Raw genomic sequence first — 57,671 nt, 5'->3', positions numbered from 1 at the left:
ACTGTAAGTCCAGCTCTTTACACTTTCTCGCAATGGCAGCCTTCGCAAGCTCTGATTGCCTGCGCTGCTGCCAAAATAAAAAGCAAAAGAAGCACAGAAACAAAATAGCCAATAAGTTATCTATCATTTAATCCATACTTCCTTTTTTATCTCTTCATTCCAATTGTGATTGTTGCGCGTTTTAATGAGCTAGAGAGTGAATCTCTTAGTGAGCTTATTTAGCCTATTTTGCTTATTTAGCTTTGGCCGCTTGTTGCAGTTCGACCAGTGCGTTGGCAAGTTCTGGTGATGGATTTGAGTTCAGTAGCGGTAAAAATACCATTCTCAGAGTTGGAATCATCACTAAATCTGCAAATAACTGATTGAACAAGTTTTGGTTGCCCGTTTGTGCGAGACGCAGCAAGAATTGCTCAGCAATCGCTGGATCTTGCAGTGCGTGCCAGCTTCGACCAGCCAAACCAATTAACACCTCTTGGTGACTTAAGCGTGGGCTCGCCAGAACTTGGTTAATTACGCCATTCGTTGTGCTTTGCTCAGCACCAGAAAGGGCACGAACCAACGCAGACAGCAAGAACAGATCCGGTTCTTGGCTGTTAATCTCATTTTCAGCCATCTCTTGTAAGCGTTGAGCCAGTTTGTCATTGATTTGCGTGTGCTCAAGCGCCCCAAGTGTTGCGTATAGAGGTTCTGATGGCAGTTTGCTCAATGCTTTGCGAATCGCGACACCGTTTTGTTGGCTGCCTAGGCGAGCACACATATCGGTGATGCCTTGAAGACCAACCGTTTTCCAGTTGTCCCAGCCTAGATCACCAGTGAAGTAGTGTTGAGCGTGTTCGTAGTATTGGCTCGTCGCTAGGTCCAAACCTGCTCTTACTTGGCTATGGAACACGGCCATCTTGTCTTCTGAAGGCTTGAACGTGTATGGGTTGTTAGACAGCTTTTGTTGTTGCTCTTCGCTGATCTCGCCGTTTAGACGTGTGCCCATCGCTTCGATAACAAACTTAAGAAAGTTGCCTACATCGCCTTGATGCAATAGGCCTCTTTCGTCCAGCTTGAACTTTAGGAACCAAATCCAAGGCTGCTTGTGTTCGTTCCAGTAACTAATGGCTAAGTGAGCTTGTTTCTGAAGTGGAAATGGGTACGGCTGTTTCCCTTGCTCAACATCAGAGAATAAGGTGTTGTCGATCTTCTGAATGCGACGACCTAAGTCGTAGATATCGTATTGGCAACCGCTATTCTTTAGTAACTGAGTGAGCGTGTGAATCGTTTCCATAGTAATAAAGCTCCTAACTTTCTTTCCTAAATAGATGGTACTCTATGCCCCAATTTCAAGGTCACTAGATAAATAACTTGGTGAAAAATGACAGCTGCCACAAAGTTACCTCCTTTACTTCAACAATTAGAACAACAAATGCGCCAATGTTCGTTGTGGAGTGATGTTCCACCTTCGGACGAAGCTCTGGCCAGTGTTGAACCTTTCGCGATTGATTCGTTACAACCTGAAGAGTGGTTGCAGTGGATCTTCATCGTGAAGATCAACGCAATGATGGATGCACGAATGAGCTTACCAAAGGGCTTTGCTATTCATCCTTATTTTGGTGAAGTATGGAAAAATGAGGCAGACAAGGCCGAACTGCTAGTGACGATTCAGAGCATTGATGAGGTATGCGCGTAATGTTAGAGATCATTTATCAAGATGAGTATTTTGTCGCGGTGAATAAGCCGGCGGGCATGTTAGTGCATCGCTCATGGTTGGATAAACACGAGACTCGATTTGTGATGCAAACACTGCGTGACCAAATTGGTCAGCACGTATTTCCTCTGCACCGCTTAGACCGCCCAACGTCTGGCGTATTGGTGTTTGCTCTGTCGAGTGAGGTTGCGTCTGAGGTGATGCCAATGTTCGCTAACCATGAGATGCAAAAGACTTACCATGCAATTGTTCGTGGTTGGATAGAAGAGGGCGATACGCTCGATTACGCGCTGAAGGTTGAGTTGGATAAGATCGCAGATAAGTTCGCGAAAGAAGACAAAGAAGCACAAGAGGCGGTGACAGTCTATGAACCGCTAGCAAAAGTCGAAGTGCCATATTCTACAGGACGTTTCCCAACGAGCCGTTATTGCTTGGTTGAGATGATGCCAAAGACAGGTCGCAAACATCAGCTGCGTCGTCATATGGCTCACCTAAGACACCCAATCGTTGGTGATACCTCACATGGTGATGGTAAGCACAACCGACTGTTTCGTGATGATTTAGATTCGCACCGTTTGTTGCTGCATGCGTCTGAATTACGCTTCATTCATCCTTTCACTAAAGAAGAGTTGGTAATGAAGGCGAACCTAGATGAAACGTGGTTAAGGTTGTTTGAAACCTTTGAGTGGGACACCAACTTAATCGATGCTAAAGCGTGTTCGTCTAAGTAAAAGCACACGCATCTAAGCACGCTTAGAAGTAGAATAAAACAAAGGGCTGATAGTGATATCAGCCCTTTTTAATGTCTGTGTGATCTGAGCTCAACAACTAATCGTGGTTGCTAGCTGTATATTCTCGGGATCATTTTAGCTTTTCTAGATCAGCTTCGATCTCTGAGATCTTACTTGATACCACTTTCTCTAGGTGGCGCAAGTCAGTAAGGATCTTCTGCTTCACATCCATCTCAGTGGTTGGTGTCGGTTTGGTTATCTTGTTCAGTTCATCAATCACAAGAGTGAGGTTGCGGTTAATCTCAGTCACTTCTTTGTATTGATTGTTGCCACCGCTAACAAGCACACTTTTTACTTGTCGTGGGTACTTAAACTTAACGCTTTTCGCGAACAATTCGCCTTTCTGCTTACGAAAGTAAATCTTAAGGATATCTTTGTGCGCTTCTTGGCGAAGGGAGTAACGTTCAATCTGTTTAGGTTCGTGGATACCTAAGCCAGTGAGGTTTGGATACATAAGCGACCTCTAGTTTATGAATGTAATACTTTTATGTAATTGACTTAATCAATGTAGCAGCCTAGCGACGAGCTAGATAGTTGATATCTGGGAATTGATTGTAAGTTGTGGGCAAGATCGCTCTCTATCTTTACCCACATTTATTTGACGGTAAGATTCTCTTTTTAAGGCGCAAGTTCCGAAACATGTTCCGTTAATCTTTCTCTCAACGCTTGCTCTTGTTCTTCAGAAAGCCTTCCTCCCGCTTCACTGGTCAGAATGAACAAATCCTCTGCTCGTTCACCTATAGTGGTGATTTTTGCGCCGTGTAAATTAATGTCTAACTCAGCAAAGGTAGCACCTACTTGAGCCAATAGCCCTGGCGTGTCTAGAGCTCTTAACTCCATTAAGGTGCGCTTTTTACTCTTGGTTGGTAGGAACTCAACCAAAGTCTTCACCTTGAAGTGCTGTAAGTTACGAGGTGTGCGGCGTGTCTTGATCTTAGTCGGACGACCATCCGCCAGAACATGAGTCAGGTGCTTAGCCACGGCTTTGTGTCTTGCTTCATCAATCGCTTCACCATGTTGGTCGAGTACGATAAAAGTATCCAAAACATGACCATCTTTGCTGACCATGACCTGCGCGTCGTGAACGTTAAAATTACGTCTATCAAGCTCGGCAACCACGGTCGCGAAAAGTGCAGCTTGGTCTTTGCAGTAAACGAATACCTCTGTACCACCACGCGTCGCTTTTTTGCTGATCAGCACTAATGGTTGGCTTGGGTCTTCTAGGCGAAGTAAGTGCTCACAGTGCCAAGCGATTTGTTTATGCGTGTGACGTAAGAAGTAATCGGCTTTAAAGCGTTGCCACAACACTTCAATTTCACGAGCAGTGAACCCTTCTTTACGCAGCAATGCTGATGCCATTTGTTGATTGTGACGAATACGGTCTCTGACATCGACAGGGTTTTCTAAACCACGGCGAAGTGCACGCTGTGTTGAGTGGAAGAGCTCTGCTAGCAGGGTGCGTTTCCAACTGTTCCATAGCTCTGGGTTAGTCGCACAGATGTCAGCGACGGTTAAGCACACCAGCAGCTCTAATGACTCTTCATCGCGCACTTTCTTGGCGAACTCGGTGATCACATCCGGGTCGTAGATATCACGGCGCTGAGCGGTTACTGACATCAATAGGTGATTTTGAACGAGCCATGCTACTTGCTTGGCTTCTGGCTTTGATAGCCCGTGTTCAATACAGAAAGAGTAAGCCTCAACCGCGCCAATCTCTGAGTGATCTCCGCCACGGCCTTTGCCAATGTCGTGGAAGATAGCCGCAAGAATCAGCAACTCTTTTTTCTGTACGCGAGGATACACTTCACAACAGATAGGGTGCTTGTCGTGGTTTTCAACTTGGCTAAAACGATTGATGTGCTTGAGAAGGCGAATACTGTGCTCATCCACGGTGTAAACATGGAACAGGTCGAACTGCATCTGACCGACAATCTGGCTCCACTGTGGTAAATACGCCGACAGCACGCCCAGTTTGTGCATCAAGCTAAAGGCTTTGTGCAGAGCGTTCGGGTGACGAACCAAGGCCATGAATTTCTCGCGAGCCTCAGGAATCGTATGCAGGAATCGGTTTAATCGACGACGTGCCGTACGTAGTTGTCGCAATGTTGGTGGACTAACGCCTTCGATGGACGAGTCGTTCGCGATATGAATAAACATATCGAGAATGGTTTCTGGTCTCGCTTGGAATAGAGCAGGCTTGCGTGCTTCAATCAGTGAACCACGGCGCTGGAAGTCATTGTCGAGAATCTCAGCGTCTTGAGTCTGACCGCCATTAATGATCGCTTGATCAAACAACTTAAGCAGCATCTTATTGAGTTCAGCGACACGACGAAGCGTACGGTAGAACTCTTTCATCATCATTTCGACGCCACGGTTGCCTTCGCCCGTATAACCCAAATGTTCAGCGACTTGAGCTTGATGAGCAAACGTCAGGCGGTTGTCGTAACGGCGCAACTCAATATGCAGCGCAAAACGAACGCGCCATAGGAAATCTTGGCACTCCACTAACTCACGATATTCAGCATCAGTTAGAAAGCCGTACTTACTCATTTCCAGCAAAGATGTGGCACCGAAGTGTCGACGCGCAACCCAGCTCAGAGTGTGGATGTCTCTGAGTCCGCCTGGAGTCGATTTGATGTCGGGTTCAAGATTGTAAGTGGTGTCGTGGTAGCGAGCGTGACGCTCTCTTTGTTCTTGAATCTTAGCCTTATAGAAAGTCTCACTTGGCCAAAATGAATCAGAGTGAATCTTCAGCTTCAGTTCTTGGAAGGTGTCTTCGCTGCCGCACAATAAGCGCGACTCTTGCAGGTTGGTTGCAACGGTTAAGTCATCAATGCCGATATCAAGACACTCAGCAATGGTTCGTACCGCGTGGCCGACTTCGAGTCTCAAATCCCAGAGTAGGGTGATGAACTGGCTGACTTTTTCGCCAAGTGCTGGTGGTAATGTTTTCTGTGAGACGATAAGGATATCAATGTCAGACAAGGGATGAAGCTCACCACGGCCATAACCACCTACAGCGACGAGGGAAATATGAGGCAGTTTGTTGAATCCGAAATGCTCCCATAGTCGATTGAGTAGCAAGTCCATGTATTCGGAGCGCAGCAACACTAAGTCGGTAACTGGGTGATGATTCAGGAATTCATTTTTTTGATACTGCGTGAAGATCTCGAGCTGATTTTTTAATTCGCAAATTTCAATTTGTTCGTCATTGAACGTAAGAGGGCATTGATAAGGCATAGGGTCTGCTATCCGTGCAAGCAAATGAGAATAGTAAACAATTTAACAGAAGCTGATGGAAAATCGAAATTGAGTGGATAAAAAAATATCCTCGACAAGGCGAGGATATTTTTAAAAGGCTGATGCGTTCAGTTCGATGAACTAAGCGTTTTTCATGATACGTGGAATCGTATCGTCGCTGCGTAGTGTCAATACTTCACAACCTGTATCAGTTACAACTAGCGTGTGTTCCCACTGCGCCGAGTTTTTGCTGTCTGCTGTGTACACTGTCCAGCTATCTTGGTCATCAAGACGGCAGCCAAACTTACCCGCGTTGATCATTGGCTCGATAGTGAAACACATACCCGCTTTCAGTACTGTGCGGTCGTTGTTTTTGTAGTGAACCACTTGTGGATCTTCGTGGAACTCAGAACCAATGCCGTGACCACAGTAATCTTTAACAATAGAGAACTTCGCACGTGGGTTGTTCTTGTTGTTTGTTTTGATGTACTTCTCGATAGCGGTACCGATTTGGCCAAGTTGAACACCTGGCTTAACTTGGCGCATGCCTTCGTAAAGTGCTTCTTGAGCAACCATGCACAGACGTTTGTTTGCCGGTGATACTTCACCCACTAGGAACATCTTAGAGGTGTCACCGTGGTAGCCTTGTGGACGAGTGCTTAGATCTGCGTTTTCGTCATCAGGGATGATTACTGTGATATCAACGTTCAGGATGTCGCCATCTTTCAGTACAGCAGGTTTGAATTGACCAGTGCTGCCAGTCTCATCTTGTGATGCTGGAATACCGTGGCACACAATGTGGTTGATAGACGTACAGATAGACTTAGGGAAACCGTGGTAATCAAGTGGTGCTGAGTATGCGCCTCTTTCTAGAGCGTACTCGTGACAGATTTGGTTTAGCTCTTCTGTCGTTGTACCCACTTGAATGTGAGGTTCAATCATCTCTAGAATTTCAGAAGCCAGCTTGCCGGCGACGCGCATTTTTTCAATTTCTTCAGCAGTTTTAATTTTTACAGCCATTGCATATCTCTTAATTTGGTAGCACCTAAGTGTGCATATTGGGGCTATTCTATCAGTGCAGCAATTTAGCGCAACATTCCCATATCCGTACAATACTGGTGGATACTTCTCAACCTGAGTGAATCATGTTCGGTTTGTTGATACCGAAGCTATTGGAAAGGGACACTATTTATAGAGGAAATTCGCCTTTAGGGATCAGTATAGCAGTCGCCATTTTTAGATTTTTTTCTAGCCATAGATAGACAAAATATGGTATAAAGCGCGCCGGACATCAGGACTGTTTTCTCCAATTGGCGAAACTGACTTTGTGTCTACTAACTTATATCTTTAAATCACACACATTCCGACACATGTTCCGGGGTGCCTCAACAACACGAATAACGGCTGAAAAGTGGTTAGTTGTTAGGGGTCGGATTCATGGGGGATGTGGAGGCCTAACCCCATAGAGGATTTTAAAATGGCAACTGTATCAATGCGCGATATGCTTAAAGCTGGTGTTCACTTCGGTCACCAAACTCGTTACTGGAACCCAAAAATGAAGCCATTCATCTTTGGTGCTCGTAACAAAGTACATATCATCAACCTAGAAAAAACTGTACCAATGTTCAACGACGCTCTAGCTGAAATCGCTAAAGTTGGCGAGAAGAAAGGTAAAGTTCTTTTTGTTGGTACTAAGCGCGCTGCATCTGAAGCTGTTAAAGAAGCTGCTATCAACAGCAACCAGTTCTACGTTAACAACCGCTGGTTAGGCGGTATGCTAACGAACTACAAAACTGTTCGTCAGTCTATCAAGCGTCTGAAAGAACTTGAAGCGCAAGCTCAAGACGGTACTTTCGACAAGCTTACTAAGAAAGAAGCTCTAATGCGTACTCGCGAAATGGAGAAGCTAGAGAAATCTCTTGGTGGTATCAAGAACATGGGCGGCCTACCAGACGCTCTATTCGTAATCGATGCTGATCACGAACACATCGCAGTTAAAGAAGCAAACAACCTAGGTATCCCAGTTTACGCTGTAGTTGATACTAACTCTAACCCAGACGGCGTTGACTTCGTTATCCCAGGTAACGACGATGCAATCCGTGCAGTACAGCTTTACCTAAACGCTGCTGCAGACGCGGTTAAAGAAGGTCGTAACAAAGATGTTGCTGCTGTAGCTGCTGAAAAAGATGGTTTTGTAGAAGCTGAATAATAGCGGCTCTGAATCACGCTTGGCTTAGCTAATTTAGATTTTGAAATCTTTATTAAATGTAAGCTAAGTTATAGTTAGATCGGGGGCCTCATTTTGGCCCCTGATTTTTACCTTATTTTCGAATCAACCGAGGAATAGAGAATGGCAACTGTAACTGCTGCTCTAGTTAAAGAACTTCGCGAGCGCACTGGCGCTGGCATGATGGAATGTAAGAAAGCGCTTGTAGAAGCAAACGCTGACATCGAACTAGCAATTGAAAACATGCGTAAATCTGGCGCAGCGAAAGCAGCTAAGAAAGCTGGTAACGTTGCTGCTGAAGGCGCAATCATCATCAAAGAAGAGAACGGCGTAGCTGCTCTTCTTGAAGTTAACTGCCAAACTGACTTCGTAGCAAAAGATGCTAACTTCACTGCATTTGCAGAAGAAGTTGCAGCTGCAGCAGTAGCTTCTCAAGCAACTGTTGAAGAGCTACAAGCACAGTTCGAAGAAACTCGCGTTGCTCTAGTTGCAAAAATCGGCGAAAACATCAACATCCGTCGCGTACAATACGTTTCAGGTGTTGCACTAGCCTCTTACCGTCACGGCGAGAAAATCGGTGTTGTTGTTGCTGGTGAAGGCGAAGCTGAAACTCTTAAGCACGTTGCAATGCACGTTGCTGCATCACGTCCTGAGTTCCTAAACCCAGAAGACGTACCTGCAGACGTAGTTGCTAAAGAGAAAGCCGTTCAAGTTGAAATCGCTATGAACGAAGGCAAACCAGCTGAAATCGCAGAGAAAATGGTTGTTGGCCGTATGAAGAAATTCACGGGCGAAATCTCTCTAACTGGTCAAGCTTTCATCATGGAGCCTAAGCAAACTGTTGGCGCTATCCTTAAAGAGAAAGGCGCTTCAGTATCTAACTTCGTACGTCTAGAAGTTGGTGAAGGCATCGAGAAAGCTGCTGAAATGAGCTTCGCTGACGAAGTTGCAGCGGTACAAAAAGGTTAATCCTTAGCGTATTGTTTGAAAAAAGACCGTGGCCATTGCTGCGGTCTTTTTATGAATAGTGAATTATTTTTTGCTCGCACGTTAGCTGTTATGAATGCGAACTGACATATTCAGTTTTTATCCATGACTGTTAATCATCAACTCTTTGGAAGGTAAACTCCATGACTACGAACCCTAAACCAGCGTATCAACGTATTCTGTTAAAACTTAGCGGTGAAGCACTACAAGGCGAAGAAGGTTTTGGTATTGACCCGACGATCCTTGATCGTATGGCTCAAGAAGTAAAAGAATTGGTTGAACTAGGTGTTCAAGTAGGTGTTGTTATCGGTGGCGGTAACCTTTTCCGTGGTGCAGGTCTTGCAGAAGCTGGCATGAACCGCGTTGTTGGTGACCACATGGGTATGCTTGCAACGGTAATGAACGGCCTTGCAATGCGTGACGCTCTACACCGTGCTTACGTAAACGCACGTGTAATGTCAGCAATCCCTCTTAAAGGTGTGTGTGACGACTACAATTGGGCAGATGCAATCAGCCAACTACGTCAAGGTCGCGTTGTGATCTTCTCTGCTGGTACTGGTAACCCATTCTTCACTACGGATTCTGCTGCGTGTCTACGTGGTATCGAAATCGAAGCTGACGTAGTTCTAAAAGCGACAAAGGTAGATGGTGTATTTACTTCTGACCCTGTAGCAAACCCAGACGCAGAGCTGTATGATACGTTGTCTTACAACACGGTTCTTGATAAAGAACTTAAAGTAATGGACTTGGCTGCATTTACGCTAGCACGTGATCACAAAATGCCAATCCGCGTATTTAACATGAATAAGCCAGGCGCACTACGTCGCGTGGTTATGGGTGAAACTGAAGGTACATTAATCAGCGACGCTGACTAATTTTTCGGGCTTACTGAAGGTTATACTTCGGTAAGCTTATCCTTATCACTCCAAATAAAAAGCTTTCTTGAAGAAAGAACATAATCAAGGTGAAATTGTGATTAACGAAATCAAAAAAGACGCTCAAGAGCGCATGGTAAAAAGTGTTGATGCACTAAAAAACAGCCTGCAAAAGATTCGTACAGGTCGTGCGCACCCAAGCCTACTTTCTGGTCTTACTGTTGAGTACTACGGTGCTCCAACTCCTTTGACTCAAGTAGCTAACGTTATCGCTGAAGATGCACGTACACTAGCTATCACAGTGTTTGATAAAACACTGACTCCTCTAGTAGAAAAAGCAATCCTAACATCTGACCTAGGCCTAAACCCTATGTCTGCTGGTACGGTTATCCGTGTTCCACTTCCACCGCTAACGGAAGAGCGTCGTAAAGACCTAGTTAAAATCGTTCGTGGCGAAGCTGAAGGTGGCCGTGTTGCTATCCGTAACATCCGTCGTGACGCGAATGGCGATCTAAAAGCGCTTCTTAAAGATAAAGAAATCTCTGAAGACGAAGATCGTAAAGCACAAGACGAAATTCAAAAGCTAACTGACGCTGCGGTTAAGAACGTAGACGAAGTTCTAGCAACTAAAGAAAAAGAGTTGATGGAAGTTTAATTTTCCCTATTCTTTTCTTTCCGGAAAAACGCTGTACTCACGGTGCAGCGTTTTTTTATGCTACTCTGTTCGACTATTAGAATTTGATTCACTCTTTTATGCATAATTCTCAAGCGTTCACAGACTCTCTTCCTAAACACATTGCTATCATTATGGATGGTAATGGTCGCTGGGCAAAAGCTCAGGGCAAGCCTCGCGTCTTTGGTCATAAAAACGGTGTTCAAGCCGTTCGTAAAACCATCTCTTCTGCAGCCAGACTTGGCATCAAAGCAGTCACTCTTTTTGCATTTAGTAGCGAAAACTGGCGCCGTCCTGAAGAAGAAGTCGGTATCTTGATGGAACTGTTTATTTCAGTGCTATCGAGTGAAGTAAAAAAGCTTCATAAAAATAATCTACAACTTCGTGTTATTGGTGATAAAAGTCGTTTCAATGATCGACTACAAAAGAAGATAGAAGAAGCGGAAGCTTTGACTAGCACCAATACCGGTATGGTTATTAATATTGCAGCTAACTACGGCGGTAAGTGGGATATCCAGCAAGCAATGACCTCTATTGCTCAACAGGTAAAGTCTGGCGATATTAATGTAGATGACATTGATGAAGCTATGATTACACAGCACCTGACGATGGCAGATATTCCTGAGGTTGATCTACTTATCCGTACCAGTGGCGAATGTCGCATTAGTAATTTTATGCTTTGGCAGTTGGCTTACGCCGAAATGTATTTCACTGAACAATTCTGGCCAGACTTTAATGAAGACAGCTTAGTAGAAGCTGTGACTTGGTTTGTTAACCGTGAGCGCCGTTTTGGATGCACCGGTGAGCAAATTAAAGCTCTGATGGACAGTTAATAAGGATTTTTTGGTTTGAAACAACGAATTATTACGGCGTTGATTTTGGCTCCCCTAGTTATTCTAGGAATTTTCGAGTTATCACTTCCCACGTTTATTCTTTCATTAGCGGTTATTTCGCTATTGGGATACTGGGAGTGGACTCAATTTGTTGAAAGCAAATCGCGTTATCTAGCGTTGATTCCTACGGTTGTGGTAAGTGCTGCAAGTTTTGCTTTTATCCCTTTTGATGCATTTAGTCTCAATAATTTATCGAGTGCTCACTACGCCATTCTAACGATTGGTTCGATTTGGTGGGTAATCGCGAGTGGCATGGCTGTGACTTATCCTAAGTCTATGCCTGCATGGAAAGATTCCTCTCTTCTTCGTCACGCCTTTGGTGTGCTGACTCTGCTACCATTCTTCTGGAGTGTGGTTATCCTGCGTGCTAATGGTATTGATGTAGACCCTTACCACGGTGCGAAATTGGTGATGTTTGTTTGCTTGCTTGTGTGGGCTGCAGACAGCGGTGCTTATTTTGCAGGAAAGAGCTTTGGTAAACGTAAAATGGCGCCAGCTGTAAGCCCTAACAAGACCATTGAAGGTTTGATTGGTGGCATTATTACTGCGGTGATCGTGGCTTGGATCTTCGCTGATTTATTTGATATCCAATTCACCAGCCCGCTTCACATGATTGTTATTACCCTTGTGACCGTCGTTATCTCTGTTCTTGGCGACCTTGTTGAAAGCATGTTTAAGCGTGTTTCTGGGGTGAAAGACAGTAGTAATCTGATTCCTGGTCATGGTGGTATACTTGATAGAATAGATAGCTTAACGGCTGCATTCCCTGTCTTTGCTCTGCTTTATATAGCATTCTAATTAAAAGGGCAGTGATTCTGCCCTTTATTACATTTCTACGGTCATATGTGATGCGAAATCTAACTATCCTTGGCGCTACCGGCTCAATTGGTGCAAGTACCCTAAAAGTCGTTGAGCAAAACCCAGATCTCTATTCGGTTGTAGCACTGGCTGCCGGCTCGAATGTTGAAAAGATGCTGGCGTTAGTTGAAAAGTGGCAACCAAGCTATGTTGCTATGGCTTGCCCTGATGCTGCATCTCAGCTGACGGACATGTTGTCTGCGGATTACCCAAGCATTAAAGTCCTTTCAGGCACTGAAGGCATGTGTCAGGTTGCTTCTTTAGAAGACGTGGATACAGTAATGGCTGCGATTGTTGGTGCAGCAGGTCTGCTTCCTACGATGTCTGCGGTTAAAGCGGGTAAGCGTATCTTGCTTGCTAATAAAGAAGCTTTGGTGATGTCTGGTCAGCTGTTTATCGACGCCGTGGAAAAATACGGAGCAGAGCTGCTTCCTGTCGACAGTGAACATAATGCTATTTTCCAATGCCTTCCGCAGGACGTACAAACCAAACTAGGCCGCTGTGACCTTGAAGAAAACGGCATTAACCATATTCTTCTGACGGGTTCTGGTGGTCCTTTCCGTTATACCGATGTGGCTGAGCTCGAATCAGTGACTCCTGAACGCGCAATTGCACACCCTAACTGGTCTATGGGTCCTAAGATCTCTGTCGATTCTGCGACTATGATGAATAAAGGGCTAGAGTACATTGAAGCGAAATGGCTATTTAATGCTTCTCAGGAGCAGTTAAAGGTCATCATTCACCCGCAGTCTGTGATTCACTCTATGGTCCAATACAAGGATGGCTCTGTGCTCGCTCAAATGGGCGAACCGGACATGGCAACGCCAATTGCTTTGACGATGTCTTACCCTAATCGTACCGAAGCGGGTGTTAAGCCTTTAGACTTTACCAAAGTGGGCGAGCTTACCTTCTTAGAACCAGATTTTAGTCGTTACCCGTGTTTGAGGTTAGCGATTGAAGCGTGCTATTTGGGTCAGCATGCGACAACAGCCATTAATGCGGCAAACGAAATTGCGGTCGATGCTTTCTTGCACAATCAAGTGAAGTTTACCGATATAGCTGTCATTAACGAACACGTTATGAGCAAAGTATGTGAACAACATAACTCTGAGGGCTTAGATAGCTTGGAAAGCCTTCTCGAGCTAGATAATATGTCTCGTCAAATAGCCATTCAATTTATTAAAGAGCAGCTAGCATGAGTGGAATTCTGTGGAACTTCGCATCTTTTATCGTAGCGCTTGGCATTCTAGTCGCTGTTCATGAGTTTGGACATTTCTGGGTTGCTCGTCGTTGTGGTGTGAAAGTTGAAAAATTCTCGATTGGTTTTGGTAAATCAATCTGGAGTAAAGTGGGCCGTGATGGTACTGAATACAGCTTGTCAGTGATTCCACTGGGCGGCTACGTTAAGATGCTTGATGGTCGTGTTGATGATCTTTCTGAAGATGAACAGCAATACGCTTTCGACAAGAAGCCGCTTTGGAAACGAACGGCGATAGTTGGTGCAGGCCCTGCATTCAACTTTATCTTTGCGGTGTTCGCGTATTGGCTAGTATTTTTGATTGGTGTACCCGCGGTTAAGCCCGTGATTGGTGAAGTTACTCCGCAATCTATTGCTGCACAAGCCGGAATTGAAACTGGAATGGAACTTAAATCTATTTCAGGAATCAAAACCGCAGATTGGGAATCAGTCAATATGGGTTTGATATCACACATTGGTGATCAATCCATGACAGTGACGGTTGCTTCTCAAGACGACATCGGCTTTGAGCAACAAATGACATTGGATATTTCAGACTGGTCGTTCAACCCAGAAACTGAATCTGCAATGACAACGCTGGGTTTTAGACCGTATTCTCCAGAGATATCGACCGTACTGGCTCAAATCATTGATGATGGCGCTGCATACGATGCAGGTCTTGAAGCTGGCGATAAAATTGTTGAGATTAACGGCCAACCTATTGAACAGTGGCAGTCGGTTGTTGAGTTAATTCGTGCAAATCCAATGACATCATTGGATTTGGTGGTATTGCGAAATGGCGCTGAGCAGTCATTGGTTATGACACCAAAAAGTCGAGAGCTTTCTGATGGTTCGACAATCGGCTATGCAGGTATTGCTCCGGAAGTCGCAGAATGGCCAGAAGATTATCGCTTTGAGTTACAATTTGGTGTAATTGAGTCTGTAGGAAAAGCATTTGATAAAACAGGTCAAATCATTGGTTTGACACTGACAATGCTTAAGAAGCTCATCGTTGGTGATGTTGGCTTAAACAACTTGAGTGGCCCTATTTCAATCGCTAAAGGTGCAGGTACAACCGCCGATTATGGTCTGGTTTACTTCTTGGGCTTTTTGGCTCTGATTAGTGTTAACTTGGGGATTATTAATTTGGTTCCGCTGCCTATGCTTGATGGCGGACATTTGCTGTTTTTCGCTATTGAGGCCGTTACTCGTAAACCAGTACCTGAGAAAGTTCAGGAAATGGGATACAGAGTGGGAGGGGCAATCCTCTTCTCATTAATGGCTCTGGCAATATTTAACGATTTTACTCGTCTGTGAATGGTTTCTCACAGGCATTGGTAGTAGCAAGGAATAATTAGAATAAGTATGGCGATTAAGCAAATTCTGTTCGCAAGTCTATTGGCCACTAGTGTGGCTGCGAACGGAGCACAAAACTTTGTAGTTCAAGATATCAAGATCGAAGGTTTACAGCGTGTTGCACTTGGTGCAGCTCTACTGAAAATGCCAGTACGTATTGGCGATGAAGTGGATGAAAGCGATGTGTCTGAGATCATTCGTGCATTGTATGCTTCGGGCAACTTTGAGGACGTTAAAGTACTTCGTGATGAAGGTGTATTGATTGTTCAAGTTCAAGAACGACCGACCATCGCAAGCATCTCATTCTCTGGTAACAAAGCGATTAAAGAAGAACAGCTTCAGCAGAACCTAGATGCGTCTGGTGTTCGTGAAGGTGAAGCCCTTGACCGTACAACGCTGAGTAACATTGAGAAAGGCCTTGAAGACTTTTACTACAGTGTTGGTAAATACAACGCGACAGTAAAAGCGGTTGTGACGCCTTTACCGCGTAACCGTTCTGACCTTAAGTTTGTGTTTACTGAAGGCGTATCCGCTAAGATTCAGCAAATTAACTTTATCGGTAACGAAGTCTTCTCTGACGCTGACCTGCTTAGCCGTTTCAACCTCAACGTAGACGTTGCATGGTGGAACTTCCTTGCAGATGAAAAATACCAGAAGCAAGTTTTAGCCGGTGATATTGAAGCACTGAAATCGTACTACCTTGACCGTGGTTACCTTAAGTTTAAGGTGGACTCAACTCAGGTTGCGATCTCTCCAGACAAGAAAGGTGTTTATATCACGCTTGGCCTCGATGAAGGCGAAGCTTACACCGTTAAAGATGTGTCGTTCCGTGGTGAGCTGATTGGCCGTGAGGCTGATTTTGATGCTCTAGTACCATTTGAAGATGGTGATACGTACAACGGCTCTTCTGTGACTTCACTAGAAGAAGGTGTAAAACGTATTCTTGGTGAGTCTGGCTATGCTTACCCACAAGTTCGTACTATTCCTGAATTCAATGACGAGACGAAAGAAGTTTCGCTTGTGATCAATGTAGAAGCGGGCAGCCGTATTTACGTTCGTGATATTCGTTTCACAGGTAACAACTCGACAAAAGATGAAGTGTTACGTCGTGAAATGCGTCAAATGGAAGGTAGCTGGCTGAACTCTAAATCGATTGATACGGGTAAGAGCCGTCTTAACCGTTTAGGTTTCTTCGAGACTGTGGACGTACAAACAGTACGTGTTCCTGGCAGTGAAGACCAAGTGGATTTGGTTTACAACGTTAAAGAAGCGAACTCAGGCAGCATTAACTTTGGTGTCGGCTACGGTACTGAATCGGGTGTGAGCTTCCAAGTTGGTCTACAACAAGACAACTTTGCAGGTTCTGGTAACCGTGTTGGTGTCAGTGCCATGATGAACGATTACCAAAAGAACGTGAGCTTAGACTACCGCGACCCATACTGGAACCTTGATGGTGTGAGTTTAGGCGGTAAGATCTTCTACAACGAATTTGAAGCATCTGAAGCGGGTATCGTCGACTATACCAACCAAAGTTATGGTACCAGCCTAACATGGGGTTTCCCTATGGATGAGCTGAACCGTATCGAGTTTGGTGTGGGTTACACGCATAACAAGATCGGTAACGTACCGACTTATATCCAAGTTGAACAGTTCGCGAGAAGTATCGACCAATACGGTGACGAGCACATCTTAACCGATGACTTCGATATCAATATTTCATGGACGCGTAACAATTTGAACCGTGGTTTCTTCCCAACTGAGGGTAACCACCAACGTGCTTTCGCTAAAATGACGGTACCAGGCTCTGATGCTCAGTACTTCAAAATGCAGTACGATGTAAAACATTACATCCCGCTGACCAAAAAGCATGAGTTCACACTATTGATGCGTGGCCGATTAGGCTATGGTAATGGTTATGGTCAAACGGATGGTAACGATAACTTGTTCCCATTCTACGAGAACTACTATGCGGGTGGTTTTACAACCCTACGTGGTTTTGGCTCTAACTCGGCAGGTCCGAAAGCCGTTTACGGAAGCAGCACGGGTAACAACCCAACCTACGATACCGCTACGGATGATTCAGTAGGTGGTAACGCGGTTGCTTTGGCAAGTTTAGAGTTAATCGTACCTACGCCGTTTGCTTCTGATGAAGCACGCAGCCAAATTCGTACCAGTGTCTTCTTCGATATGGCAAGTGTATGGGATACCGAGTTCGTAGACCGTGGCGCACCTAATAGTGGCGGCCAGTACTACTACGATTACTCTGATCCAACGAATTACCGTTCATCTTATGGTGCAGCCCTTCAATGGATGTCACCGATGGGCCCACTGGTTTTCTCTCTAGCGAAGCCAATTAAAATTTACGAAGGTGATGATGAAGAATTCTTCACATTCACCATTGGTAGAACTTTCTAATATTTAAAGGACAATATTTTGAAAAATATGATTAAAGCAGCAGGTTTAGGCCTTGTAGTTCTTAGCTCTTCTTTCTTTGCAACAGCTGCTGAAGCTGCGCAAAAAGTGGGTTATGTAAACACTGCACAAGTATTCCAGGCTCTACCTCAGCGTGAAGTTGTTCTTCAAAAAATGCAGGAAGAGTTCAAAGACAAAGCAGCTGAGCTACAGAGCATTCAAGCTGAAGCTAAAACGAAGATTGAAAAGCTTAAGCGTGATGGCGAGCTACTAGGTCCTGACGAAGTTGAGAAGCTACGTATCGAAGTAGGTCAACTAGACAGCAAATACAAAATCAAAGCTCAAGCACTAGAAAAAGCAAGCCAACGTCGTGAAGCACAAGAGAAGCAGAAGCTATTCAAAGTGATTCAAGATGCTGTAACGAAAGTTGCAGAGAAAGAAGGCTACGACATGATCGTTGATATTCAAGCTCTGCAATACGGCAAGCCAGAATACAACATCTCTGAGAAAGTAATTAAAGCACTGAAATAAGTTTTATGAAGAATCTGACTTTAGCCGAATTGGCAACGATTACCGGGGGAGAGCTACACGGAGATGGTACGATTACCGTTTCAGCAGTCGCTCCTATGGATAAAGCGCAGGAAGGTAACATTACGTTCCTTTCTAACGTGAAGTACAGCAAGCACTTAGGTGACTGTAAAGCATCCGCTATTATGGTTAAAGAGAGTGAGCGTGAACTGTGTAAGACTAACGTGATTGTGGTTAATGACCCTTACGTTGCTTTTGCTAAAGTTGCTCAAGCGCTTGATACTACTCCAGCACCCGCTGCGGCTATTGCTGATTCAGCTTCGATTGCAAGTGATGCAACCATTGGACAAAACGTGTCTATTGGTGCAAACGCTGTGATTGAGTCTGGTGTTGTTCTCGGCGACGATGTGATCATCGGTGCGGGCTGCTTTATCGGTAAAAACGCAAAGGTTGGTGCTGGCACTAAGCTTTGGGCTAACGTAAGCATTTACCATGAAGTAGTGATTGGTGAAGCGTGTTTAGTTCAATCAAGTACGGTGATCGGCTCTGATGGATTTGGTTATGCGAACGAGAAAGGCGAGTGGGTGAAGATCCCGCAAGTGGGTTCTGTTCGCATTGGTAACCGCGTAGAAATCGGCGCGTGTACTACCATTGACCGTGGTGCATTAGATGACACAATCATTGAAGATAACGTTATCTTAGATAACCAACTTCAAATTGCTCATAATGTTCACATCGGATATGGTTCTGCTCTTGCGGGTGGTACTATTATCGCAGGCAGCACGACGATAGGTAAGTACTGTATTATTGGTGGTGGGTGTGTGATTAATGGTCACATTGAAATCGTTGACGGCGTTACAATCACCGGTATGGGGATGGTAATGCGCAGTATCACTGAGAAAGGCATGTACTCTTCAGGTATTCCTTTACAGCCAAACAAAGATTGGCGTAAAACAGCAACGCGTGTTCATCGAATTGATGAAATGAACAAGCGTTTGAAAACCGTTGAAAAACTTATCGAGAAGAGCGCGGAATCATAATTCCAGCATTTCTAATAAAAGGCTCGCGTACAGCGAGTCTTTTTCGTTTATAATCCTTCTAATTAAATAAAGAATATATATAGGAATACGACTTTGACTACTGAACAGACAACGATGAACATTACTGAAATTCAGGAACTATTACCTCATCGCTACCCATTCTTAATGGTTGATCGTGTGACTAGCTTTGAAAAAGAAAAAACACTGACTGCGATTAAGAATGTCTCTGTTAACGAACCTCAGTTCACAGGCCACTTCCCACAACTTCCTGTATTCCCAGGCGTGTTGATCTTAGAAGCAATGGCACAAGCAACAGGCCTTCTAGCATTTAAATCTTTTGGTGCGCCTTCTGGTAACGAGCTTTACTACTTTGCAAGTGTTGATAAAGCAAAATTCCGTAAGCCAGTAGTACCTGGTGACCAACTGGTTATCGAAGTTGAATTCTTAAAAGAGCGTCGTGGCATTGCATCGTTCAACGGTGTAGCGAAAGTTGACGGCGACGTTGTATGTTCAGCTGAACTTAAATGTGCTCGTAGAGAGTTTTAATATGATTCATGAAACAGCGAAAATTCACCCGGCAGCAGTAATCGAAGGTGATGTAACTATCGGTGCTAACGTGATGGTTGGGCCTTTCACTTACATTGCTGGTAATGTGACCATTGGCGACGACACAGAAATCATGTCGCATGTTGTGATCAAAGGTCACACTACCATTGGTAAAGAAAACCGCATTTTCCCACACGCCGTTATCGGTGAAGAAAACCAAGATAAGAAATACGGCGGTGAAGACACGACGGTTGTGATCGGTGATCGCAACGTAATTCGTGAAGCGGTTCAAATCCACCGTGGTACGGTACAAGACAAAGCAACCACTGTAATTGGTGATGACAACCTACTTTGTGTTAATGCTCACGTAGCGCACGATGTTATTGTTGGTAACCATACTCACATTGGTAACAACGCTATTCTTGGCGGGCACGTAACGGTTGGCGACTACGCTGGTGTTATGGCACTGTCTGCGATTCACCCTTTCTGTTCAATTGGTGCTTACGCATACATTGGCGGCTGTTCTGCTGTTGTTCAAGATGTACTTCCGTACGTACTTGCACAGGGTAACCATGCTGCTCCATTCGGTCTTAACCTAGTGGGCTTGAAGCGTAACGGATTTGAGAAACCAGAGATTCGTGCACTACAGAAAGCGTATAAAGAGTTATACCGTTCAGGTAAAACGCTTGAAGAAGCGAAAGCGGCTTTAGTTGAAATGGCGAAAGAGTTTACTTCGGTGGCTCCTATGCTAGAAATGCTAGAGAACTCTGAGCGCGGTATTATTCGTTAATACTGGATGTGGTTGTGTACCAATCCGCGCAAGTATGACAATAATTACTTAATCAGATTGGTATAACAAAAAGATCGCTAATCATTAGGCGATCTTTTTTGTTTTAGGCAAGAAGGGAATTGGAAAACTATGGCACAGCAAGAAACAGCAACCAACAGCACGGACTTTGTTTCGAATGAACCACTGCGCGTAGGTATCGTGGTCGGAGAACTCTCTGGTGACACGCTTGGCGAAGGTTTTATCAAAGCAATCAAATCACAATACCCGAATGCTGAATTTGTCGGTATTGGCGGACCAAAAATGAAGGCGCTTGGTTGTGAGTCTCTTTTCGAGATGGAAGAGCTGGCTGTCATGGGCTTAGTTGAAGTACTTGGTCGTTTAGCTCGCTTATTAAAAGTGAAAGCGGAGCTGGTAAAGTATTTCACTCAAAACCCGCCAGATGTGTTTGTGGGTATCGATGCACCTGACTTCAACCTAAGACTTGAACTCGATCTTAAGAACGCTGGCATTAAAACGGTTCATTACGTGAGCCCTTCCGTGTGGGCTTGGCGTCCTAAGCGTATCTTTAAAATAGACAAAGCGACCGACTTAGTTTTGGCTTTCCTACCATTCGAGAAAGCGTTTTACGATAAATACAACGTTGCCTGTGAATTTGTTGGTCACACGTTGGCTGATGCAATTCCTTTAGAACCAAGCAAACAAGATGCACGTGAGCTATTAGGCTTAGATCAAGACAAACAGTGGTTAGCCGTATTGCCGGGCAGTCGAGGTGGTGAGATGGGTTTGATCGCTCAACCATTTATCGAAACGTGCCAGCGCATTAAGCAAAAATACCCTGATATCAATTTCGTTGTTGCGCTCGTGAATGAGCAGCGCAAAAAGCAGTTTACTGAAATCTGGCAAGCAACAGCGCCTGAGCTTGAATTCACGTTAGTCGAAGATACGGCAACCAACGTGATTACCGCTGCTGACTCTGTGCTTCTGGCTTCGGGCACAGTGGCTCTTGAGTGTATGCTACTGAAGCGTCCAATGGTTGTTGGCTACAAAGTGAATAAGCTGACTGGCTACATTGTGAAGAAGTTAGCAATCACAGAGTTCGTATCACTGCCGAATATTTTGGCGGGTGAAGAGATCGTGAAAGAGCATATTCTTGAAGAGTGTCACCCAGACTTTTTGTTCCCATCTGTCGACAAAATGCTATCAGCCGACAACAGTGCATTGATCGAACGTTTTACCGAGATGCATCACTGGATCCGTAAAGATGCTGATAAGCAAGCCGCCAACGCGGTGCTGAAATTGATCGGTCGAGAGTTTGTTGAATCATAAAGTGCCACTCCATCAAGCACTGAATTATAAGTTACAAAGAGAATTGTCATGGCAGTAAAAGAGAAAAAAGAGCTTCCTCCGTTTGAATACCCACAAGGCTACCAGTTGTTTGCTGGTGTGGATGAAGTAGGGCGCGGGCCATTGGTAGGCGATGTGGTGACAGCTGCGGTTATCCTAGACCCTAATAATCCAATAGAAGGCTTAAACGACTCAAAAAAACTGTCTGAGAAAAAGCGCCTTGCTCTGCTTCCTGAAATTAAAGAGAAAGCCTTGGCGTGGTCGGTTGGTCGTTGTTCACCACAAGAAATTGATGAGTTGAACATTCTGCAGGCAACCATGGTCGCCATGCAGCGCGCTATCGCTGGATTGAGCGTTCAGCCTGACATGGCACTGATCGATGGTAACCGTGTTCCTCAACTTCCAATGGACGGCCTGGCTATTGTAAAGGGCGACTTACGAGTAGCAGAGATAAGTGCGGCGTCTATTATCGCTAAAGTAGTTCGTGACCAAGAGATGGAAGAACTCGACAAACTACATCCAGAGTTTGGTTTTGCGAAACACAAAGGATACCCAACTAAAGCGCATTTCGAAGCGATTGAAAAACATGGTGTTACCGAGCATTACCGGAAGAGCTTTAAGCCAGTAAAGCGTATTCTAGGCATTGATTAAGCTTTATATAGATTAGAGCTTTACGTTAACTAGAGCTTAGCACCGAATAAAGTTGCCTAGTTACGCTAGAAAAAAATAGAATACACACAGTTGTAACCCTAGGCTCAAACCTAGAATTCAGGAAAAATAATGTCAGATCCAAAATTTGTTCACCTACGCGTACACAGTGACTTTTCTATGGTGGATGGCCTCTCTAAGGTGCCGCCATTAGTTAAAAAAGTCGCTGAGATGGGTATGCCTGCTCTAGCACTTACCGACTTTACCAACCTTTGTGGTTTGGTTAAGTTCTACGGTACTGCTCATGGGTGCGGGGTTAAACCAATTATTGGTGCTGACTTCTTGATGCAGTCTCCAGAGTTCGGTGACGAGTTGACCAAGCTCACCGTCATTGCAACCGACAATAAAGGTTATAACAACCTAACGCTGCTTATCTCAAAAGCTTACCTTCGCGGTCATGTACAGCATCAGCCTGTTATCGATAAAGAGTGGTTGATTGAGAATGCCGAGGGCCTAATCATCCTATCGGGTGCAAAAGAAGGTGAGATCGGTAAAGCGCTGCTGAAAGGTAACCGTGAACTGGTTGCAAGCAATGTCGAGTTTTACAAAACATACTTCCCTGATCGTTTTTACCTTGAGTTGATTCGTACCGGACGTCCGGACGAAGAGTCTTACCTGCACTTTGCGTTGGAACTGGCTGAGCAAGAAGACCTGCCTGTTGTTGCAACCAACGAAGTGGTATTCCTGACTGAAGATCTTTTTGATGCCCATGAAATCCGTGTAGCGATTCATGATGGCTTCACCATGGTCGATCCTCGTCGTCCCAAAAATTACAGCGCGCAACAGTATCTTCGTAGTGAAGAAGAGATGTGTGAGTTGTTCTCAGATATCCCTGAAGCACTTGAGAACAGTGTTGAGATTGCCAAGCGCTGTAATGTCACGGTTCGTTTAGGCGAATACTTCCTGCCTAACTTCCCAACGGAAGGTTTGGCGATTGAAGACTTCCTGATCAAGAAATCAGAAGAAGGACTTGAGCGACGTCTAGCGTTCCTATTCCCTGATGAAAAAGTGCGTGCTGAGCGCAGACCTGAATACGATGAGCGACTCAAGATCGAGCTCGAAGTTGTCAATAACATGGGGTTCCCAGGTTACTTCCTGATCGTAATGGAGTTTATCCAGTGGTCTAAAGATAACGATGTGCCAGTAGGCCCAGGTCGTGGTTCTGGTGCCGGCTCTCTAGTAGCTTACGCCTTGGATATCACCGATCTCGATCCACTTGAATACGATCTCCTTTTCGAACGTTTCTTGAACCCAGAACGTGTCTCGATGCCCGATTTCGATATCGACTTTTGTATGGATAAGCGCGACCAAGTTATCGACCACGTAGCTGAAATGTACGGTCGTGATGCGGTATCTCAGATCATCACCTTTGGTACCATGGCGGCGAAAGCGGTAATTCGCGACGTAGGCCGTGTATTGGGTCACCCGTTTGGTTTCGTTGACCGAATTTCAAAGCTTGTACCGCCAGATCCGGGCATGACGCTAGAGAAAGCATTCCTTGCTGAACCAGCACTGCCGGAGCTTTATGATGGCGATGAAGAAGTTCGTGAGCTGATCGATAAATGTCGTATTCTTGAAGGTTGTACGCGAAACGCCGGTAAACACGCGGGTGGTGTTGTAATCTCACCAACCACGATCACTGACTTTGCGCCAATCTATGCCGATGCTGAAGGTAACTTCCCAGTAACGCAATTCGATAAGAATGACGTTGAAACGGCAGGCTTGGTTAAGTTTGACTTCTTGGGTCTGCGTACCCTGACCATCATCGACTGGGCGTTAGGTCTAGTGAACCCACGTTTGAAGAAAGAGGGTAAAGAACCGGTTCGTATCGAGTCGATTCCTCTTGATGACCAAGCGTCGTTCAACCTATTACAAAATTCTGAAACCACCGCGGTATTCCAACTGGAATCGCGTGGTATGAAAGACCTGATCAAACGTCTACAACCCGACTGTTTTGAAGATATCATCGCATTGGTAGCCCTGTTCCGTCCGGGTCCTCTTCAATCAGGCATGGTAGATAACTTTATCGACCGTAAACACGGCCGTGAAGCGGTTTCTTACCCTGATGAAACGTGGCAACACGAGTCGTTGAAAGAGACGCTAGAACCGACCTACGGCATCATCCTGTATCAAGAACAGGTAATGCAGATCGCACAGATTCTGGCGGGCTATACCCTTGGCGGAGCGGATATGCTGCGTCGTGCGATGGGTAAGAAAAAGCCAGAAGAGATGGCGAAACAGCGTGGTACCTTCAAAGAGGGTGCTGAGGCCAACGGTGTTGATGGCGAACTTGCCATGAAGATCTTTGACTTGGTAGAGAAATTTGCGGGCTACGGCTTTAACAAATCTCACTCGGCTGCATACGCACTGGTTTCTTACCAAACGCTGTGGCTGAAAACGCACTACCCAGCGGAATTTATGGCTGCGGTAATGACGGCGGATATGGATAACACCGAGAAGGTTATTGGCCTTGTTGATGAATGTTTCCGTATGAAGCTCAAGCTGCTTCCACCTGATATTAACTCGGGCCTGTATCGCTTTAACGTGGATGAAGATGGTGCGATTGTTTATGGTATCGGCGCGATCAAGGGGGTTGGTGAAGGCCCTATCGAAGCGATCATCGAAGCGCGAAATAAGGGCGGTTACTTTAAAGACTTATTCGACTTCTGTGCACGTCTTGATCTGAAGAAGGTCAACAAACGTGTTATCGAAAAGTTGATTCTATCCGGTGCCTTAGATAGATTAGGTCCTCACCGTGCAGCGATGATGGCTTCATTGCCGGACGCGGTGAAAGCGGCAAGCCAACATCACCACGCAGAGTCCTTTGGACAATCAGATATGTTTGGCGTGTTGACCGATGCTCCAGAAGAGGTTGAACACAAGTATACCCAAGTGCCTAAGTGGCCTGAGAAGGTTTGGCTTGAGGGCGAACGTGAAACGCTTGGCTTGTATCTAACGGGTCACCCGGTTAACGCTTACATCAAAGAATTAGCGAAATACACCAGCTGTCGTTTGAAGGATGCCACGCCAACGCGTCGTGATCAGTCATTAACGATTGCAGGTTTAGTGATTGCGGCTAGGGTGATGACCACTAAACGCGGTACACGAATCGGTTTGATGACACTTGATGACCGATCTGGCCGAATGGAAGTGATGTTGTTCTCAGATGCGCTCGATCGCTACGCAGAATTGCTCGAAAAAGACAAAATTGTGGTCGTTTCTGGACAGGTCAGCTTTGATGACTTCAACGGTGGGCTTAAAATGTCCGCGCGCGAGGTCATGGACTTAGGAAGCGCCCGTGAAAAATATGCTCGTGGGGTATCGATATCTATCGACCAATCCCAGATTAATGGTCAATTTTTTGAACGCTTTGGTCAAATCTTAGAACCTTATAGAGCCGGAACGGTCCCAGTCAATGTATACTACCAACGTGCCGACGCTAGAGCGCGGTTAACATTGGGCACAGAATGGCGCGTGACGCCAAGTGATACATTACTAGACGAATTAAAACAGCTGCTTGGAAATAGCCAAGTAGAACTCGAATTTAACTAAAATTTAGCTTCATGACTGTGGAGCTGAATCAACAAGGATTCATAGATGAGCCTGAACTTTCTAGAATTTGAAAAGCCTATCGCTGAACTTGAAGCAAAAATCGAAGCGCTACGTGACGTTTCGCGTCACGGTGGTGACACAGCGGTAGATCTAGACAAAGAAATCGAACAACTAGAGAAAAAAAGCTTAGAGCTTAAACAGAAAATCTTTAGTGACTTAGGTGCATGGCAGGTAGCTCAACTTGCTCGTCACCCTCAACGTCCTTACACAAAAGATTACCTGGAGCATGCATTCACAGAGTTTGAAGAGATGGCGGGCGATCGCGCTTACGCTGACGACAAAGCTATTGTGGGTGGTATGGCTCGTCTAAATGGCCGCCCTGTTATGGTTATTGGTCATCAGAAAGGTCGTGAGACAAAAGAGAAAGTGATCCGTAACTTTGGTATGCCAAAGCCAGAAGGTTACCGTAAGGCGCTACGTCTAATGGAAACGGCTGAGCGTTTCAACATGCCTATCATTACTTTCATCGACACAGCGGGCGCATACCCAGGTGTTGGTGCTGAAGAGCGTGGTCAATCTGAAGCTATCGCGAAAAACCTTAAGGTTATGGCTGGTCTTTCTGTTCCAGTTATCTGTAACGTTGTTGGTGAAGGCGGTTCTGGTGGTGCACTAGCGATTGGTGTTGGTGACTACGTGAACATGCTTCAATACTCTACGTACTCAGTAATCTCCCCAGAAGGTTGTGCTTCAATCTTATGGCGTGATTCAGACAAAGCACCACAAGCGGCTGAAGCGATGGGCCTAATTGCCCCTCGTCTTAAAGAGCTTGAGCTTATCGACGAAATCATTCCCGAGCCTCTAGGTGGCGCACACCGTGACCCAGTACAGACTGCTCAGAACATGAAAGACATGCTAGTTAAACAGCTAGAAGAGCTAGAGCAGTTTGATAACGAAACGCTTCTTGAGCGTCGTTACCAGCGTCTGATGAGCTACGGCTACTGCTGATAAGTTGCCTTAGCGATAAGGTCTGCTTAGCGTAACAAGTTGATGAAAGGGTTGGACTCAGTGCCAACCCTTTTTTATTATTAAAACATTATCCCTTCACACTCGACCTCTTGGTTTATTCGCCTCATGACACACTTAATTGATACCTTCACATCTGTACTTGACCAAAGCGCGCTTAAGCCTCGTCGGTTGGTCGTCGCTTTCAGTGGTGGTGTCGATTCACGAGTGTTGTTGGAGTTATCCGCTCAATATATTAAAGCGTATGACATTGAGTGCCATGCGGTTCATGTTCACCATGGCCTAAGCAAGAATGCCGATCACTGGGCAGAACAATGCCAAACATGGTGTGATGCTTTGTCTATCCCGTTAGCTATCGAGCGAGTGTCGTTAGATGTTAACAATGGAGAAAGCATAGAAAAGCTTGCTAGAGATGCTCGATATTACGCCTTCAAACAGCATATTCGACACGGCGATGTACTTGTTACTGGCCAACATATCGATGATCAAGTCGAAACTTTCCTGTTGGCGTTAAAGCGAGGCAGTGGTCCGAAAGGTCTTTCTTCGATGGCTAAAGTGATGCCGTTTGCTGATGCTCATATTGTTCGCCCACTGCTATCGGTAACCCGAACCGAGATTGAAACAGCCGCTCACGATATGGGCTTAACTTGGGTAGAAGATGAGAGTAATCAGGATGTGCGTTTTGATCGTAACTTTATCCGTCATCAAGTGACTCCGGCGCTGACTGAGCGTTGGCCAAGCTTTCGTGAGTCGGTCAGTCGCAGTGCTCAGCTTTGTGCGGAGCAAGAGTTATTGCTCGATGAGTTGCTTGAATCACACTTTAAGCAAGCTTTAGGGGATAGCCAAAGCTTAAACATTGAGGCGTTATCTCAACACTCAGACTTGTTACGAGCACGACTGCTAAGAATGTGGTTGGGTCATTGTAATCAAGCAATGCCGAGTCAAAAGCAGCTCAAGCTTATCTGGAATGAAGTGGCGTGTGCTCAGGCTGATGCCAACCCTAAACTGGTGCTGAATGATGTTGAGGTTAGGCGCTTTAATCATCAGCTCTACATAGTGAAAGAGACTAAGGACTTGTCGAGTTGGTATGCTGATGTTGTGCTTGGTGATAGCTTGCAACTGCCCGATGGTTTAGGGGAGCTGCAATTAGTGCCGTCACAGAGTGATGCTGTAGCGAATGGTCGTAACTCGCAAAACTTCAGTTTGAAGGATTCAAGCGGAACGCTACGAGTGATCTTCAACCCTGAAGGATTATCAGCGCATCCTGTTGGACGCGGCCATAGTCGAAAGCTCAAAAAACTCTTTCAGGAATACCAAGTACCCAGTTGGTTACGACGCAGAACGCCAATATTAATGGATGGTGAGCGAGTGATCGCTGTTTTAGGCTTATTCGTAGATAAAAACTACGAAGGTCAAGATTGTGAAGCGCTTTGGAGCAAGTAGAAAAAGTTTGTGTCACAATTCGACGTCACTTTAATAAAAATAATTAATGGAATATGCAATGAAGAAAATTACACTAGGATTAGTTCTTGGATTTGGACTACTGAGTGGTAACGCTCTGGCGGGTGATGTTGCTGCGGGTCAAGCTAAAGCAGCAATTTGTGCAGCATGTCATGGTGCAGACGGTATCGCAGTGATCCCAGGTTATCCAAACCTTAAAGGTCAAAACGAGCAATACATCGCTTCATCAATTAACGCATACAAGAACGGCCAGCGCACCGGCGGTTTGGCTGCTGTAATGCAGGCTCAAGCTTCAATGCTGAATGATGATGATATTGCTAATCTAGCTGCTTACTACGCAAGCCTTAAGTAAAACCTTCTTAAAGCGCTGATTAAACAAGATGATAAATTTCGAGCCAGAGCTTTAAAGCTCTGGCTTTTTTCATTGAATGTTTACTATAGCTAACCGATAATGAGCCATTCGCACAGTTTAAGGGATGAACATGAAAAAGATTGAAGCCATTATCAAGCCATTCAAACTTGATGATGTACGTGAAGCACTTGCAGAAGTGGGTATTACGGGTATGACAGTATCTGAAGTTAAAGGCTTTGGACGTCAAAAAGGTCATACTGAGCTATACCGCGGCGCAGAGTACATGGTCGACTTTTTACCTAAAGTGAAATTGGAAATTGTTGTGACCGACGAAGTGGCTGACCAATGTGTTGATACCATTATCGAAACGGCGCAAACAGGCAAAATTGGCGACGGTAAGATCTTCATTACTGACGTTGAACGTGTGGTACGTATTCGTACTGGCGAAGAAGACGAAGACGCCGTATAAAAAAACTATTACCCTACAAGGAGCGTTTATCGCTCCTTTTTCATTTCTGGTAGGGTGCTGTATGTTTAAGAAAACCATCATTGTTATCGTAGTCTTGATAACGCTTGCTGTTGCTAGTTTTCATCTTATCTTCGTGATCCCGAATAAACCTAACTTGATCACTTCCTCTCAAAATACCAGCAATGATATCTACAGTTGCTACCAAAACTCTGAGCCGAAAGCGATTGATGTGTCAGATGGGTTGAGCCTCACCGTCTGGAACATCTACAAGCAGAACCGCAACAACTGGCAGAGCGAACTGAATAAGTTCTCGGCGGGAAGTGATTTAGTATTACTGCAAGAAGCGAGCATGACGGATGGGCTTCGCCAATGGGTGACGAGTGGTCAATGGGGAAGTACTCGTGTGAATGCGTTTGAAGCTTTTGAACAAAGTGCTGGCGTGCTCAACCTAGCGACTCATTTACCGATAGAAGCGTGTGCTTATACTCATGAAGAGCCTTGGCTGCAACTGCCTAAATCGGCTCTTTGGTCTCGCTACCAGTTAAGCAATGGTGAAGAGCTAGCGGTGATCAATATCCACGCGGTGAACTTTACATTTGGTACGGAAGATTACGAAGCTCAACTCAAAAGCTTGACCGATAACCTGCAAAAATACCGCGGTGCCGTCATCTTTGCTGGCGATTTTAATAGTTGGAGCGAAGCGCGCTTTACGGTATTGAAAGATGCGTTGGAAAAGGTGGGTTTAACAGAAGTTGCCTTTGAGCCAGATAACCGAACTCAATTTATGACGGGTTTGGTGCTCGACCATGTGTTCTATCGAGGTCTAGAGGTAGAAAAAGCAAAAGCGCCCATGACGGACGCTTCTGATCATAATCCAATGCTAGTGACCTTTAAGGCGAAGTAACTCATTCAGTTAATCGGTAGGCTCGCTAACTTGTTCTGTTTTCTGGGTTATTTACGACACTAAAATGTAGATAGCCCAGATTAGGTAGTAACCAACCCAAGGTAAACCTGAAATTACCAGTGCTTGCCCGCGTTCAAACTCAGTCCAAGTTAGTACGGCTGCGTAACCAAGCACGATGTACCAAGGTAATAGCAGTGGTAATGAGCTTGCAAACTGAGACCAGTCGCTAGTTAGAGGTAACTTGATTAAGCCGTTTAAGCTGTTCAGGTCTGCCGCGTAGTTCATCACATGGCCGTGCTTGAGGATTAGGCTTGCGTAGCTCGCTACATCACCTAACACAGCAGGGAATATTACAACCGATGCCGCTGCGAACCAGCGCCAAAAGCTATGCTGATGTTGGCTTGGCTTAGTTGCGAGATTAAACCAGAACGCTAACAGAACGATGGTTAACGTTCGGCCAAATACATCGTTGATAATCTCACTTGCGAGTAGGGTATTGCTGTCAAGTAACGCCAATTGGTCAGGGTTAGTTTGAGCCAGTTGTTTTGATAACTCTGCGCTTAACCAAGCAAAATCTACATTCGAAAAATAGGCACCCCAAAATAAAAATGGGCTGAGTATTAATACGACGTAGGGTTGCCATCCCCAAGCGCTTCTTTGATAAAGCGCTAAGAAACAAGCTGTTGGTGATCGGAATATATCCAACAGCATGACGAGTGGGTTACTTGACGGGTTCATACACTTACCTTAGTTACATCAACATACAGCTTCAGTTTTTGTCCTGGCTGTAGGTATTTCTTGTTCTGCAAAGTGTTCCATTTTACAACATCTGCACTTTTTACTTTGAACTTTGATGCAATACCGCTGACTGTGTCACCTGATCTTACGTTATAGAAGATCGTGCGGATGATAGCGCCGTCTGAACCATTCTTCCAAATGACCAGTTCTTGACCAACTCTAAGGGTGTCGCGTGGTCCCATACCGTTCCACTTAGCCAGTGATTGGTGAGATACCTTATTTGCGCGTGCAATCGTCCATAAGCTGTCACCACTTTTTACTGTATGGCTGAGCTTATACTGACCACGACTCTTCGACTGTGTGCTTGCTAGGCGATTTGAAGCGCTTAGTGCGTATGTCTTGTCGTCTTTGGTTGAGGTTGGGATAAGCAGGTGCTGGCCAATACGAATATTATTGTTGCTCAACCCGTTTGCAGAGCGAATCACTTTGCTGGTGGTGTTGTATTTGCTTGCCAGTACGCTGATGCTGTCACCCGACTGAACTTGGTAACGTACCAACTTCATGCCTTTGCCTTTATTCGCTGCGACTTCTTTGTTGAATTTTTCAACTGAGCTGATAGGAAGCAGTAATTGTTGGTGCTTCTCAGGCGATGTCGCCCACTGGTTATAAGCTGGGTTGTAGCCTTGCAGTTCTTTGACTGGAATGCCTGCGTAGTTAGCAGCAATCGCCAGATCAAGTTGCTCTTCAGGGTTAACCAGAGTCAGTACCGGCTTGTTTGGAATCGCTGGGATGTCAATGCCGTACTTTTCTTGGTTAGCGATCACGTCTGCTAGTGCTAGTAGTTTAGGTACGTAGCTGCTGGTCTCTTTTGGCAGATCCAGTGAGAAGAAGTCGATTGGCTTACCAAGCTTCTTGTTCTTACGGATTGCACTATTTACACGACCACCGCCACTGTTATAGGCCGCAATTGCGTGTTGCCAGTTTCCATCAAAGCGTTTGTTTAGGTCGGTTAGGAAGTCTAATGCCGCATCAGTAGAAGCAGCAACGTCACGACGGCCGTCGTACCAGAAGTTCTGTTCTAGTCCGTATGCTTCACCAGTGCCAGAAATGAACTGCCATAGGCCGGCAGCACTGCCGTGAGAATAAGCAAACGCGTCAAATGAGCTTTCAACAACCGGTAACAGTGCCAGTTCTAAAGGCATATCTCTTTCTTCAATCTTGGTGGTGATCAAATAAAGGAAAGGTTCAGCTCGTTGTGAGACGGTTTTTAGATGACTAGGGTGCTTTAGATACCAAGTTCGGTAGTAGTCGACCTTCTTTTGGTCTGGCACTTCCATTTCAAGTTGCATCGCAATGCGTTTCCAAACATCTTCTTGTGTTTGTGGAGTAACGACTGGTGCTTCAACTTTTGGCTCTTCTTTGGTCGCTTCTGATGAAACGTTCGCTTGAGAAACTTCTTTAATAGGAGATGTGTTGGTTTGCTCGGAAGCTTGGTCTGGATTCTCTGACTGAGTTAATTGGCAACCAGAAAGTAGTAATACCAAAGCCCAGCTGTACTTAACTCGCATGTTACAGCCTTTTTAATAAACGGCCGATGATAATACTTGCCACCCCCTATGAGTGACAAGTCTGTATTTGTTAAAATTCGTTCTTCCACGCACGTAAAGCGGTGAATACTGATAGAGGATCGGTCTGTTCGGTACGATTAGATACTGATTTGACTACACTTGGTTCTGTGTAGCGCAAGAAAGGGTTCACAAACTTCTCTTGTCTCAAATTTGTGGGGATGGTCGACTTATTTTGAGCACGCAGTCGGTTCACTTGGTCGCGATATTGCTGCAAATGTTGGTTATTAGGTTCGACGGCAAGTGCAAAAGCGATATTGGCTGCAGTGTACTCATGTGCACAATAAACTTCAGTTTCTTGAGGCAGTGCTGTGATCTTATTCAGCGCATCGAACATCTGTTGTGGTGTGCCTTCCATGATTCGGCCACAACCCGCAGAGAACAACACATCACCACAAAATAGCTTGGCATCACCTACATAACCAATATGGCCAGCAGTATGTCCGCTTAGTCCTAACACGAGGAACACTTCACCAAACAGCTCTAACTGGTCACCATCATCAACCGGATGCGTTAATGTCGGGATAGGTTCATTTCTTGGGCCAACAACATCGACGCCGGGAAATTGTCTTACCAGCTCTGGAACGCCACCAATGTGATCGTGGTGGTGGTGTGTAATCAAGATTGCATCTAAAGTTAGCTCATGGTTCGCTAAGTACTCTAATACTGGAGCCGCATCACCAGGATCGACGACAGCACAACGGCGATCGCTATTTTCAATCAGCCAGATGTAATTGTCGTTAAATGCAGGTATGCTTTTGATATGTAACATTATTGGTTCTCCAGTCACTTTCAGTGCGACAGAATAAGTGAGACAGATTATTGATGAAGCCAGCACGTAGCAGAAAGAAGTTTGAACATCCCTACACTTGGGCACAGTTGCACAATGGGGATTGGTTGAGAGAATCTATTCAAACTCGACTCGATGAGTGGTGCCCAAAGCTATTTGGTTACCATATGCTCAAGCTCGGCGGCCTCAGTAGTGAGATTTCTAGCTGCACATGCAACATTCAACATCAAGTAAACCTAGATATCCAGAACCCATTACATAATGTGATAGCGGATGGCTATAATTTGCCCTTTTTGGAGAAAAGTTTTGATGTTGTGGTGCTCAGTCATCAATTAGATTATAGCAATGACCCGCATCGATTATTGAGAGAAGTCGACCGAGTGATGATGGACGATGGCTATATCATCATTACCGGCTTCAATCCTTTCAGTGTGACTGGGCTGGCCAGTTTGATGCCTTGGCGAAAGAACAGCTTGCCTTGGAGCGGGCGTATGTACACGCCAAATCGAATTAAAGATTGGCTCGGTGTACTTAACTATGAAGTGATTCATTGTGATACTTATGCGTTGTTTCCGATGAGTAAGTATCAAGCGATGTGGACTTGGTTGGAGAACGCCTTAGGCGGTTGTGCCTCTTTTGCTGGCAGCCAATACTTTATTGTTGCTCGTAAGCGTACTTATCCGCTCAAACCTATTAAGCCGCATTGGCACCTTAAGCGACGCTTCTCTCCTGTGGGAGCAAGCTTTAGAACCAACTCTCGTCGTTCAGTGCATTCCACAAAAGCACCATACCCGTTAAAAACAGAAAAAGCCGACTCGTAGGCGGCTTTTCATTTATCTGTCCGTTTAAGAAACTATAAATCTGCTTCGAAACGTACATCTCATTTCAAAAGGTGATTAGCTTGGCTGATAACCCGTGTCTTCTTGAGTTGGGTTCTCTGCGGCCGTTCTTGCTAAATCATCACACATTTCGTTTTCTCTGTGTCCGGCGTGTCCTTTAACCCATCGCCAGTCAACGCTATGACGTGCTGTTTCTTTATCGAGCCTTTGCCACAAGTCGGCGTTTTTAACCGGTTTTTTATCGGCTGTCTTCCAGTCACGCTTTTTCCAGTTGTGGATCCACTGTGTGATGCCTTGGCGCACGTATTGGCTATCCGTGGTTAGAATCACGGAGCAAGGCTCTTTGAGGGTTTGCAGAGCCACGACAGCGGCGAGCATTTCCATACGGTTATTGGTTGTTAGGGTAAAACCTTCCGCTAATGTCTTTTCGACTTTTTTGTAGCGAAGTACGATGCCATAGCCACCCGGGCCAGGGTTACCTAAACAAGAACCATCAGTGAAAATTTCAACTTGTTTCGTCATGATTTGATACTATTACCTCAAGCACATTATCGGCATAGTCTGACACAGTTATCCTTATGAATACCAGTAGCACTCCAGAACAAAGCACGAACGAAAAAAATAGTTCAAACGAAAATAAGCGCATCGTTGTACTCGATACCGAAACCACCGGTATGAATACAGAGGGTGGCCCTCACTATATGGGGCATCGCATCGTTGAGATTGGTGCGGTAGAGATCATCAATCGTAGGCTGACCGGGCGTCATTTCCACGTCTACATCAAGCCCGATCGTGCGATTCAAGAAGAGGCGATTGGCGTTCACGGTATTACCGATGAATTCTTGGTGGATAAGCCAGAATACCAAGACATACATAAAGAGTTTCTCGACTTTATCAAAGGTGCCGAGCTGGTGGCTCATAACGCGCCCTTCGATACGGGCTTTATGGACTATGAGTTTGAGAAACTTAATCCCGCGATAGGTAAAACGGATGACTACTGCAAAGTTACCGATACCTTGGCAATGGCGAAAAAGATATTCCCAGGTAAAAGAAACAACCTAGATATCTTATGTGACCGTTACGGTATTGATAACTCGCACCGTACTCTCCACGGCGCATTGCTCGATGCGGAGATCTTAGCCGACGTCTACTTATTGATGACGGGTGGCCAAACTTCGCTGCAATTTAACGCTGGCCAACAAGAAGGCGAAGCCGAAAGTATACGAAGAGTAGAAAGTGGTCGAAAATCCCTAAAGGTTTTACGAGCTACGGCCGATGAAGTAGAAGCGCATCAAAATCGTTTAGACCTCGTCGAGAAAAGCGGAAGCTGCCTTTGGCGTCAGTAGGGAGAAAGTATGTTAAGGGTATTGGCTACCGGTTACTTATTGCTGTTAAGCTTTAGCTTACATGCGGCAACAGAATCCGTAATGAGTTTATTGGACAACCGTTTTCGCGTTGATCCCAGTATTGAACAAGTCACTTTTGTGATTTATCGAGCCGATAACTCTAAGCCTGTCGTTTTGGTTCGCCCTGACGGCAAGAAATACTACTCTTGGCGTAATGCTGATAATGTCCGTTGGTACGAAGAGTCGTCCATGGACATTATCTCTATCGATAAGCCGATGCCAGGCCCTTGGCAAGCGGTCGGTAAAGTTTCCCCTAAGAACAACATCAAGCTCCTGTCTCACCTTGTTTTGGATGCTAATGAGTTTCCAGACAAGTTGTATCAAACCGAACACATCAAATTTACCGCTCGTTTGACCTCTGACGGAAAGCCTCTTGTACTGCGTGATTTTCTCGATCGCGTGAAGCTCAAGGTGACGTTCACCAAGTTTGTCGAAAACGAAGAATCTTTAGTGAGAGAAGCCCGTCCAGTGCCTGTTGTTATGGGCGAGTTTGCTGACGACGGTGTGGATCTCGACGAGAAAGCGGGAGATGGCGTCTTTACTGTGTCACTGCCGATTGATATTGAGCCGGGAAAATACCGCGCGCGTATTACTTCTGGCAATGGCGTGTTCTTGCGAGCGCAGGAGCAAGAGGTTTTAGTTTACCCAACACCAATCACTACTACTTTCATTCAGTCACGCAAAGAGGGATTACCTCACACGATTGTTGTGTCTGGTGAACAGGGCATGATCGCACCGAGCTCTTTAGCGGTTCACGTTGAGCATAAAGCGCCTGATGATTATGTAACGTATAAGCAAGGGCAAGCTGATGTCGATGCAATGAAAGTGCCTTTAGAGGTCCCTTACAATGGTGAGCTGGGGATCTATAACTGGTCTGGGATGGTTTATGCTACCGACGCCTCAAGTCAACGTCCGCTGATTTTTCCAATTACCGAGCAGTCGTACAGTGTTGTGGAAGATATCGACTTAGCAGAATCTCGACGCCTTCAAGAAGAAGCACTTGCTGAACAGAAGCGTATTGCTACGGAATTAATGATTCTTCAAAAGCGTGAAGATGACAGGCAGCGCAGCATGATCATTATCGGAGTGGGTAATGTGGTCGCCATTCTATTAGGCTTACTGATTTGGTTTGTGGTTCGTAAAGTGACAGCGAAGAAAAGAGCTCAACCAGAGATGCAACTTAAGGCGCCAAAGTAATTCGCTTAGATGATTAGGTTGTCTTGAGAGGATAAGCCTCTAAAGGTAAAGCATTAGAATTTGTGACAACGATGTCATGAACAAAAAAACGGGACTCATAGGAGTCCCGTTTTCGTTTCTATTGCAAAATCTAGGCTACGTTATCAATCGATTGGCCTGGATATTGTGGCTTTGCTGCTAGCTCCTCTGGAGAGAAGTCATCAACGTTAATCGTGTACAGTCTGTGTTGTTCTGCACTGATTAGAAGGTCAGCCTCTTCTTGCGTTAAGATACCTTTCTCTAAGCCTTGTTCAGCAACAAGATCCAGTCTTAGGAAGGCGCGTTTTTGATGCGTCTCTTTGCAGACTTTGTCGAACAGAGGTTCAGCTTGAAGAATCACTTCTAGTGCTTTCTCAATCTTACCAACCGCGTTGTATTGAGTGTCCGCTAAGTATTGGCCACGACCGATACGTGAACGCGTTTCACTCGGTGTTTGCAGGATGTGCGCAACTTGGCTATCCAGCTTGTCGTTTGGTGCGCGACGAATGCGACCAAATGGCATGAGCACAACACGCAGCAGACGACCAACCACAGGGTTAGGGAAGTTCGCCAAGAACTCATCAATCGCCACCTCAGTTTGACGTAAGCTATCTTGCATCCCCCAATGTACTAGCGGTAGATCTTCAGCGTGGCTGCCTTCGCTCTCAAAGCGTTTCAGCGTTGCTGAACCTAAGTACAATTGACTCAGGATGTCGCCCAGCCTTGCAGATAGGCGTTCTCTGCGTTTCAGTGAACCGCCTAACACAGCCATTGAAATATCAGACAGTAGCGCTAGGTTTGCACTGTAACGGTTCAGTTGTTGGTAGTAACGTTGTGTTTGTTTGTCAGTTTTATTGGCTGGCGTAGGGGTATCTGAACCACGGCCATCAGTTAAACCAAACCACAAGCTGCGGACTAGGTTACTCATAGTAAAGCTAACGTGTCCTGCTAACGCTGAATCAAATTTATCTAGAGCATCACTGCTTTCAGAGTAAGCCGCTTCCATTTCGTTAAGAACGTAAGGGTGACAACGAATCGCGCCTTGACCATAGATGATCATTGAGCGAGTTAGGATGTTTGCGCCTTCAACGGTAATCGCGATAGGTGAACCTTGGTAGCCACGAGCTAGGAAGTTCGACGGGCCCAAGCAAATACCTTTACCGCCTACGATATCCATTGCATCAATGATGCTGCGTTGGCCGCGGTGAGTACAGTGGTACTTAACGATGGCAGAGATAACTGAAGGTTTTTCGCCAAGGTCGATACCCGCAACGGTGAGGTTACTTGCTGCATCCATTACGTAAGCATTACCAGCTAGGCGTGCAAGTGGCTCTTCAACTCCTTCCATACGTCCAATAGGTTGTTTGAATTGACGACGGATACGAGCGTAAGCACCAGTAGCAAGCGCGGCTGTTTTGATACCACCTGTTGAGTTAGATGGTAGTGTGATACCACGACCCACCGACAGACATTCAACCAGCATACGCCAACCTTGGCCTGCCATTTTCTGACCACCAATGATGAAATCGATAGGGACGAAGATATCGTCACCTTGAGTTGGACCATTTTGAAAAGGTACGTTGAGTGGGAAGTGGCGGTTGCCAATCTCAACGCCTTTTAAATCTGTTGGGATGAGAGCACATGTGATGCCAAGATCTTTTTGGTCACCAAGTAGGCCATCCGGGTCGCGCAGTTTAAAGGCCAAACCTAAAACAGTCGCGACAGGCGCTAGAGTGATGTAACGCTTGTTCCAAGTTAGGCGCATGCCCAGAACTTCTTCACCTTGCCACTCACCTTTACATACCACGCCGTAATCAGGGATAGAGCCCGCATCAGAGCCTGCTTCTGGGCTTGTTAGGGCAAAACAAGGGATCTCTTTACCTTCAGCTAAGCGAGGAAGGTAATGGTTTCTTTGTTCTTCTGTTCCGTAGTGTTGTAATAGCTCACCTGGGCCTAATGAGTTAGGTACGCCAACTGTCGATGATAATACGCTAGACACGCCCGTTAGCTTCTGTAGAACCAGAGATTGAGCGTAAGCTGAGAATTCTAAACCACCGTATTTTTTCTTGATGATCATGGCGAAGAATTTATGGTCTTTCAAGTATTGCCATACTTCCGGTGGCAAATCAGCAAGTTCATGTGTCACTTGGTAATCATTGACCATTTCGCACACTTCATTAACTGGACCATCTAAAAACGCTTGCTCTGCTTCAGAGAGTTTCGGATCAGCAATGTTTTGCAGCTTTTTCCACTCAGGCTTGCCCTTGAACAGCTCTGCTTCCCACCATACTGTGCCAGCTTCCAGTGCTTCTTTTTCTGTCTGGGACATTGCCGGTAGAACTTTCTTAAATAAAGAGAGTGCTTTTTGACTGATTAAAGTTTGGCGAATGGTTGGGACTGCAAACATCGCAACGGCTAACAAGTAGCATAGCCAGCCAGTAACAGCCACACCGCCAAACAGTGTTAATGCTACCATCGCGCCAGTTAATACGATTAACGCGCGTACCAGACTAACTCTATGATAAAGACAGACGCCTAAGATGGCTGTCATGCCGAGTAGGGAGAGCAATATGTTCATGATCGATTTCCTTTTCAGAGATCACTTATCGTTATGATTTTAGGTAAGAGGTCTAACCAGTTAAGTGTAAACAAAATATTAAATATTTGTAAAACTCTAAATTGGGTAAAAAGTGATCTTAATAGAGTTAAAATTCTAATTGTGAGAGGTTGGTGGTGAATAATTGGACGGTTCTGCAGTGAGATATTAATTAAGGTGGCAATCTTTGGGCTTAAGTGTCGACACTATTTCATGTTTGTGGGTAAACTCAGGTAAAAGAGGGAAAAACCCTCAGCTCTCATTTCACGTACCTTAAGTTGCGTAAAAAAATATAAGAGATAAGCCTTATGTACCAAGACCTAATCAAAAGTGAATTGAACGAAGCTGCTGACGTTCTTAACAAGTTCTTGAGTGATGATCACAACATCGCTCAAATTGAAGCGGCTGCAAAACTGATTGCTGACTCATTCAAACAAGAAGGCAAAGTGCTTTCTTGTGGTAACGGTGGCTCACACTGTGATGCGATGCACTTCGCGGAAGAGCTAACAGGCCGATACCGTGAAAATCGTCCGGGCTACGCTGGCATTGCGATTTCAGACCCTAGCCACTTATCTTGTGTGAGTAATGATTTTGGCTACGACCACGTATTTTCTCGTTATGTAGAAGCGGTCGGTCGTAAAGGCGATGTGTTGTTCGGCCTGTCGACTTCAGGTAACTCTGCCAATATTCTAAAAGCGATTGAAGCGGCTCAAGCGAAAGGAATGAAGACTATTGCATTGACGGGTAAAGATGGCGGTAAAATGGCGGGTTGTGCGGATATTGAAATCCGAGTGCCACACTTTGGCTACGCAGATCGCATCCAAGAGATTCACATTAAGATCATCCACATTGTGATTCAGCTTGTTGAAAAAGAGATGGAATAATAGTTATACAGACATTTGGAGCCCAGCTTTGTGGCTCCATTGGTTTTAATAGGGAGTAGATTAAACCATGTGTGAATTGCTCGGTATGAGCGCGAATGTGCCAACTGATATTTGTTTTAGCTTTACTGGTCTTATGCAGCGTGGAGGCAATACTGGCCCGCATCGTGATGGCTGGGGTATTACCTTTTATGAGGGTAAGGGTTTTCGCACCTTTAAAGATCCGAATCCGAGCTGTGAATCTAAGATCGCTGAGTTGGTTCAAAACTACCCAATTAAAAGCCAAGCTGTTGTCAGTCATATCCGTCAAGCCAACCGTGGTGGCGTTAATCTAGAAAATACACACCCTTTTACCCGTGAGCTTTGGGGGCGATACTGGACCTTTGCTCATAATGGTCAACTATCAGATTATGATGATCTGGTGAGTGGGCGTTTTAGACCTGTCGGTGAAACGGACAGTGAGCTCTCTTTTTGTTGGCTATTGAAACAACTTGAAGAGCGTTTCCCTGAACCACCTCAAGACATGGAAGGTATGTTTCGTTTCGTGGCCGAGTGCTGTGACAAGCTACGCGAGAAGGGCGTTTTCAACATGTTATTGAGTGATGGTGAGTATGTTATGACTTACTGTACTAACCATTTGTACTGGATAACTAGACGCGCGCCTTTTGGCAAAGCGAGCTTAATTGATGAAGACGTTGAGATTAACTTCCAAGAAGAGACCACGCCAAATGATGTAGTTACGGTGGTAGCAACTCAACCTCTTACGGATAATGAAGAGTGGTTTAGAATGAAGCCAGGCGAATACGCACTGTTTCATTTTGGTGAGCTGATTGGTAATAACCATCAAGCGTTAGAAGATGTTGCTTATGCGCCGAAAAAGGTCGCGAGCCAAGCACCGACAGAGCCATTAAGTTAATGCTATAAATCGTATTGCTTTAACCTGAACATGGAAAGGCCGCTTACTGCACTAATCAGTCAGTAAGCGGCCTTTTTGTTTTTAAGCAATTTGTCGCATGAGAGTCGTATGACGAATTACTCTTCTGCGTAACCGTGTTTGCCTAGTGCCTTACCGTCTAACACAGCCTGTCCATTTAGCATTGATAAACGGTCTTCCGCGAACCACTTGCAAACCATAGGGTAAATGCAATGTTCTTGAGTCAGCACTCGGCTTGCCAACATATCAGCGTCATCGTCTTCAAACACCGGCACCTTAGCTTGCAAGATCACAGGGCCGCCATCGAGCTCTTCGGTAACAAAGTGGACACTAGTACCGTGTTCTTTGTCTTGCGCATCAATGGCACGCTGGTGGGTGTGTAGGCCTGGGTATTTCGGTAACAGAGAAGGGTGGATGTTGACCATTTTCCCTGCATAGTGACGAACAAACTCTGAACTCAGGATTCGCATGTAGCCAGCGAGTACAATTAAATCTGGCTGGTAAGCATCGATCTGAACCATCAATTCATGGTCAAACTCTTCACGTGAGCCAAAATCTTTTGGATTCACTGAGTGAGCGTCTACACCTGCGGTTTTCGCTCGCTCTAATCCAAAAGCCTCTGCTTTGTTTGAGAAGACAGCTTTAACTGACGCATCAATCATATCGCTATCGCAGGCATCCAAGATTGCCTGTAAGTTACTTCCGCTTCCTGAAACTAACACAACGATGTTTTTCTGAGAGTGACTGGTTTTATTTGAGTGATTGTTTTTCATAGAGTGGGTCATACGATTGATTAACGGGAGTTTATACCAATCACAGTAAGTAAGTGCTCATAAATAGTGCAGGAAAAAGGCTTGAGAACAAGGAAGAAATTTTAGATAAGTAGTTATCCTACAATCAAAATTTCTAACGACGTGATCGAGCGTTTTAACAAGCTAGGATGACCAGTTATTTACTACAATTGGTATCTATATTACCTACATAAACTAAGGTTTTTTGCGGGCCAAATAGCAAAATGAGGACCATTAGGTCCCCATTGATTAACTAAGTAAGTGAACGTATCACTTATTTGATTTCAACTTGCTCTTCGCCCGCTTCAGCGTTTGCGATCTCACCGATAACCCAAGCGTTTTCGCCTTCAGCTTTCAGTAGTTCAACAGCAGCGTCTGCTTGATCTTTAGGTAGAGCAACAACTAGGCCAACACCACAGTTGAAAGTGCGGTACATTTCGAATGTTTCCACGTTACCTTTCTCTTGTAGCCAGCTGAAGACAGCAGGCCATTCCCAGCTCTTACCATCAATCACTGCTTTAGTACCTTCAGGAAGTACGCGTGGGATGTTTTCCCAGAAACCACCACCTGTGATGTGCGAGATAGCATGAATGTCATGCTCAGCAATCATCTTAAGTGCTGATTTGATGTAAATCTTAGTTGGTTCTAGTAGGTGTTCACCGATAGTGCGACCTTCTAGTTCTTCGTTCTTATCAGCACCGGAAACTTCTAGAACTTTACGAATCAAAGAGTAACCGTTTGAGTGTGGACCGCTTGAGCCAACAGCGATAAGTGCGTCGCCTGCAGCTACTTTAGTACCGTCGATGATGTCAGCTTTTTCTACAACACCAACACAGAAGCCAGCTACGTCGTAGTCGTCGCCTTCGTACATGCCTGGCATTTCAGCCGTTTCACCGCCGATTAGTGCACAACCAGCTTGAACACAACCTTCAGCGATACCAGAAACAACGTCTGCTGCTGTATCTACATCTAGCTTACCTGTTGCGTAGTAATCTAGGAAGAATAGCGGCTCACCACCTTGAACGATTAGGTCGTTCACACACATTGCCACTAGATCGATACCAATGGTGTCGTGTTTTTTCAGATCCAAAGCAAGGCGAAGTTTAGTACCAACACCATCAGTACCTGAAACAAGTACCGGCTCTTTATATTTCGTTGGAAGTTCACATAGGGCGCCAAAGCCACCAATACCGCCCATTACTTCAGGGCGACGAGTGCGTTTAACAGCACCTTTAATACGGTCTACTAGTGCATTACCTGCGTCGATATCAACACCAGCGTCTTTGTAGCTTAGAGAAGAAGTATTACCACTCACGGGATAGTCCTCGAACTTAAGTTGGATGTGAAAACGGCGCTATTCTAACAGGGCTTGATTACGAAGAGCAAACGTTTGCGTGGTTTTTTTTATTAGAATAAAGATTCTGAAATAACCACAAAGTTCGTGTATAATCTACAGGTTTGTTTAAATATTGCCGGAGTTGGAAATGAAAGTTGTTGAAGTGAAACACCCGCTAGTAAAACATAAAATTGGCCTGATGCGTGAAGGTGAGATTAGCACTAAGCGTTTTCGTGAGCTAGCGACAGAAGTGGGTAGCCTTCTAACATACGAAGCGACATCAGACTTTGAAACTGAGCGTGTAACTATTAACGGTTGGAACGGTCCAGTTGAAGTTGACCAAATTAAAGGTAAAAAAGTAACTGTAGTGCCAATCCTACGTGCTGGTCTAGGCATGATGGACGGCGTTCTTGAGCACATCCCAAGTGCACGTATCAGTGTTGTTGGTATCTACCGTGACGAAGAAACGCTTGAGCCAGTACCATACTTCAACAAGCTTGCATCTAACATCGACGAGCGTATTGCTCTAGTGGTAGACCCAATGCTTGCGACAGGTGGTTCTATGATCGCGACTATCGACCTGATGAAAGAGAAAGGTTGTAAGCACTTTAAGATTCTTGTGCTTGTTGCTGCTCCTGAAGGTATCGCTGCTCTAGAAAAAGCGCACCCAGACGTTGAGCTTTACACTGCTGCAATCGATGAGAAGCTAAACGACAAGGGCTACATTGTTCCTGGTCTTGGCGATGCTGGTGATAAGATCTTCGGTACTAAGTAATTCGGTTTCAGCTTAAGCGACTCTAAACCGTTTCTTAACTCGCTGAATTAACCGTATTAATAAAAAGGGAGAGCATTCGATGCTCTCCCTTTTTTGATCTTGTTGGTTTGTGATTTTTTTGAATCTAGCCTTACCGCAAGATTAATCGATTTGAGCTTTGTCTACCACAGTGTTGTCACCTAGTTCTTCTGGAAGCGCTAGGTTAAGTAGAATCGCTACGATACCGCACAAGCTTACGCCCTGTAGGCTGAAGTCACCGATACCAAAGGCCATGCCGCCAATACCAAAGACTAAAGTAATGCCCACAATCACAAGGTTACGTGATTTGTGCAGGTCAACGTTGTTCTTGATTAGCGTGTTAAGACCAACGGTTGCGATAGAGCCAAACAGCAGAATCATGATGCCGCCCATTACTGGAACCGGAATCGTTTGAAGTAGTGCGCCTAGCTTACCAACCAATGCAAGAACGATGGCAGTAACAGCAGCCCAAGTCATGATCACTGGATTGAATGCTTTCGTCAGCATTACTGCGCCAGTTACTTCACTGTAAGTAGTGTTTGGCGGAGCGCCCAGCATAGAAGCTGCGATTGTTGCCACACCGTCACCTGTGATAGTGCGGTGTAAGCCTGGCTTTTTAAGGTAGTCTTTGCCTGTTACGTTAGAAATCGCAAGCATGTCACCAACGTGCTCAACGGCTGGTGCAATCGCAACAAATACCATGAAGAAGATAGCGTTGATGTTGAACTCAGGTGCTGTGAAGTTTGGCAATGCCAACCAAGACGCTTGAGCTACTGGTGTGAAGTCTACCGCGCCGTATACCAGGCTGGTGATGTAACCTGCAACAATACCACCAAAGATAGGCAGTAGTTTTAGGAAGCCTTTCGAGAATACACTGATGACAATCGTTACTAGCAGTGAAATCGAAGAGATCCACAGTGCTGCGTCTGCATCAACAAGCTGAACCGCACCATCGCCAGTTTTACCAAGTGCCATGTTTACCGCAACAGGCGCTAGACCTAAACCGATAACCATGATTACAGGGCCAACGACGACGGGTGGAAGTAGCTTATGAATGAAGCCAACGCCTCTTACTTTAATCAATGCACCCATCAATACATACACAACACCTGCCGCCATAAGGCCACCCATGGTTGCGCCAACGCCCCATGTTTGAATACCAAACATGATAGGAGCGATGAATGCAAAAGAAGACGCTAAGAAGATTGGCACTGAACGGCGTGTAATAAGTTGGAATAAAAGGGTACCGATACCTGCGCCAAAGAGTGCAACGTTAGGATCAAGTCCTGTTAGTAGCGGCACGAGTACAAGCGCACCAAAAGCTACGAACAGCATTTGCGCACCTTGCAAAGCATTTTTCATGATATGTCCTTAAAAATGGTCGTTATATGAAAAGTGAAAAATAAAATTCGCGGGATTCTATCACTTAGCAATCGATTGCTACACCAGATAGATCAAATTTATTTATCTTAGTGATGTTTTATATCTATCTAAGCTCGGAAAATTCAGTTTATAAGTTAGCGATTTATCATGGCCAGGTGATATTTTGTGGTTATTAAACACAGTGGGCGCTATCGACCTTGCCCCTCAATCCATAGTTGCTTATCATCAAGGCACAAGCTTTGAATATTAGGATCAATATGCGCTACATAGCATTGTTGTTGATGGGACTATTAGCCTCTCCGAGTTATGCCTTAACTCAAGTAGATATCTTTAGTGCTGAAGTTGCGATTAACGCTGAAGACAAACAGCCAGAACAAGTGGCAAGAAATACAGGTATGGAGCAGGTATTGATACGTGCGACTGGCCAAACTGATGTCGCTTCAAATGAAACGATTCAAAAGGCCATGCGTAAGAGTGCTCAGTACATGTCTCAAATGAGTTTTGGCGAAAGCAATGACCAATCAACATTGCGTATGCGTTTTAACGGTGCTCAAATCCGTTCTCTATTAACTCAAGCGCAATTGCCGTATTGGCCTGATACTCGTTCAAACATCTTGGTTTGGCTCGTAGAAGAAGACAGCTACGACAAAAATATTGTGTGGGAGCACTCGAACTCACAACTGGCTGCAGGCTTACAAGCGAATGCAAAAGAGCGTGGCTTGCCTTTGACGCTTCCTGTGGGTGATTTTGACGATATTACGGGTATTGCGACTTCTGATTTATGGGGCAGTTTTGTCACGCCAATCAGTAAAGCAAGTCAACGTTATCCTGTTGATGCTGTGTTGGTTATTAAGGCTCAATCTTCAGGTCTACGTTGGACTCTGTACGATCAAAAACCAAGTCAATTGACGAGCGCACCAACATCGCCAGTAAGTGGTTCTTTGTCGGGTAACAGCGCAACAACGTCTAAGAAGCTCGTCGACCAAATCAGTAACTACTACGCAGGCAAGAGTGCTGTGACGGTAGCAAGTGAATCATCAGAGTCGATTTTAACGCAGTTTATTAGCTTGAATAATGCTCAAGATTTCTTCCAATTGGAGAACGCACTTAAGCGTCTAAACTCGGTTGCAAGCCTAGATATCCTTAAGATTCAAAATAACGAAGTGACTTTCCGTATCCACTTATTGTCGACTCAACAAGAGTTTGAACAAGAAGTTGAAAGCATTCGTCAAGTCGCGAAAGTTGAAGAGTCTTACATTGAACCTGAAGTTAGCCCTGAGTTTGAAACGCAAGACAACACTATGTCTGTGGGTGATGACTCAGCGAACACTGTGACAGGCGACGAAACTAACTCAGGTGTGCAAGTGGTTAAGGGCAGTGAGGTATCTACAGATGCTGAGCTAACAAGTACTTCTGATGCAACGCTAGACGAATCTAACACGGAAGAGTTAAGCATCATTGCGCCAGTGCATGCTAAGCCAAGCTTGGTATACGAATGGGTTCGTTCGTAATTGTCTGCTGACAGCACTGATTAAAACGAAACACTAAAAAAGCCCTGCAAGAGCAATCCTGCAGGGCTTTTTGTTTATCGAGTGTCAGTTCAAGAGTAATCAATCAATATTACTGCTCGAATTTCGCTTTCTCTTTCTTTTCTACTTCAGAAAGACGCTTCAGCTTGATGCCTAACTCTTTGGCACGAAAACGAGTGAATAAGATATTACCCGCAAAGCCTAATGTCGTTAGAAGCAGCTCTACAGCCGCTAGCAAGCGTTCACCACCGTCTATATACAAGATGGTTAATGCATGTAGGAAGTAGAGCATTAGGACGAAGTTCGCCCAAGCATGCGTATAAGGTTTACCAGCTAGGATGCCCGGTAATGGCAGTAATAGCGGTACCGCCCAAGCAATCGCAAGTGTGGTGTTACTCAGGTGCGGATGCGGGGAAAGTGTCATCTGCCACGCCACAACCCAACCTAATAGTAATAAGTTGCCAGCTAAAGCAAGGTAGCGGAATAACTTTGTCTTGGGAGACATAGCCCTGTCAGCCATATACATCATTGAGAAATTCCCTTCTGGTTGATGGCGATGCGCGCTAAGCGTTTACCTAGATTCTGTGCCAACTCAATCTCTTCTTTACTCAATGAAGCACTCTCTCCTGTACTGCTTGCACCGTAAGGTGTGCCACCGGTTTGAGTGGTGTGCAACGCAGGCTCTGAGTAGGGGATGCCTACGACTAACATGCCGTGGTGAAGAAGTGGCAACATCATGCTTTGCTGTGTCGTTTCTTGGCCGCCATGCAGTGATGAAGAAGAAGTAAAAACACAAGCTGGTTTATCGATAAGATCGCCATTGATCCACAGTGATGTCGTGCTATCCCAAAAGTGCTTCATTGGCCCTGCCATGTTACCAAACCAAACCGGACTACCTAACGCTAAACCATCGCAAGAACGCAGCTCTTGTAATGTCGCAATAGGGTCGGTTGGCTGATGACGCGAATCGGGCTGCTCTTCTACCGTGTACACGTCGTTCACTGTTCTCAGCATAGCTTCACACTCAGGGATGGACTCCACCCCTCGTGCAATCTGTCTTGCTAAAGCTTGTGTGTTGCCGTGACGGCTGTAATAAAGAACAAGAATGTTAATGCTCATATTGGATTACAGAATCTCTAATACTTGCTCTGGTGGACGACCAATCTTTGCTTTGTTGTTCGCAACAACCACAGGGCGCTCGAACAGTTTTGGATTGGTTGCCATTGCTGAGAAAAGGTCTTCATCAGTGACAGATGCATCACCCAAGTTTGCTTCTTTGTAATCCGCTTCTTTGGTACGCATCATCTCGCGAACACTGTCAAAACCCAGTTGAGTGAAAAGCACTTTCAGCTGCTCAACAGTTAAAGGCGTATCTAGGTACTTAATAACTTCAGGCTGTACACCGTTTGTTTCAAGCAGTTCAAGCGTTTGACGGCTCTTTGAGCAACGTGGGTTATGATAAATCACGACAGACATGTTTCTTCCTCATTATTATTTTTGATTTCGTTATTCAGTAGAAGCCATTCGAGTGGCTTCATTGTATTCGTTGAGCGTGCTTTTATTTTTGGTTTCGAGTCTTTGCTAATCAATTACACTTATTGCAGAGACAAGAAACGTTCACGCTGAATCATCAGTTGATCAATGCGAGCGTCGTAACGCGCTTGCTTTAGACTCCCCAGTTCAGCGATTTGGCTCGCCTGCGTGTAGTACTGAATCGCTTTGTTCCAGTTGGCTTGTAGGGCCAAAATTTCTGCACGAGCGGCAAGATCTTCGTCGCTGTTCCCAAGACTAGTATTCGCTTTTGAAAGCAGGTGCCAGCCGTTGGTGTCGTTTGGATTATCGTGCGTATAACGCTGCAATACGCGAACGGCTTCTGTCAGATCTTCTTTTTCGATTAAGGCATTCGCATAGTTAATGGTCAGAACCGGGTTGTTTGGCTGACGAACCAGTGCAGATTTCAGTTCTTTAATCGCAATCTCAGGCTGCTTCTTCTCAATGTGAAGATCGGAAATAGCATCTAAATAAAACAGGTTGGTCGGATCGCTGTTGATAAGCTTGGTCAGAATAGGCTCTGCTTTGTCTAGTTTCTTAGAGTCGAGATAAACAAGAGCTTGTCCGTATTCTAAAGATGGGACGATCTCTTTTGGTGCCTTCTTCAATTGACGTGAGAACCAATCCAATGAAGCATCATTGTTGATGCCTGCATAGCGCGCGACAATGCGGGCTCTTGCTAGGTGGTAATCCAGAGATGGAGCCAACTTCAATGGTGGATAGCTGCGTGCTCGAGCGCGAGAATCCGTAATACGGTCTTCTGGTAATGGGTGAGTTAATAGCATTGGCGGTGGTGTGCTTGCATAGCGGTATTCATCAGCTAAACGGCCGAAGAAACGTGGCATTGCATTCACATCAAAGCCAGCTTTTGCCAGCGTGTTGATACCAAAGCGGTCAGCTTCTTTCTCGTTGCTACGCGTATAGTTGATTTGGCTTTGCATGTTACCCGCCGTTGTTGCGGTTAAGGCTGCAATACCGGCTTCAGGAGCAGCAATCGCCAGTAATACTGAAGCCGCAAGTGCAGCGATAGTCGCAGGAGAACGACGAGCTTGATCTTCCATACTACGTGCTAAGTGACGTTGGGTAACGTGCGCGATTTCGTGCGCTAATACAGAAGCGAGTTCACTCTCAGATTGCGCGTGCAGGAATAAACCTGAGTGCAAAGCAACGTAACCACCAAAGAATGCGAAGGCGTTGATGTTGCGATCACGGATCATAAAGAACTGGAAAGGTGTCTTTACATCATTTGCGTTGGCTACAAGGCGATGGCCCAGCGTGTCTATATAAAGGTTTAGAACCGGGTCATTAACAATAGGCTGGCTGCTTCTGATGATGCGCATGTAGGCATCACCATAGATAAGTTCTTGGTCAATAGAGAGTGTGCCGCCAGCAGCGGTACCGATATCTGGTAGCTCCAAACTGTTGGTATTCGCCAACGTTGGGGTGCTTAATGTAGCTGCGATGCATAAGCAAGCAATTGAGCGAGCGCGTTTAAACATATTAGTCAGTAATACTCCGTTTCTTCTGACAGTAAGACAAGTGCGATGCAAATTGGTTCTTTATCTGATTTAACCTTTGCCAAGTGCGTGCGCTATCATGAAGGAAGATGAATGAATGATGGCGCGTTTTCAAAAACAGATTACAATACGACCCTTATAATAAGCATCGAGCTCAAGAATGACACCTAATATTCTAGATTTACGCCAAGAGCGCTGTCCAATGGCGCTATTATTAGCCAAGCGTCACAGTGTAAAGTTAGAAGTAGGGCAAACATTGTCAATTTATGTCTCTGACATCAGCTCGATGAAAGATATTGTTACGTTTTTATCTAAGCAAGCCTATGTCGTCGTCACTGAGGTTTGTTCTAATTACCACCATCTCCTCGTCACTAAAAAGGAATTGCAGTCAAATGCTTGAAATGGTCAATCGTTGGTATAAACGACGTTTCTCTGATCCCCATGCTGTCAGTTTGGTTGCCATCATTCTATTCGGCTTTATTACCATCTACTTCTTTGGTCACCTTATAGCACCATTATTGGTGGCTATCGTGTTGGCTTACTTGCTTGAGTGGCCTGTTACCCAACTTCAAAGACTCGGTGTTCCAAGAACCCCATCTGTGATGTTGGTGATCATGATGTTCTTTAGCGTGATGTTACTTGCGCTGTTTGGTCTAGTACCAACGATTTGGGAACAAGTAGGTAACCTTATCAATGATATTCCAAGCATGTATGGTGGCTTACAGAAGTTCATCGCAACCATTCCTGAGCGTTACCCTGAGCTAGCAAACCTGCAGATCGTTGAGTCGATTGTGTCTAACGCGAAAAACAAAGCACTAGGCTTTGGTGAAAGCGTTGTGAAAGGCTCTTTAGCTTCATTAGTGAGCTTGGCAACGTTAGCGGTTTACCTAATTCTTGTACCACTGCTTATCTTCTTCCTTTTGAAAGACAAAGAAGAGATGATCAGAATGGCAAGTGGTGTTCTGCCTAAGAACCGTCGTCTGGCGACCAAGGTTTGGGTTGAGATGAACCAACAAATCTCGAACTACATTCGAGGAAAAGTGTTAGAAATTCTAATCGTTGGTGGTGTGAGCTACGTGACCTTTGCGATTTTGGATTTGCGTTATTCTGCACTATTGGCTGTCGCGGTGGGTTTCTCGGTTCTAATTCCGTATATCGGTGCTGCGGCAGTGACGGTGCCAGTGGCGATTGTTGGTCTGTTCCAATGGGGACTAGAGCCTCAGTTCTACTGGCTATTAGTCGCTTACGGCATCATTCAAGCTCTAGATGGCAACGTGTTAGTGCCGGTTCTGTTCTCTGAAGCAGTGAACCTGCACCCAGTCGCGATTATTGTTGCGGTATTGGTGTTTGGTGGACTATGGGGATTCTGGGGCGTGTTCTTTGCTATCCCACTGGCAACGCTAGTGAAAGCGGTTTGGAATGCCTTACCGAGTCATGCATTAGACGATGACCCTGAACACTCGCACTAATTAGTGTCTAGTTTAAACACCCATTAAGAAGGCCGAATCTCACTGAGATTCGGCCTTCTTAATTTTATGTATCGCTGAAGTTTATTCGGTCAAAAGCTTTTTGCAACTTAGTGCTTTAACCGAAATAGACTCTTAAGCTTCTTGATTGAAGTAATCGAGAACCACTTCGTGGTGAGTCTTGGTTTTGAACTTGTTGAAGACGTGTTCAATCTGACCTTCTTCATCAATTAGGAAGCTAATACGGTGCAGACCATCGTATACCTTACCCATGAATTTCTTCTCACCCCAAACGCCAAACTGCTCAGCAACGCTGTGGTCTTCGTCAGACAGTAGTGTGAAGTTTAGAGATTTCTTCGCAACGAAGTTTGGTAGGCGTTTTACTGGGTCAACACTCACACCCAAAACAACCACATTTAGGTCATCAAGCTGTGCTTTGATATCACGCAGGCCTTCCGCTTGCACAATACAACCTGGAGTCATTGCTTTTGGGTAGAAGTAGAAAAGTACTTTTTTACCTTTGAAGTCACCAAGAGATACGATATTGCCATCTTGATCTGGAAGAGAAAAAGCAGGTGCTGGAACACCAGCCGTTAGCGTATTCATGACATTTCCTTTTTAAAGACTGTTTTTGATAAAGTTGAGCGAGCCTTGGACTGATAGGCTCTGACACAGCGAATTGAATTCTTCTTGTAGCTGCATCAAATTACATTCTGATTGCACAGAAGCGGTAATAGAGATATGGAATTGGTCGTTATCGAGCTGAACCTTGGACTTATTGATGGTTTGCGCGCTAAGCGAATCGAGGCCGATGTTTCGGTCTGCGAAGAACTGAGTGAACTGCTCGGTTAGGCCGAGTTTGTCGTCTGACTCAACGAAAACTTCTAGCGTGTAGGAGTTCTCAATAACATCATGAGGCGAGGTTCGCTTCATAATCGTAATCAAGTCGTGCTCTTGGCCAAGCAAGGGCAGGGTGGTTTCAACGCGGGTAATGTTGTTTGCCTTTCCAGACAGTAGCATGATAAGCGTAAATTCTTCGCCAAACAGAGCGATACGGCTATCAATAATGTTACAGCCTGATTGGGTGACTAAATGAACCACTTGGTTGCATACACCTGGGCGATCAGTGCCCACAGCTGTGATTACTAGATGTTGAGTCATAAAATCACGTCTCTATATATTCCATTGATGCTTGCATGTTAGCACAGTTAGCCTGAGGAATAAGCGTATGGGCGGGGCTTTTTATGAGGTACCTTGCGTCTAATTGGTAACAAATGATAGGAATATCGAGAGCGTTAAAAACAGAGATGGCAAAGTGAGGCGACAGCTTACTTGTTACTGACATCCAGTGATGCGCTATCCGCTAGATTGAGCGCAGGTTACCCAAATTTCAGGTATAACGCCGTTAGAAGTCGTTTTACCTCAAACATACGACAATATTTACTGCAGATGTTGCCGCTAAGCCACTTTAATGTCTTGTGTTTATTGATTGGCTTACAGTAACATGCAAAAAGAATAAATTAAGGGAGATAGACATGTTTTCAGGAAGTATCGTTGCGCTAGTTACGCCATTTAACGCAGATGGCGAAGTGGATTTCGACAGCCTTAAAAAGTTGGTTGATCACCATGTTGCTGCAGGTAGTGATGGTCTGGTTGCGGTTGGCACAACAGGTGAGTCTTCAACACTCACAATTGAAGAGCATGTCAAAGTCGTCAATAAGATCGTTGAATTTGCTGATGGTCGTATTCCTGTTATCGCTGGTACGGGTGCAAACGCAACTCACGAGTCAGTGCTATTCAGCCGTTTACTAAATGGTTCTGGCATTGCTGGTTGCCTGAGCGTAACGCCTTACTACAACAAACCGACTCAAGAAGGTTTGTACCAACACTACAAAGCAATTGCTGAAGTAAGTGACGTTCCTCAAATCTTATACAATGTACCGGGTCGTACTGCAGTAGACTTGTTACCAGAGACGGTTGCTCGCCTTGCTGAGATCGAAAACATCGTTGCACTTAAAGATGCGACGGGTGATCTCGACAGAATTGCAATTCACCGTGAACTTTGTGGCGAAGACTTTATCTTACTAAGTGGTGATGACTTAACAGGTCTAGAATTTGTTAAGCGTGGTGGTGATGGCGTGATCTCTGTAACGAACAACGTTGCAGCTGCTGATATGGCAACCATGTTCAAACTAGCGAAAGAAGGTAAGTTTGAAGAAGCAGAAGCGATCAATGAGCGTTTGATGCCTCTACATAAGAATTTGTTCGTTGAGTCTAACCCTATTCCCGTAAAATGGGCGGTTCATAAAATGGGTCTGATTGCTGAAGGTGGCTTACGTCTACCGCTGACTGAACTGTCAGAACCAGCTCAACCTGTCGTTGCTCAAGCAATGACTGAAGCGTGCATTTACTAAAACGTATGAAGTGATGCCGAAGCGAACCTTCGGCATTTAGGAGTATAAATGAAGTATTCTCACCAGCTAGTGATTGGGTCACTGGCTGTTTTCGTTCTTACAGCATGTTCTGGCAGCCCGACTCAACGTCGCCAAGCCAAAGATGATTTCGAATACTTAGAAACACCTGAGTTTTCACAATGGCAGTTGCCTGAAGATGCTCAGCCTCAGTTCTACCCAAACTTTGACATCCCAAGTGGTGAATTCAGTGGTGGTACAGGTCGTGAAGTGGATATTCGTCCGCCGCAACAAGTGCTTGAGCTGATCCCGGGAGCTCGTGCTGAGCGTCAAAATGGTGAAGTGACACTATGGCTTCTTCGTGCTGAAGAGGCAGATCGTGTATGGCAAACTGCTGTAGACATGCTGACTCAGCGTGGTATTGGCATTCGTGAGCAATCAGAGAATGAGATTGAGACTGATTGGGTAACTTGGGTTTCTGAAGATGAAGATGTAGAGATTGGCAGCCGCTACTCTATTTCTCGCTTCCAAGCGAACAATCGCCACGGCTTCAAGATTAACCTGATTGATTGGCGTGAAGGCTCTGAAGTGAAGCCAGTAACGGCTACCAACAAAGAGCGTTACAACGCGTTCCTAACTAACTTAGTCATGGCTAAGTACGATGAAAACCTTCGTGCTGAAGCGGCGCTGAAAGCGCAAGAGTTGGTGAAGCGTATTCCAATTTCAATGGGTGCTGACCGTAGTGGTTTCCCTGTGATTATTGCTCGTACACCATACAATGTATTCTGGCAGCGTCTGCCAAGCTTGTTGCCTGCTATGGGCTTTGAGCTTGAAGAGCGCAACCAGTCTCAAGGTACAGTGAAAGCTAAGTACGCTGCTCCAGATGATGAATTCTGGGAAGAAATTGGCCTACAGCCTATCGACTTAGCGCCAGGCACTTACAACTTCCTATTTGGTGACCTTGGCAACCGTACGTCGATCAACGTAACGGATGCATCAGGCAAACCAGTAGAAGAAGAGCTACTTAAATCAATGGTTCCGGTACTCGCGCATATCGCTGACCAGACCAAAGATGACAAAGAAGCGAAAGCTGAGTAGTCGCATTTAAGCCGCTTCAGAGCTGAGTAAAATCAGTTCTGTGATTAGCTAAAACTAATAAAAAAGAGGACACACAGTGTCCTCTTTTTTTGTATTCGCTTTTAGCAGTCTGTTGAACAATCAGGCAGGATTTTCAAAGCAAAAGGCTAAACGTCTTTGTTCTCTTTAGACTCTTCTTTTTGAGCTTTCTCTTGATTCTGCTTATCCAAGCGATTGAGTTTATCTAAGTCTCGCTCTGTTTTGCCACGACCAGTCAGATCCATATTAGCGGTCTGCTTAAGAGCTGCGATGTTACCCACCACAACGCTAACCACGATGATGATGATAACCCAAGGGTTTGTAAGCCACTCCAACATAAGCGCTCCTAATGGCTGATGTTCGCTACGAAGCGCGCATAGATCTCGTCTAGCTGCTCCATAATAATCTCATACCCTAATATTGGCTTAGATTGGAGTTGCTTGCCAAGTAAAGTGGGAGATAACTGTGATAAACATGACTCCGAAACGTTACGATGGCTAATATGCCAAGGTTCTATTGCCACACCACCCAAGTCTTGGCTGTAAGGAAAGAAGAACCCAAATTGTGCAGCATGAACCGATAGCCATTGGTAAAACGCTTGCTGGTGGCCAGTAAGGTATTCCCATGGTTCTAATTGCAGCTGTGTGCCTTTAGGTAGGTGGTTACGAGCAAAGACATCGAAGTCACAACCCCAATGGTGACGACTCGCACCGGGAAGCGCAGACCACCTCAGGATAGCCGATAGCTTTTGCTGCTCAGTCAGTTTTGAAGCATCAAGAGGTTGGCTTTCTGAATCTAATATCGGTGCTTCACCAGAAAACTTACGGTTCCAAATCAGAGATTGTCTTTCATAGTCGCGAAAGCCACTGGCAATCTCCATTTTAAAACCAGCGAGTTGAGCAGCTTCAATCAAATTGTTCAGGTCATTCTTAACCTCACTGTGAACCAAGAAGGTCTTGGCACCGATCAGGCTAGGCTTTAGATGAGAATCTGATTGTCCGGTAAGCTGCTCTGGTGTCATAACGAGTCTCTCAATAATTAGATGCTATGAATCGCTGATGAAAGACTATTTAGCGAACAGGTTCACTAATGTTCTTTCGTACATGTCAGTTAGCTTCTCTAAATCAGCCACTTTCACGCATTCGTTAACCTTGTGAATCGTTGCATTCACAGGGCCTAATTCAACCACTTGTCCGCCCATACGTGCAATAAAGCGACCATCAGACGTACCGCCAGTCGTTAGTAGAGCTGGTTTAACATCATTGACGTGACCCACTGCATCAACAATAGCATCAAGCAGTGAACCTGCGTCGGTTAAGAACGGGTCGCCATTGAATGTCCATTTTAGGTCGTATTCGAAATCATACTTGTCGAGTGTCGTTGTGATGCGCTCAACGATGATGTCGTTGCTTAACTCGGTACTAAAACGCAGGTTAAACTGAACATTAAACTCACCAGGAATTACGTTTGACGCGCCTGTACCCGCACTCACATTTGGAATCTGGAAGCTTGTTGGTGGGAAGTAATCATTACCTTTGTCCCACTCAGTTGTTGCCAGCTCATTGATAGCAAGCAGAGAGCTGTGTACTGGGTTGTTTGCTAGGTGAGGGTAGGCAACATGACCTTGTGTACCTTTAATCGTTAGATCGCCTGTGATAGAGCCACGACGGCCGTTCTTCACTACATCACCTACGAACTCAGTGCTTGATGGTTCACCAACAATACACATGTCGATGTTCTCACCGCGTGCCATTAGTGTTTCAACAACACGTACAGTGCCATTGATAAACGGGCCTTCTTCATCCGATGTGATAAGGAAACCGATTGAACCAGTGTGGTCTGGATGCTTCGCAATGAACTGTTCTACCGCAACAATCATTGAAGCCAGAGAGCCTTTCATGTCCGCTGCGCCGCGGCCGTGTAGGAAACCGTCTACGATAGTCGGTTCGAATGGCTTAGTATTCCACTGCTCAATCGGGCCTGCAGGAACAACATCAGTGTGGCCAGCAAAGGCAAATAGAGGAGCTTCGGTACCACGACGAGCCCAAAAGTTCGTCGTATCTTCAAATACCATCACTTCGATTTTAAAACCGAGCGCTTTTAAGCGATTAATCATCAGCTCTTGGCAGCCTGCATCTTCAGGGGTTACCGATTGACGGCTAATGAGATCTTTTGCCAGAGCCAAAGTTGGGCTATCTGTCATCCTTGAATTCCTTGTTTAAATAAAACGTCTAGTCATTAATTTCAGGCGTTGAACAGAGGGAAGTTCAACGCTTTGTTATCTGTTCTAATATTTCTTATTACGCAAATTGCTGATTACGCAAAAATAGCAGCGTATTGGTCAGCTTTGAAGCCAATATGAAGCTTACCATCGACTTTCAAGATAGGGCGTTTAATCATTGCCGGTTGTTCAACAAGCAGAGTGACGGCTTTTTCTTCCGTTAATGTGTCTTTTTGCTCTTGAGAAAGTTGGCGATAAGTCGTACCACGTTTGTTTAGCACAAGTTCCCAACCAAGCTCTGAACAGAAGCTTGTTACTAACTCTTCAGTAATGCCTTGCTTGCGATAATCGTGAAATTCGAACTCGATACCTTCAGCTTCGAGCCATTTCTTTGCTTTTTTGATGGTGTCGCAATTTGGGATACCAAACATAGTGATAGTCATTATTCTTCCTTTGGGTGATTTTATTTCATTGTTATGAGTTGAATCCTATCAGGAAGCAGCAATTCAGACAAAATAGAGTGAGGAATATTTCATTGAGCGAAAAAAAACAGTAAGAAAATGTCACTATTGGA

At 45.2% G+C, this 57,671-nt stretch carries 57 protein-coding genes (1 of these 57 running past the window's edge); 34 read left to right on the top strand and 23 right to left on the bottom strand.

Translation table 11 applies throughout. The annotated features are described in order from the left end of the window. Together OCV12_RS12325 and OCV12_RS12320 are read right to left on the bottom strand one after the other, a co-directional pair. A protein-coding gene (locus OCV12_RS12325) for a DUF3301 domain-containing protein (RefSeq protein ID WP_019821602.1) crosses the window boundary here: on the bottom strand, window positions 1-127 show its beginning. Its footprint begins 182 nt before the window's first position; 127 of the gene's 309 nt are visible here — the first part of the coding sequence; it begins with the start codon at window positions 125-127; its stop codon lies off the left edge, out of view. Between the two features lie 105 nt (window positions 128-232). Further along, window positions 233-1,273 (bottom strand): DUF3549 family protein, encoded by a 1,041-nt coding sequence (locus OCV12_RS12320; protein WP_261884762.1) that lies wholly within the window; start codon window positions 1,271-1,273, stop codon window positions 233-235. 87 nt (window positions 1,274-1,360) lie between these two features. Between OCV12_RS12320 and OCV12_RS12315 the strand changes: the two genes are divergently transcribed. Together OCV12_RS12315 and truC are read left to right on the top strand one after the other, a co-directional pair. After that, window positions 1,361-1,675, top strand: a complete 315-nt coding sequence (locus OCV12_RS12315; protein ID WP_261884761.1) for a YqcC family protein — start codon at window positions 1,361-1,363, stop codon at window positions 1,673-1,675. Then, entirely contained in the window at window positions 1,675-2,424 is a 750-nt protein-coding gene (gene truC / locus OCV12_RS12310; protein ID WP_261884760.1) for a tRNA pseudouridine(65) synthase TruC, read from the top strand. Before OCV12_RS12315 ends, truC begins: the two co-directional genes overlap by 1 nt. Window positions 2,425-2,554: 130 nt before the next feature. Here truC and OCV12_RS12305 read toward each other — a convergent pair whose 3' ends face one another. The 3 genes from OCV12_RS12305 to map all read right to left on the bottom strand — a co-directional run bounded on the left by OCV12_RS12305 (window position 2,555) and on the right by map (window position 6,744). Next, window positions 2,555-2,938, bottom strand: a complete 384-nt coding sequence (locus OCV12_RS12305) for a DUF3461 family protein (protein ID WP_017056299.1) — start codon at window positions 2,936-2,938, stop codon at window positions 2,555-2,557. A gap of 164 nt (window positions 2,939-3,102) precedes the next feature. Further along, entirely contained in the window at window positions 3,103-5,724 is a 2,622-nt protein-coding gene (gene glnD, locus OCV12_RS12300; RefSeq protein WP_176680302.1) for a bifunctional uridylyltransferase/uridylyl-removing protein GlnD, read from the bottom strand. Window positions 5,725-5,865: 141 nt separating this feature from the next. Further along, window positions 5,866-6,744: a type I methionyl aminopeptidase gene (gene map, locus OCV12_RS12295; protein ID WP_176680301.1), complete on the bottom strand. Its 879-nt coding sequence runs from the start codon at window positions 6,742-6,744 to the stop codon at window positions 5,866-5,868. Between the two features lie 457 nt (window positions 6,745-7,201). Here map and rpsB point away from each other — a divergent pair, with 457 nt between their 5' ends. From rpsB to OCV12_RS12190, 21 genes are all read left to right on the top strand, one after another. Continuing rightward, entirely contained in the window at window positions 7,202-7,933 is a 732-nt protein-coding gene (rpsB, locus tag OCV12_RS12290; protein WP_009847420.1) for a 30S ribosomal protein S2, read from the top strand. A 141-nt stretch (window positions 7,934-8,074) separates the two neighbouring features. Next, complete coding sequence (tsf, locus tag OCV12_RS12285; RefSeq protein WP_017630772.1) at window positions 8,075-8,920, top strand: translation elongation factor Ts; 846 nt, start codon at window positions 8,075-8,077, stop codon at window positions 8,918-8,920. Between the two features lie 161 nt (window positions 8,921-9,081). Next, complete coding sequence (pyrH, locus tag OCV12_RS12280) at window positions 9,082-9,813, top strand: UMP kinase (protein WP_017630771.1); 732 nt, start codon at window positions 9,082-9,084, stop codon at window positions 9,811-9,813. A 97-nt stretch (window positions 9,814-9,910) separates the two neighbouring features. Further along, entirely contained in the window at window positions 9,911-10,468 is a 558-nt protein-coding gene (gene frr / locus OCV12_RS12275) for a ribosome recycling factor (protein WP_026084234.1), read from the top strand. A gap of 98 nt (window positions 10,469-10,566) precedes the next feature. Beyond that, entirely contained in the window at window positions 10,567-11,319 is a 753-nt protein-coding gene (locus OCV12_RS12270; RefSeq protein ID WP_017063364.1) for an isoprenyl transferase, read from the top strand. 15 nt (window positions 11,320-11,334) lie between these two features. Continuing rightward, the gene (locus OCV12_RS12265; RefSeq protein ID WP_261884759.1) at window positions 11,335-12,177 is read left to right on the top strand and encodes a phosphatidate cytidylyltransferase; all 843 of its coding nucleotides are present in this window, start codon (window positions 11,335-11,337) and stop codon (window positions 12,175-12,177) included. A gap of 50 nt (window positions 12,178-12,227) precedes the next feature. Continuing rightward, the gene (ispC, locus tag OCV12_RS12260; RefSeq protein ID WP_261884758.1) at window positions 12,228-13,436 is read left to right on the top strand and encodes a 1-deoxy-D-xylulose-5-phosphate reductoisomerase; all 1,209 of its coding nucleotides are present in this window, start codon (window positions 12,228-12,230) and stop codon (window positions 13,434-13,436) included. Further along, a complete protein-coding gene (gene rseP, locus OCV12_RS12255; protein WP_017066403.1) occupies window positions 13,433-14,791 on the top strand; it encodes a sigma E protease regulator RseP in 1,359 nt (452 codons plus the stop codon). Before ispC ends, rseP begins: the two co-directional genes overlap by 4 nt. A gap of 48 nt (window positions 14,792-14,839) precedes the next feature. Continuing rightward, the gene (gene bamA / locus OCV12_RS12250; protein ID WP_176680297.1) at window positions 14,840-17,245 is read left to right on the top strand and encodes an outer membrane protein assembly factor BamA; all 2,406 of its coding nucleotides are present in this window, start codon (window positions 14,840-14,842) and stop codon (window positions 17,243-17,245) included. Window positions 17,246-17,272: 27 nt separating this feature from the next. Further along, a complete protein-coding gene (locus OCV12_RS12245) occupies window positions 17,273-17,773 on the top strand; it encodes an OmpH family outer membrane protein (RefSeq protein ID WP_017056311.1) in 501 nt (166 codons plus the stop codon). Between the two features lie 5 nt (window positions 17,774-17,778). Then, on the top strand, window positions 17,779-18,810 hold the full coding sequence (gene lpxD / locus OCV12_RS12240; protein ID WP_261884757.1) for a UDP-3-O-(3-hydroxymyristoyl)glucosamine N-acyltransferase: 1,032 nt from the start codon (window positions 17,779-17,781) through the stop codon (window positions 18,808-18,810). A 93-nt stretch (window positions 18,811-18,903) separates the two neighbouring features. Further along, a complete protein-coding gene (gene fabZ, locus OCV12_RS12235) occupies window positions 18,904-19,356 on the top strand; it encodes a 3-hydroxyacyl-ACP dehydratase FabZ (RefSeq protein ID WP_048661224.1) in 453 nt (150 codons plus the stop codon). A gap of 1 nt (window position 19,357) precedes the next feature. Beyond that, window positions 19,358-20,146, top strand: coding sequence for an acyl-ACP--UDP-N-acetylglucosamine O-acyltransferase (lpxA, locus tag OCV12_RS12230; RefSeq protein ID WP_261884756.1), 789 nt, complete (start codon window positions 19,358-19,360; stop codon window positions 20,144-20,146). A 129-nt stretch (window positions 20,147-20,275) separates the two neighbouring features. Next, complete coding sequence (gene lpxB / locus OCV12_RS12225) at window positions 20,276-21,472, top strand: lipid-A-disaccharide synthase (RefSeq protein WP_261884755.1); 1,197 nt, start codon at window positions 20,276-20,278, stop codon at window positions 21,470-21,472. Between the two features lie 48 nt (window positions 21,473-21,520). Then, window positions 21,521-22,141, top strand: a complete 621-nt coding sequence (gene rnhB, locus OCV12_RS12220; protein ID WP_017069379.1) for a ribonuclease HII — start codon at window positions 21,521-21,523, stop codon at window positions 22,139-22,141. A 129-nt stretch (window positions 22,142-22,270) separates the two neighbouring features. Continuing rightward, window positions 22,271-25,750, top strand: a complete 3,480-nt coding sequence (gene dnaE, locus OCV12_RS12215; RefSeq protein ID WP_261884754.1) for a DNA polymerase III subunit alpha — start codon at window positions 22,271-22,273, stop codon at window positions 25,748-25,750. A gap of 45 nt (window positions 25,751-25,795) precedes the next feature. Next, window positions 25,796-26,755 (top strand): acetyl-CoA carboxylase carboxyl transferase subunit alpha, encoded by a 960-nt coding sequence (gene accA / locus OCV12_RS12210; RefSeq protein WP_008224015.1) that lies wholly within the window; start codon window positions 25,796-25,798, stop codon window positions 26,753-26,755. Window positions 26,756-26,881: 126 nt separating this feature from the next. Continuing rightward, window positions 26,882-28,216: a tRNA lysidine(34) synthetase TilS gene (gene tilS, locus OCV12_RS12205; RefSeq protein WP_261884753.1), complete on the top strand. Its 1,335-nt coding sequence runs from the start codon at window positions 26,882-26,884 to the stop codon at window positions 28,214-28,216. 58 nt (window positions 28,217-28,274) lie between these two features. Continuing rightward, window positions 28,275-28,586, top strand: a complete 312-nt coding sequence (locus OCV12_RS12200) for a c-type cytochrome (protein ID WP_248386709.1) — start codon at window positions 28,275-28,277, stop codon at window positions 28,584-28,586. A gap of 130 nt (window positions 28,587-28,716) precedes the next feature. After that, on the top strand, window positions 28,717-29,055 hold the full coding sequence (gene glnB / locus OCV12_RS12195; protein ID WP_004738609.1) for a nitrogen regulatory protein P-II: 339 nt from the start codon (window positions 28,717-28,719) through the stop codon (window positions 29,053-29,055). Between the two features lie 61 nt (window positions 29,056-29,116). Continuing rightward, entirely contained in the window at window positions 29,117-29,959 is an 843-nt protein-coding gene (locus OCV12_RS12190; RefSeq protein WP_261884752.1) for an endonuclease/exonuclease/phosphatase family protein, read from the top strand. Between the two features lie 51 nt (window positions 29,960-30,010). Here OCV12_RS12190 and OCV12_RS12185 read toward each other — a convergent pair whose 3' ends face one another. The 3 genes from OCV12_RS12185 to gloB all read right to left on the bottom strand — a co-directional run bounded on the left by OCV12_RS12185 (window position 30,011) and on the right by gloB (window position 33,094). Further along, window positions 30,011-30,697 (bottom strand): YIP1 family protein, encoded by a 687-nt coding sequence (locus OCV12_RS12185; protein WP_176680289.1) that lies wholly within the window; start codon window positions 30,695-30,697, stop codon window positions 30,011-30,013. Next, window positions 30,694-32,265 (bottom strand): LysM peptidoglycan-binding domain-containing protein, encoded by a 1,572-nt coding sequence (locus OCV12_RS12180; RefSeq protein WP_261884751.1) that lies wholly within the window; start codon window positions 32,263-32,265, stop codon window positions 30,694-30,696. The genes OCV12_RS12185 and OCV12_RS12180 overlap by 4 nt, the downstream gene beginning before the upstream one ends. A gap of 70 nt (window positions 32,266-32,335) precedes the next feature. Continuing rightward, on the bottom strand, window positions 32,336-33,094 hold the full coding sequence (gloB, locus tag OCV12_RS12175; RefSeq protein ID WP_261884750.1) for a hydroxyacylglutathione hydrolase: 759 nt from the start codon (window positions 33,092-33,094) through the stop codon (window positions 32,336-32,338). Between the two features lie 53 nt (window positions 33,095-33,147). Here gloB and OCV12_RS12170 point away from each other — a divergent pair, with 53 nt between their 5' ends. Beyond that, window positions 33,148-33,933 (top strand): class I SAM-dependent methyltransferase, encoded by a 786-nt coding sequence (locus OCV12_RS12170; protein WP_176680286.1) that lies wholly within the window; start codon window positions 33,148-33,150, stop codon window positions 33,931-33,933. Window positions 33,934-34,008: 75 nt separating this feature from the next. Here the strand turns inward: OCV12_RS12170 and rnhA are convergent, their stop codons facing one another. Beyond that, entirely contained in the window at window positions 34,009-34,473 is a 465-nt protein-coding gene (gene rnhA, locus OCV12_RS12165; RefSeq protein ID WP_161678996.1) for a ribonuclease HI, read from the bottom strand. Between the two features lie 56 nt (window positions 34,474-34,529). Between rnhA and dnaQ the strand changes: the two genes are divergently transcribed. Beyond that, the gene (gene dnaQ / locus OCV12_RS12160) at window positions 34,530-35,297 is read left to right on the top strand and encodes a DNA polymerase III subunit epsilon (RefSeq protein ID WP_161687277.1); all 768 of its coding nucleotides are present in this window, start codon (window positions 34,530-34,532) and stop codon (window positions 35,295-35,297) included. Window positions 35,298-35,306: 9 nt separating this feature from the next. After that, window positions 35,307-36,554: a TIGR03503 family protein gene (locus OCV12_RS12155; protein WP_261884749.1), complete on the top strand. Its 1,248-nt coding sequence runs from the start codon at window positions 35,307-35,309 to the stop codon at window positions 36,552-36,554. A gap of 130 nt (window positions 36,555-36,684) precedes the next feature. Here OCV12_RS12155 and fadE read toward each other — a convergent pair whose 3' ends face one another. Beyond that, window positions 36,685-39,150, bottom strand: a complete 2,466-nt coding sequence (gene fadE / locus OCV12_RS12150) for an acyl-CoA dehydrogenase FadE (RefSeq protein WP_261884748.1) — start codon at window positions 39,148-39,150, stop codon at window positions 36,685-36,687. A gap of 326 nt (window positions 39,151-39,476) precedes the next feature. Between fadE and lpcA the strand changes: the two genes are divergently transcribed. Together lpcA and OCV12_RS12140 are read left to right on the top strand one after the other, a co-directional pair. Continuing rightward, complete coding sequence (gene lpcA, locus OCV12_RS12145) at window positions 39,477-40,052, top strand: D-sedoheptulose 7-phosphate isomerase (protein WP_017063379.1); 576 nt, start codon at window positions 39,477-39,479, stop codon at window positions 40,050-40,052. Between the two features lie 67 nt (window positions 40,053-40,119). Further along, window positions 40,120-40,965: a class II glutamine amidotransferase gene (locus OCV12_RS12140; protein WP_017630602.1), complete on the top strand. Its 846-nt coding sequence runs from the start codon at window positions 40,120-40,122 to the stop codon at window positions 40,963-40,965. 116 nt (window positions 40,966-41,081) lie between these two features. On the opposite strand, the gene purN is transcribed toward OCV12_RS12140, so the two are convergent. Together purN and purM are read right to left on the bottom strand one after the other, a co-directional pair. Beyond that, the gene (gene purN / locus OCV12_RS12135) at window positions 41,082-41,756 is read right to left on the bottom strand and encodes a phosphoribosylglycinamide formyltransferase (RefSeq protein WP_102333440.1); all 675 of its coding nucleotides are present in this window, start codon (window positions 41,754-41,756) and stop codon (window positions 41,082-41,084) included. A gap of 292 nt (window positions 41,757-42,048) precedes the next feature. Next, window positions 42,049-43,089, bottom strand: a complete 1,041-nt coding sequence (gene purM, locus OCV12_RS12130) for a phosphoribosylformylglycinamidine cyclo-ligase (protein WP_261884747.1) — start codon at window positions 43,087-43,089, stop codon at window positions 42,049-42,051. Between the two features lie 169 nt (window positions 43,090-43,258). Here purM and upp point away from each other — a divergent pair, with 169 nt between their 5' ends. Beyond that, a complete protein-coding gene (upp, locus tag OCV12_RS12125; protein ID WP_017060716.1) occupies window positions 43,259-43,885 on the top strand; it encodes a uracil phosphoribosyltransferase in 627 nt (208 codons plus the stop codon). Between the two features lie 141 nt (window positions 43,886-44,026). Here upp and OCV12_RS12120 read toward each other — a convergent pair whose 3' ends face one another. After that, entirely contained in the window at window positions 44,027-45,265 is a 1,239-nt protein-coding gene (locus OCV12_RS12120) for a uracil-xanthine permease family protein (protein WP_261884746.1), read from the bottom strand. 278 nt (window positions 45,266-45,543) lie between these two features. Between OCV12_RS12120 and OCV12_RS12115 the strand changes: the two genes are divergently transcribed. Beyond that, entirely contained in the window at window positions 45,544-46,797 is a 1,254-nt protein-coding gene (locus OCV12_RS12115; RefSeq protein ID WP_261884745.1) for a DUF2066 domain-containing protein, read from the top strand. Between the two features lie 109 nt (window positions 46,798-46,906). On the opposite strand, the gene OCV12_RS12110 is transcribed toward OCV12_RS12115, so the two are convergent. From OCV12_RS12110 to bepA, 4 genes are all read right to left on the bottom strand, one after another. Beyond that, entirely contained in the window at window positions 46,907-47,344 is a 438-nt protein-coding gene (locus OCV12_RS12110; RefSeq protein WP_261884744.1) for a DUF2069 domain-containing protein, read from the bottom strand. After that, window positions 47,341-47,934 carry an NAD(P)H:quinone oxidoreductase gene (gene wrbA / locus OCV12_RS12105; RefSeq protein ID WP_017629431.1) on the bottom strand — a complete coding sequence of 198 codons (594 nt, stop codon included), beginning with the start codon at window positions 47,932-47,934 and terminating at the stop codon, window positions 47,341-47,343. The genes OCV12_RS12110 and wrbA overlap by 4 nt, the downstream gene beginning before the upstream one ends. A gap of 6 nt (window positions 47,935-47,940) precedes the next feature. Next, a complete protein-coding gene (gene arsC / locus OCV12_RS12100; RefSeq protein WP_017629430.1) occupies window positions 47,941-48,291 on the bottom strand; it encodes an arsenate reductase (glutaredoxin) in 351 nt (116 codons plus the stop codon). A gap of 119 nt (window positions 48,292-48,410) precedes the next feature. Then, window positions 48,411-49,865 (bottom strand): beta-barrel assembly-enhancing protease, encoded by a 1,455-nt coding sequence (gene bepA / locus OCV12_RS12095; protein WP_017629429.1) that lies wholly within the window; start codon window positions 49,863-49,865, stop codon window positions 48,411-48,413. A gap of 178 nt (window positions 49,866-50,043) precedes the next feature. Between bepA and OCV12_RS12090 the strand changes: the two genes are divergently transcribed. Together OCV12_RS12090 and OCV12_RS12085 are read left to right on the top strand one after the other, a co-directional pair. Further along, window positions 50,044-50,283, top strand: a complete 240-nt coding sequence (locus OCV12_RS12090; protein WP_017629428.1) for a sulfurtransferase TusA family protein — start codon at window positions 50,044-50,046, stop codon at window positions 50,281-50,283. Then, window positions 50,276-51,352, top strand: coding sequence for an AI-2E family transporter (locus tag OCV12_RS12085; RefSeq protein WP_017629427.1), 1,077 nt, complete (start codon window positions 50,276-50,278; stop codon window positions 51,350-51,352). The genes OCV12_RS12090 and OCV12_RS12085 overlap by 8 nt, the downstream gene beginning before the upstream one ends. Before the next feature lie 132 nt (window positions 51,353-51,484). Here OCV12_RS12085 and bcp read toward each other — a convergent pair whose 3' ends face one another. Both bcp and OCV12_RS12075 read right to left on the bottom strand, forming a co-directional pair. After that, window positions 51,485-51,955, bottom strand: coding sequence for a thioredoxin-dependent thiol peroxidase (bcp, locus tag OCV12_RS12080; protein WP_176680276.1), 471 nt, complete (start codon window positions 51,953-51,955; stop codon window positions 51,485-51,487). A 12-nt stretch (window positions 51,956-51,967) separates the two neighbouring features. Beyond that, complete coding sequence (locus OCV12_RS12075; RefSeq protein ID WP_017632494.1) at window positions 51,968-52,510, bottom strand: glycine cleavage system protein R; 543 nt, start codon at window positions 52,508-52,510, stop codon at window positions 51,968-51,970. A gap of 374 nt (window positions 52,511-52,884) precedes the next feature. Between OCV12_RS12075 and dapA the strand changes: the two genes are divergently transcribed. Next, window positions 52,885-53,763, top strand: a complete 879-nt coding sequence (gene dapA / locus OCV12_RS12070; RefSeq protein WP_017632493.1) for a 4-hydroxy-tetrahydrodipicolinate synthase — start codon at window positions 52,885-52,887, stop codon at window positions 53,761-53,763. Window positions 53,764-53,811: 48 nt separating this feature from the next. Then, window positions 53,812-54,858 carry an outer membrane protein assembly factor BamC gene (bamC, locus tag OCV12_RS12065; RefSeq protein ID WP_239848738.1) on the top strand — a complete coding sequence of 349 codons (1,047 nt, stop codon included), beginning with the start codon at window positions 53,812-53,814 and terminating at the stop codon, window positions 54,856-54,858. Between the two features lie 146 nt (window positions 54,859-55,004). On the opposite strand, the gene OCV12_RS12060 is transcribed toward bamC, so the two are convergent. From OCV12_RS12060 to OCV12_RS12045, 4 genes are all read right to left on the bottom strand, one after another. Beyond that, window positions 55,005-55,214 (bottom strand): DUF2897 family protein, encoded by a 210-nt coding sequence (locus OCV12_RS12060; protein WP_261884743.1) that lies wholly within the window; start codon window positions 55,212-55,214, stop codon window positions 55,005-55,007. 8 nt (window positions 55,215-55,222) lie between these two features. Next, on the bottom strand, window positions 55,223-55,897 hold the full coding sequence (locus OCV12_RS12055; protein ID WP_261884742.1) for a M15 family metallopeptidase: 675 nt from the start codon (window positions 55,895-55,897) through the stop codon (window positions 55,223-55,225). 45 nt (window positions 55,898-55,942) lie between these two features. Further along, entirely contained in the window at window positions 55,943-57,079 is a 1,137-nt protein-coding gene (gene dapE, locus OCV12_RS12050) for a succinyl-diaminopimelate desuccinylase (RefSeq protein ID WP_261884741.1), read from the bottom strand. A gap of 113 nt (window positions 57,080-57,192) precedes the next feature. Next, the gene (locus OCV12_RS12045) at window positions 57,193-57,540 is read right to left on the bottom strand and encodes an ArsC family reductase (protein ID WP_261884740.1); all 348 of its coding nucleotides are present in this window, start codon (window positions 57,538-57,540) and stop codon (window positions 57,193-57,195) included. Window positions 57,541-57,671 lie beyond the last annotated feature (131 nt).

The organism is Vibrio pomeroyi (assembly GCF_024347595.1).
GTDB lineage: Bacteria > Pseudomonadota > Gammaproteobacteria > Enterobacterales > Vibrionaceae > Vibrio > Vibrio pomeroyi.
Note: the sequence above shows the minus strand (reverse complement) of the source record. Positions and strands in the feature narration are given on the sequence as shown.

Bases quoted from the DNA above. Each gene is read 5' to 3' on its own strand.
- arsC (WP_017629430.1), bottom strand. From the start codon at position 48,291: ATGTCTGTCGTGATTTATCATAACCCACGTTGCTCAAAGAGCCGTCAA.
- OCV12_RS12120 (WP_261884746.1), bottom strand. From the start codon at position 45,265: ATGAAAAATGCTTTGCAAGGTGCGCAAATGCTGTTCGTAGCTTTTGGT.
- glnD (WP_176680302.1), bottom strand. From the start codon at position 5,724: ATGCCTTATCAATGCCCTCTTACGTTCAATGACGAACAAATTGAAATT.
- ispC (WP_261884758.1), top strand. From the start codon at position 12,228: ATGCGAAATCTAACTATCCTTGGCGCTACCGGCTCAATTGGTGCAAGT.
- accA (WP_008224015.1), top strand. From the start codon at position 25,796: ATGAGCCTGAACTTTCTAGAATTTGAAAAGCCTATCGCTGAACTTGAA.
- map (WP_176680301.1), bottom strand. From the start codon at position 6,744: ATGGCTGTAAAAATTAAAACTGCTGAAGAAATTGAAAAAATGCGCGTC.
- OCV12_RS12155 (WP_261884749.1), top strand. From the start codon at position 35,307: ATGTTAAGGGTATTGGCTACCGGTTACTTATTGCTGTTAAGCTTTAGC.
- OCV12_RS12115 (WP_261884745.1), top strand. From the start codon at position 45,544: ATGCGCTACATAGCATTGTTGTTGATGGGACTATTAGCCTCTCCGAGT.
- bepA (WP_017629429.1), bottom strand. From the start codon at position 49,865: ATGTTTAAACGCGCTCGCTCAATTGCTTGCTTATGCATCGCAGCTACA.
- OCV12_RS12140 (WP_017630602.1), top strand. From the start codon at position 40,120: ATGTGTGAATTGCTCGGTATGAGCGCGAATGTGCCAACTGATATTTGT.
- dapE (WP_261884741.1), bottom strand. From the start codon at position 57,079: ATGACAGATAGCCCAACTTTGGCTCTGGCAAAAGATCTCATTAGCCGT.
- OCV12_RS12180 (WP_261884751.1), bottom strand. From the start codon at position 32,265: ATGCGAGTTAAGTACAGCTGGGCTTTGGTATTACTACTTTCTGGTTGC.
- fadE (WP_261884748.1), bottom strand. From the start codon at position 39,150: ATGAACATATTGCTCTCCCTACTCGGCATGACAGCCATCTTAGGCGTC.
- OCV12_RS12170 (WP_176680286.1), top strand. From the start codon at position 33,148: ATGAAGCCAGCACGTAGCAGAAAGAAGTTTGAACATCCCTACACTTGG.
- tsf (WP_017630772.1), top strand. From the start codon at position 8,075: ATGGCAACTGTAACTGCTGCTCTAGTTAAAGAACTTCGCGAGCGCACT.
- OCV12_RS12190 (WP_261884752.1), top strand. From the start codon at position 29,117: ATGTTTAAGAAAACCATCATTGTTATCGTAGTCTTGATAACGCTTGCT.
- purN (WP_102333440.1), bottom strand. From the start codon at position 41,756: ATGAAAAACAATCACTCAAATAAAACCAGTCACTCTCAGAAAAACATC.
- lpxB (WP_261884755.1), top strand. From the start codon at position 20,276: ATGGCACAGCAAGAAACAGCAACCAACAGCACGGACTTTGTTTCGAAT.
- OCV12_RS12185 (WP_176680289.1), bottom strand. From the start codon at position 30,697: ATGAACCCGTCAAGTAACCCACTCGTCATGCTGTTGGATATATTCCGA.
- bamA (WP_176680297.1), top strand. From the start codon at position 14,840: ATGGCGATTAAGCAAATTCTGTTCGCAAGTCTATTGGCCACTAGTGTG.
- bcp (WP_176680276.1), bottom strand. From the start codon at position 51,955: ATGAATACGCTAACGGCTGGTGTTCCAGCACCTGCTTTTTCTCTTCCA.
- tilS (WP_261884753.1), top strand. From the start codon at position 26,882: ATGACACACTTAATTGATACCTTCACATCTGTACTTGACCAAAGCGCG.
- glnB (WP_004738609.1), top strand. From the start codon at position 28,717: ATGAAAAAGATTGAAGCCATTATCAAGCCATTCAAACTTGATGATGTA.
- OCV12_RS12075 (WP_017632494.1), bottom strand. From the start codon at position 52,510: ATGACTCAACATCTAGTAATCACAGCTGTGGGCACTGATCGCCCAGGT.
- gloB (WP_261884750.1), bottom strand. From the start codon at position 33,094: ATGTTACATATCAAAAGCATACCTGCATTTAACGACAATTACATCTGG.
- lpxD (WP_261884757.1), top strand. From the start codon at position 17,779: ATGAAGAATCTGACTTTAGCCGAATTGGCAACGATTACCGGGGGAGAG.
- bamC (WP_239848738.1), top strand. From the start codon at position 53,812: ATGAAGTATTCTCACCAGCTAGTGATTGGGTCACTGGCTGTTTTCGTT.
- wrbA (WP_017629431.1), bottom strand. From the start codon at position 47,934: ATGAGCATTAACATTCTTGTTCTTTATTACAGCCGTCACGGCAACACA.
- OCV12_RS12315 (WP_261884761.1), top strand. From the start codon at position 1,361: ATGACAGCTGCCACAAAGTTACCTCCTTTACTTCAACAATTAGAACAA.
- upp (WP_017060716.1), top strand. From the start codon at position 43,259: ATGAAAGTTGTTGAAGTGAAACACCCGCTAGTAAAACATAAAATTGGC.
- OCV12_RS12305 (WP_017056299.1), bottom strand. From the start codon at position 2,938: ATGTATCCAAACCTCACTGGCTTAGGTATCCACGAACCTAAACAGATT.
- truC (WP_261884760.1), top strand. From the start codon at position 1,675: ATGTTAGAGATCATTTATCAAGATGAGTATTTTGTCGCGGTGAATAAG.
- dnaQ (WP_161687277.1), top strand. From the start codon at position 34,530: ATGAATACCAGTAGCACTCCAGAACAAAGCACGAACGAAAAAAATAGT.
- OCV12_RS12045 (WP_261884740.1), bottom strand. From the start codon at position 57,540: ATGACTATCACTATGTTTGGTATCCCAAATTGCGACACCATCAAAAAA.
- lpxA (WP_261884756.1), top strand. From the start codon at position 19,358: ATGATTCATGAAACAGCGAAAATTCACCCGGCAGCAGTAATCGAAGGT.
- dnaE (WP_261884754.1), top strand. From the start codon at position 22,271: ATGTCAGATCCAAAATTTGTTCACCTACGCGTACACAGTGACTTTTCT.
- OCV12_RS12090 (WP_017629428.1), top strand. From the start codon at position 50,044: ATGACACCTAATATTCTAGATTTACGCCAAGAGCGCTGTCCAATGGCG.
- OCV12_RS12270 (WP_017063364.1), top strand. From the start codon at position 10,567: ATGCATAATTCTCAAGCGTTCACAGACTCTCTTCCTAAACACATTGCT.
- OCV12_RS12320 (WP_261884762.1), bottom strand. From the start codon at position 1,273: ATGGAAACGATTCACACGCTCACTCAGTTACTAAAGAATAGCGGTTGC.
- OCV12_RS12060 (WP_261884743.1), bottom strand. From the start codon at position 55,214: ATGTTGGAGTGGCTTACAAACCCTTGGGTTATCATCATCATCGTGGTT.
- rnhA (WP_161678996.1), bottom strand. From the start codon at position 34,473: ATGACGAAACAAGTTGAAATTTTCACTGATGGTTCTTGTTTAGGTAAC.
- rpsB (WP_009847420.1), top strand. From the start codon at position 7,202: ATGGCAACTGTATCAATGCGCGATATGCTTAAAGCTGGTGTTCACTTC.
- OCV12_RS12245 (WP_017056311.1), top strand. From the start codon at position 17,273: ATGATTAAAGCAGCAGGTTTAGGCCTTGTAGTTCTTAGCTCTTCTTTC.
- pyrH (WP_017630771.1), top strand. From the start codon at position 9,082: ATGACTACGAACCCTAAACCAGCGTATCAACGTATTCTGTTAAAACTT.
- rseP (WP_017066403.1), top strand. From the start codon at position 13,433: ATGAGTGGAATTCTGTGGAACTTCGCATCTTTTATCGTAGCGCTTGGC.
- lpcA (WP_017063379.1), top strand. From the start codon at position 39,477: ATGTACCAAGACCTAATCAAAAGTGAATTGAACGAAGCTGCTGACGTT.
- OCV12_RS12085 (WP_017629427.1), top strand. From the start codon at position 50,276: ATGCTTGAAATGGTCAATCGTTGGTATAAACGACGTTTCTCTGATCCC.
- OCV12_RS12110 (WP_261884744.1), bottom strand. From the start codon at position 47,344: ATGATGTATATGGCTGACAGGGCTATGTCTCCCAAGACAAAGTTATTC.
- rnhB (WP_017069379.1), top strand. From the start codon at position 21,521: ATGGCAGTAAAAGAGAAAAAAGAGCTTCCTCCGTTTGAATACCCACAA.
- OCV12_RS12055 (WP_261884742.1), bottom strand. From the start codon at position 55,897: ATGACACCAGAGCAGCTTACCGGACAATCAGATTCTCATCTAAAGCCT.
- OCV12_RS12200 (WP_248386709.1), top strand. From the start codon at position 28,275: ATGAAGAAAATTACACTAGGATTAGTTCTTGGATTTGGACTACTGAGT.
- dapA (WP_017632493.1), top strand. From the start codon at position 52,885: ATGTTTTCAGGAAGTATCGTTGCGCTAGTTACGCCATTTAACGCAGAT.